Origin of the sequence: Clostridium niameyense (assembly GCF_001243045.1) — a bacterium.
GTDB classification, from domain to species: Bacteria; Bacillota; Clostridia; order Clostridiales; family Clostridiaceae; genus Clostridium_F; species Clostridium_F niameyense.
In genome coordinates, this window is record NZ_LN849007.1 from 276,989 (window position 1) to 334,659 (window position 57,671).

61 protein-coding genes, 6 tRNA genes and 1 riboswitch (1 of these 68 cut by a window edge) are annotated in these 57,671 nt (G+C 27.5%); of the genes, 54 read left to right on the forward strand and 13 right to left on the reverse strand.

What is annotated here, in order from left to right; all coding sequences use genetic code 11:
* Nucleotides 1–63 precede the first annotated feature (63 nt).
* From BN1711_RS02330 to BN1711_RS02460, 28 genes are all read left to right on the forward strand, one after another.
* A tRNA-Gln gene (locus tag BN1711_RS02330) sits at nt 64–138 on the forward strand.
* Nucleotides 139–143: 5 nt separating this feature from the next.
* A tRNA-Lys gene (locus BN1711_RS02335) sits at nt 144–219 on the forward strand.
* Nucleotides 220–229: 10 nt separating this feature from the next.
* A tRNA-Leu gene (locus tag BN1711_RS02340) sits at nt 230–313 on the forward strand.
* A 20-nt stretch (nt 314–333) separates the two neighbouring features.
* Nucleotides 334–408, forward strand: a tRNA-Gly gene (locus BN1711_RS02345).
* An 11-nt stretch (nt 409–419) separates the two neighbouring features.
* A tRNA-Gly gene (locus BN1711_RS02350) sits at nt 420–493 on the forward strand.
* 23 nt (nt 494–516) lie between these two features.
* Nucleotides 517–593 (forward strand) — tRNA-Arg (locus BN1711_RS02355).
* Nucleotides 594–845: 252 nt separating this feature from the next.
* A complete protein-coding gene (locus BN1711_RS02360; RefSeq protein ID WP_050606586.1) occupies nt 846–2,105 on the forward strand; it encodes a double-cubane-cluster-containing anaerobic reductase in 1,260 nt (419 codons plus the stop codon).
* A gap of 78 nt (nt 2,106–2,183) precedes the next feature.
* On the forward strand, nt 2,184–2,438 hold the full coding sequence (locus BN1711_RS02365) for a putative Se/S carrier protein (RefSeq protein WP_050606587.1): 255 nt from the start codon (nt 2,184–2,186) through the stop codon (nt 2,436–2,438).
* Nucleotides 2,439–2,454: 16 nt separating this feature from the next.
* Entirely contained in the window at nt 2,455–3,213 is a 759-nt protein-coding gene (locus BN1711_RS02370) for an acyl-CoA dehydratase activase (protein WP_050606588.1), read from the forward strand.
* Between the two features lie 228 nt (nt 3,214–3,441).
* Entirely contained in the window at nt 3,442–4,365 is a 924-nt protein-coding gene (gene pyrB / locus BN1711_RS02375) for an aspartate carbamoyltransferase (protein ID WP_050606589.1), read from the forward strand.
* Nucleotides 4,365–4,802 (forward strand): aspartate carbamoyltransferase regulatory subunit, encoded by a 438-nt coding sequence (locus BN1711_RS02380; protein WP_050606590.1) that lies wholly within the window; start codon nt 4,365–4,367, stop codon nt 4,800–4,802. Before pyrB ends, BN1711_RS02380 begins: the two co-directional genes overlap by 1 nt.
* A 16-nt stretch (nt 4,803–4,818) precedes the next feature.
* On the forward strand, nt 4,819–6,012 hold the full coding sequence (locus tag BN1711_RS02385; protein ID WP_050606591.1) for a dihydroorotase: 1,194 nt from the start codon (nt 4,819–4,821) through the stop codon (nt 6,010–6,012).
* Between the two features lie 15 nt (nt 6,013–6,027).
* On the forward strand, nt 6,028–6,876 hold the full coding sequence (pyrF, locus tag BN1711_RS02390) for an orotidine-5'-phosphate decarboxylase (RefSeq protein ID WP_050606592.1): 849 nt from the start codon (nt 6,028–6,030) through the stop codon (nt 6,874–6,876).
* Between the two features lie 23 nt (nt 6,877–6,899).
* Nucleotides 6,900–7,646 (forward strand): dihydroorotate dehydrogenase electron transfer subunit, encoded by a 747-nt coding sequence (locus BN1711_RS02395; RefSeq protein ID WP_050606593.1) that lies wholly within the window; start codon nt 6,900–6,902, stop codon nt 7,644–7,646.
* A complete protein-coding gene (locus BN1711_RS02400) occupies nt 7,646–8,545 on the forward strand; it encodes a dihydroorotate dehydrogenase (RefSeq protein ID WP_050606594.1) in 900 nt (299 codons plus the stop codon). Before BN1711_RS02395 ends, BN1711_RS02400 begins: the two co-directional genes overlap by 1 nt.
* A 29-nt stretch (nt 8,546–8,574) precedes the next feature.
* On the forward strand, nt 8,575–9,150 hold the full coding sequence (gene pyrE, locus BN1711_RS02405; RefSeq protein ID WP_050606595.1) for an orotate phosphoribosyltransferase: 576 nt from the start codon (nt 8,575–8,577) through the stop codon (nt 9,148–9,150).
* A gap of 245 nt (nt 9,151–9,395) precedes the next feature.
* Entirely contained in the window at nt 9,396–10,202 is an 807-nt protein-coding gene (locus tag BN1711_RS02410) for a tRNA (guanine-N1)-methyltransferase (RefSeq protein ID WP_050606596.1), read from the forward strand.
* 78 nt (nt 10,203–10,280) lie between these two features.
* Nucleotides 10,281–11,060: a sugar phosphate isomerase/epimerase family protein gene (locus BN1711_RS02415; protein WP_050606597.1), complete on the forward strand. Its 780-nt coding sequence runs from the start codon at nt 10,281–10,283 to the stop codon at nt 11,058–11,060.
* A 180-nt stretch (nt 11,061–11,240) separates the two neighbouring features.
* Nucleotides 11,241–12,533, forward strand: coding sequence for a trigger factor (gene tig / locus BN1711_RS02420; protein ID WP_050606598.1), 1,293 nt, complete (start codon nt 11,241–11,243; stop codon nt 12,531–12,533).
* Nucleotides 12,534–12,637: 104 nt separating this feature from the next.
* Nucleotides 12,638–13,222 carry an ATP-dependent Clp endopeptidase proteolytic subunit ClpP gene (gene clpP, locus BN1711_RS02425; RefSeq protein WP_050606599.1) on the forward strand — a complete coding sequence of 195 codons (585 nt, stop codon included), beginning with the start codon at nt 12,638–12,640 and terminating at the stop codon, nt 13,220–13,222.
* A 19-nt stretch (nt 13,223–13,241) separates the two neighbouring features.
* Nucleotides 13,242–14,531, forward strand: coding sequence for an ATP-dependent Clp protease ATP-binding subunit ClpX (gene clpX, locus BN1711_RS02430; protein WP_050606600.1), 1,290 nt, complete (start codon nt 13,242–13,244; stop codon nt 14,529–14,531).
* Nucleotides 14,532–14,643: 112 nt separating this feature from the next.
* Complete coding sequence (gene lonB, locus BN1711_RS02435; RefSeq protein WP_050606601.1) at nt 14,644–16,326, forward strand: ATP-dependent protease LonB; 1,683 nt, start codon at nt 14,644–14,646, stop codon at nt 16,324–16,326.
* A 113-nt stretch (nt 16,327–16,439) separates the two neighbouring features.
* Nucleotides 16,440–18,758: an endopeptidase La gene (lon, locus tag BN1711_RS02440; RefSeq protein WP_050606602.1), complete on the forward strand. Its 2,319-nt coding sequence runs from the start codon at nt 16,440–16,442 to the stop codon at nt 18,756–18,758.
* Between the two features lie 24 nt (nt 18,759–18,782).
* Nucleotides 18,783–19,361, forward strand: coding sequence for a ribosome biogenesis GTP-binding protein YihA/YsxC (gene yihA / locus BN1711_RS02445; protein ID WP_050606603.1), 579 nt, complete (start codon nt 18,783–18,785; stop codon nt 19,359–19,361).
* Nucleotides 19,362–19,381: 20 nt separating this feature from the next.
* Entirely contained in the window at nt 19,382–20,122 is a 741-nt protein-coding gene (locus BN1711_RS02450; RefSeq protein WP_050606604.1) for a CPBP family intramembrane glutamic endopeptidase, read from the forward strand.
* Nucleotides 20,123–20,229: 107 nt separating this feature from the next.
* Nucleotides 20,230–20,679: a hypothetical protein gene (locus tag BN1711_RS12170; RefSeq protein ID WP_082174044.1), complete on the forward strand. Its 450-nt coding sequence runs from the start codon at nt 20,230–20,232 to the stop codon at nt 20,677–20,679.
* A gap of 40 nt (nt 20,680–20,719) precedes the next feature.
* A complete protein-coding gene (locus tag BN1711_RS02455) occupies nt 20,720–20,923 on the forward strand; it encodes a hypothetical protein (protein ID WP_050606605.1) in 204 nt (67 codons plus the stop codon).
* Between the two features lie 49 nt (nt 20,924–20,972).
* Nucleotides 20,973–21,362 (forward strand): hypothetical protein, encoded by a 390-nt coding sequence (locus BN1711_RS02460; protein ID WP_050606606.1) that lies wholly within the window; start codon nt 20,973–20,975, stop codon nt 21,360–21,362.
* A gap of 40 nt (nt 21,363–21,402) precedes the next feature.
* Here BN1711_RS02460 and BN1711_RS02465 read toward each other — a convergent pair whose 3' ends face one another.
* A complete protein-coding gene (locus tag BN1711_RS02465; RefSeq protein ID WP_050606607.1) occupies nt 21,403–21,819 on the reverse strand; it encodes a bactofilin family protein in 417 nt (138 codons plus the stop codon).
* Nucleotides 21,820–22,386: 567 nt separating this feature from the next.
* Nucleotides 22,387–23,325, reverse strand: coding sequence for a hypothetical protein (locus BN1711_RS02470; RefSeq protein ID WP_050606608.1), 939 nt, complete (start codon nt 23,323–23,325; stop codon nt 22,387–22,389).
* Between the two features lie 95 nt (nt 23,326–23,420).
* On the opposite strand from BN1711_RS02470, the gene BN1711_RS02475 reads away from it, so the two are divergent.
* Nucleotides 23,421–24,662: an ABC transporter substrate-binding protein gene (locus tag BN1711_RS02475; RefSeq protein ID WP_050606609.1), complete on the forward strand. Its 1,242-nt coding sequence runs from the start codon at nt 23,421–23,423 to the stop codon at nt 24,660–24,662.
* Between the two features lie 42 nt (nt 24,663–24,704).
* Here BN1711_RS02475 and perR read toward each other — a convergent pair whose 3' ends face one another.
* Nucleotides 24,705–25,127 (reverse strand): transcriptional regulator PerR, encoded by a 423-nt coding sequence (gene perR / locus BN1711_RS02480; protein ID WP_050606610.1) that lies wholly within the window; start codon nt 25,125–25,127, stop codon nt 24,705–24,707.
* 186 nt (nt 25,128–25,313) lie between these two features.
* On the opposite strand from perR, the gene BN1711_RS02485 reads away from it, so the two are divergent.
* The 5 genes from BN1711_RS02485 to BN1711_RS02505 all read left to right on the forward strand — a co-directional run bounded on the left by BN1711_RS02485 (nt 25,314) and on the right by BN1711_RS02505 (nt 30,145).
* Nucleotides 25,314–25,928, forward strand: a complete 615-nt coding sequence (locus tag BN1711_RS02485; RefSeq protein ID WP_050606611.1) for a hypothetical protein — start codon at nt 25,314–25,316, stop codon at nt 25,926–25,928.
* Nucleotides 25,929–26,227: 299 nt separating this feature from the next.
* Complete coding sequence (locus BN1711_RS02490; protein ID WP_050606612.1) at nt 26,228–26,785, forward strand: 50S ribosomal protein L25; 558 nt, start codon at nt 26,228–26,230, stop codon at nt 26,783–26,785.
* A gap of 148 nt (nt 26,786–26,933) precedes the next feature.
* A complete protein-coding gene (locus BN1711_RS02495; RefSeq protein ID WP_050606613.1) occupies nt 26,934–27,185 on the forward strand; it encodes a hypothetical protein in 252 nt (83 codons plus the stop codon).
* A 214-nt stretch (nt 27,186–27,399) separates the two neighbouring features.
* Nucleotides 27,400–27,945: an NADH peroxidase gene (locus tag BN1711_RS02500; RefSeq protein ID WP_050606614.1), complete on the forward strand. Its 546-nt coding sequence runs from the start codon at nt 27,400–27,402 to the stop codon at nt 27,943–27,945.
* A gap of 193 nt (nt 27,946–28,138) precedes the next feature.
* A complete protein-coding gene (locus BN1711_RS02505; RefSeq protein WP_050606615.1) occupies nt 28,139–30,145 on the forward strand; it encodes a methyl-accepting chemotaxis protein in 2,007 nt (668 codons plus the stop codon).
* Between the two features lie 27 nt (nt 30,146–30,172).
* Here BN1711_RS02505 and BN1711_RS02510 read toward each other — a convergent pair whose 3' ends face one another.
* Complete coding sequence (locus BN1711_RS02510) at nt 30,173–30,955, reverse strand: glycerophosphodiester phosphodiesterase (protein ID WP_050606616.1); 783 nt, start codon at nt 30,953–30,955, stop codon at nt 30,173–30,175.
* Between the two features lie 99 nt (nt 30,956–31,054).
* Between BN1711_RS02510 and BN1711_RS02515 the strand changes: the two genes are divergently transcribed.
* From BN1711_RS02515 to BN1711_RS02535, 6 genes are all read left to right on the forward strand, one after another.
* A complete protein-coding gene (locus BN1711_RS02515; protein ID WP_050606617.1) occupies nt 31,055–31,420 on the forward strand; it encodes a zinc-ribbon domain-containing protein in 366 nt (121 codons plus the stop codon).
* Between the two features lie 94 nt (nt 31,421–31,514).
* On the forward strand, nt 31,515–32,276 hold the full coding sequence (gene lgt / locus BN1711_RS02520) for a prolipoprotein diacylglyceryl transferase (protein WP_050606618.1): 762 nt from the start codon (nt 31,515–31,517) through the stop codon (nt 32,274–32,276).
* A 105-nt stretch (nt 32,277–32,381) separates the two neighbouring features.
* The gene (locus tag BN1711_RS12175) at nt 32,382–32,540 is read left to right on the forward strand and encodes a small, acid-soluble spore protein, alpha/beta type (RefSeq protein WP_082174045.1); all 159 of its coding nucleotides are present in this window, start codon (nt 32,382–32,384) and stop codon (nt 32,538–32,540) included.
* A 129-nt stretch (nt 32,541–32,669) separates the two neighbouring features.
* A complete protein-coding gene (locus BN1711_RS02525) occupies nt 32,670–33,566 on the forward strand; it encodes an HD domain-containing protein (RefSeq protein ID WP_050606619.1) in 897 nt (298 codons plus the stop codon).
* A 137-nt stretch (nt 33,567–33,703) separates the two neighbouring features.
* Nucleotides 33,704–34,996, forward strand: a complete 1,293-nt coding sequence (locus tag BN1711_RS02530; RefSeq protein WP_050606620.1) for an NCS2 family permease — start codon at nt 33,704–33,706, stop codon at nt 34,994–34,996.
* A gap of 347 nt (nt 34,997–35,343) precedes the next feature.
* On the forward strand, nt 35,344–36,327 hold the full coding sequence (locus BN1711_RS02535; protein ID WP_050606621.1) for a 3D domain-containing protein: 984 nt from the start codon (nt 35,344–35,346) through the stop codon (nt 36,325–36,327).
* Nucleotides 36,328–36,415: 88 nt separating this feature from the next.
* Here the strand turns inward: BN1711_RS02535 and BN1711_RS02540 are convergent, their stop codons facing one another.
* The 3 genes from BN1711_RS02540 to BN1711_RS02550 are packed head-to-tail and all read right to left on the reverse strand — an operon-like array spanning nt 36,416 to nt 39,365.
* On the reverse strand, nt 36,416–37,390 hold the full coding sequence (locus BN1711_RS02540; RefSeq protein WP_050606622.1) for an acyl-CoA dehydratase activase: 975 nt from the start codon (nt 37,388–37,390) through the stop codon (nt 36,416–36,418).
* Nucleotides 37,371–38,468 carry an acyl-CoA dehydratase activase-related protein gene (locus BN1711_RS02545; protein ID WP_050606623.1) on the reverse strand — a complete coding sequence of 366 codons (1,098 nt, stop codon included), beginning with the start codon at nt 38,466–38,468 and terminating at the stop codon, nt 37,371–37,373. Before BN1711_RS02545 ends, BN1711_RS02540 begins: the two co-directional genes overlap by 20 nt.
* 3 nt (nt 38,469–38,471) lie before the next feature.
* A complete protein-coding gene (locus BN1711_RS02550; protein ID WP_050606624.1) occupies nt 38,472–39,365 on the reverse strand; it encodes an acyl-CoA dehydratase activase-related protein in 894 nt (297 codons plus the stop codon).
* A 738-nt stretch (nt 39,366–40,103) separates the two neighbouring features.
* Here BN1711_RS02550 and BN1711_RS02555 point away from each other — a divergent pair.
* From BN1711_RS02555 to BN1711_RS02580, 6 genes are all read left to right on the forward strand, one after another.
* Entirely contained in the window at nt 40,104–40,664 is a 561-nt protein-coding gene (locus BN1711_RS02555) for a helix-turn-helix domain-containing protein (RefSeq protein WP_050606625.1), read from the forward strand.
* Nucleotides 40,665–40,698: 34 nt separating this feature from the next.
* Nucleotides 40,699–41,601 carry a trans-4-hydroxy-L-proline dehydratase activase gene (locus BN1711_RS02560; protein WP_050606626.1) on the forward strand — a complete coding sequence of 301 codons (903 nt, stop codon included), beginning with the start codon at nt 40,699–40,701 and terminating at the stop codon, nt 41,599–41,601.
* A 6-nt stretch (nt 41,602–41,607) separates the two neighbouring features.
* Nucleotides 41,608–43,971: a trans-4-hydroxy-L-proline dehydratase gene (gene hypD, locus BN1711_RS02565; protein ID WP_050606627.1), complete on the forward strand. Its 2,364-nt coding sequence runs from the start codon at nt 41,608–41,610 to the stop codon at nt 43,969–43,971.
* A gap of 115 nt (nt 43,972–44,086) precedes the next feature.
* Entirely contained in the window at nt 44,087–44,893 is an 807-nt protein-coding gene (gene proC / locus BN1711_RS02570; RefSeq protein WP_050606628.1) for a pyrroline-5-carboxylate reductase, read from the forward strand.
* A gap of 137 nt (nt 44,894–45,030) precedes the next feature.
* Entirely contained in the window at nt 45,031–45,309 is a 279-nt protein-coding gene (gene ppnP, locus BN1711_RS02575; RefSeq protein ID WP_050606629.1) for a pyrimidine/purine nucleoside phosphorylase, read from the forward strand.
* Nucleotides 45,310–45,344: 35 nt separating this feature from the next.
* Nucleotides 45,345–46,223: a sulfite exporter TauE/SafE family protein gene (locus BN1711_RS02580; RefSeq protein WP_050608419.1), complete on the forward strand. Its 879-nt coding sequence runs from the start codon at nt 45,345–45,347 to the stop codon at nt 46,221–46,223.
* Nucleotides 46,224–46,289: 66 nt separating this feature from the next.
* On the opposite strand, the gene BN1711_RS02585 is transcribed toward BN1711_RS02580, so the two are convergent.
* The 4 genes from BN1711_RS02585 to BN1711_RS02600 form a co-directional block, all read right to left on the reverse strand.
* The gene (locus BN1711_RS02585) at nt 46,290–46,583 is read right to left on the reverse strand and encodes a P-II family nitrogen regulator (protein ID WP_050606630.1); all 294 of its coding nucleotides are present in this window, start codon (nt 46,581–46,583) and stop codon (nt 46,290–46,292) included.
* 14 nt (nt 46,584–46,597) lie between these two features.
* Nucleotides 46,598–47,296 carry a DUF1538 family protein gene (locus BN1711_RS02590; protein ID WP_050606631.1) on the reverse strand — a complete coding sequence of 233 codons (699 nt, stop codon included), beginning with the start codon at nt 47,294–47,296 and terminating at the stop codon, nt 46,598–46,600.
* 181 nt (nt 47,297–47,477) lie between these two features.
* On the reverse strand, nt 47,478–47,852 hold the full coding sequence (gene crcB, locus BN1711_RS02595; protein WP_050606632.1) for a fluoride efflux transporter CrcB: 375 nt from the start codon (nt 47,850–47,852) through the stop codon (nt 47,478–47,480).
* A 47-nt stretch (nt 47,853–47,899) separates the two neighbouring features.
* Nucleotides 47,900–47,959, reverse strand: a riboswitch (Fluoride riboswitch).
* A gap of 187 nt (nt 47,960–48,146) precedes the next feature.
* Nucleotides 48,147–48,842, reverse strand: a complete 696-nt coding sequence (locus tag BN1711_RS02600) for a L,D-transpeptidase family protein (RefSeq protein WP_050606633.1) — start codon at nt 48,840–48,842, stop codon at nt 48,147–48,149.
* 224 nt (nt 48,843–49,066) lie between these two features.
* Between BN1711_RS02600 and BN1711_RS02605 the strand changes: the two genes are divergently transcribed.
* The 7 genes from BN1711_RS02605 (at nt 49,067) to fsa (ending at nt 55,946) form a co-directional block, all read left to right on the forward strand.
* Nucleotides 49,067–51,193 carry a BglG family transcription antiterminator gene (locus BN1711_RS02605; RefSeq protein ID WP_050606634.1) on the forward strand — a complete coding sequence of 709 codons (2,127 nt, stop codon included), beginning with the start codon at nt 49,067–49,069 and terminating at the stop codon, nt 51,191–51,193.
* A 20-nt stretch (nt 51,194–51,213) separates the two neighbouring features.
* A complete protein-coding gene (locus tag BN1711_RS02610; RefSeq protein WP_050606635.1) occupies nt 51,214–52,032 on the forward strand; it encodes a transketolase in 819 nt (272 codons plus the stop codon).
* A gap of 13 nt (nt 52,033–52,045) precedes the next feature.
* Nucleotides 52,046–52,972, forward strand: a complete 927-nt coding sequence (locus BN1711_RS02615; RefSeq protein ID WP_050606636.1) for a transketolase family protein — start codon at nt 52,046–52,048, stop codon at nt 52,970–52,972.
* A 225-nt stretch (nt 52,973–53,197) separates the two neighbouring features.
* Complete coding sequence (locus BN1711_RS02620; protein WP_050606637.1) at nt 53,198–53,650, forward strand: PTS sugar transporter subunit IIA; 453 nt, start codon at nt 53,198–53,200, stop codon at nt 53,648–53,650.
* A gap of 19 nt (nt 53,651–53,669) precedes the next feature.
* The gene (locus BN1711_RS02625; RefSeq protein WP_050606638.1) at nt 53,670–53,954 is read left to right on the forward strand and encodes a PTS sugar transporter subunit IIB; all 285 of its coding nucleotides are present in this window, start codon (nt 53,670–53,672) and stop codon (nt 53,952–53,954) included.
* 64 nt (nt 53,955–54,018) lie between these two features.
* A complete protein-coding gene (locus tag BN1711_RS02630) occupies nt 54,019–55,278 on the forward strand; it encodes a PTS ascorbate transporter subunit IIC (RefSeq protein ID WP_050606639.1) in 1,260 nt (419 codons plus the stop codon).
* 29 nt (nt 55,279–55,307) lie between these two features.
* Complete coding sequence (gene fsa / locus BN1711_RS02635; protein WP_050606640.1) at nt 55,308–55,946, forward strand: fructose-6-phosphate aldolase; 639 nt, start codon at nt 55,308–55,310, stop codon at nt 55,944–55,946.
* A gap of 74 nt (nt 55,947–56,020) precedes the next feature.
* Here fsa and BN1711_RS02640 read toward each other — a convergent pair whose 3' ends face one another.
* A complete protein-coding gene (locus BN1711_RS02640; protein ID WP_050606641.1) occupies nt 56,021–56,617 on the reverse strand; it encodes a flavin reductase family protein in 597 nt (198 codons plus the stop codon).
* A gap of 24 nt (nt 56,618–56,641) precedes the next feature.
* Nucleotides 56,642–57,139, reverse strand: coding sequence for a QueT transporter family protein (locus tag BN1711_RS02645; protein ID WP_050606642.1), 498 nt, complete (start codon nt 57,137–57,139; stop codon nt 56,642–56,644).
* Between the two features lie 205 nt (nt 57,140–57,344).
* On the opposite strand from BN1711_RS02645, the gene BN1711_RS02650 reads away from it, so the two are divergent.
* Nucleotides 57,345–57,671 carry the beginning of a M16 family metallopeptidase gene (locus tag BN1711_RS02650; RefSeq protein WP_050606643.1) on the forward strand. It continues 903 nt past the right edge of the window, so the window shows 327 of its 1,230 coding nt (coding positions 1–327); it begins with the start codon at nt 57,345–57,347; its stop codon lies beyond the right edge, outside the window.

The following is a 57,671-nucleotide window of genomic DNA, read 5'->3' on the forward strand; positions in this document are numbered from 1 at the left end:
TGGTAGAGCGCCAGATTGTGGTTCTGGTTGTCAAGGGTTCGAATCCCTTTACTCACCCCATGTTGGGATGTCGCCAAGCGGTAAGGCATAGCACTTTGACTGCTACATGCGTAGGTTCGAATCCTGCCATCCCAGCCATATATGATCTACTAGCTCAGTCGGTAGAGCACATGACTTTTAATCATGGTGTCCGGGGTTCGATTCCCCGGTAGATCACCAATTTAATTATGCAGGTGTGGCGGAATTGGCAGACGCACTAGACTTAGGATCTAGCGCCTTTGGCATGGGGGTTCGACTCCCTTCACCTGCACCATTTTAAAAAGAATAAATTATGCGGGAGTGGCTCAGTGGTAGAGCGTCACCTTGCCAAGGTGAACGTCGCGAGTTCGAATCTCGTCTTCCGCTCCAATTAATTACATGCGGGTGTAACTCAATGGTAGAGTGCTAGCCTTCCAAGCTAGTTACGAGGGTTCGATTCCCTTCACCCGCTCCATTTTTATGTTTAAAATTAATTTAGCACCTATAGCTCAGCTGGATAGAGTTACGGACTTCGAATCCGGAGGTGGCAGGTTCGAATCCTGCTAGGTGCACCATAGTTTTTTAAAGTGTTTCGTACAGGGTTAATAGAAAAGAAGAGGTCTTATAGAATATTATTCTATAAGACCTCTTTTTTATTATAGAGGAGAAGAGTATTTTTGAACGAGTTTTAACATTATTAGTACAAGTTCTATAAAAAAGTATTATAATACTACACTATAATCATAAATTTTTAAAATAACTTCTACTGTTTAGGTGTGTTAAAATAAAAATAAAGCATTTAATTATTAATTATGGAGGGTAAGTATATGGGGGATTATAGAAAACTTTGGACAGATTTAGGAGTTAATTTAGAAAAGCATGATCAATTATGCGCAGTGTTACCAGAACTTTATGGTGCTACATATTTAAATCAAGAAAATAGACCTGAGGGAATGAATTACTTTAATTTTGTAGTTTCAGAAGTGCATGGACTTAGAATTCAAGAATTAGATGAAAAAAGAAAAAAAGGTGAAAAAGTTATAGGTACATTTTGTGTATTTGTACCAGAAGAAGTTATATTAGCAGCTAAAGCTACAAGTGTTGGATTATGTGCAGGTTCACAATTTTGGATAGAGGATGGAGAAAAGGTTTTACCTAGAAATCTTTGTCCTTTAATAAAAGCATTTATGGGAGCTAAAATAGGTGGTACCTGTCCTTATTTTCAATCTTGTGATATGGTTGTAGGAGAAACTACTTGTGATGGTAAGAAAAAGGCTTGGGAAGTATTAGAAAAGTATATACCAGTACATATAATGGATCTTCCTCAAATGAAGAGAGACAGAGATTATAAGAGATGGGAAGAAGAGATAAAAAATTTAGTAAGAAAAATTGAGGAATTAACTGGAAATAAAATAACAGTTGAATCTTTAAAAGAAGGTATAAAAATTACTAATGGAAAAAGAAAGGCGTTAAAAAGATTATATGATTTAAGAAAAAATAAACCATCACCAATAAGTGGATTAGATTGTCTTTTAATAACTCAAATAGCTTTCTATGATGATTCAAAGAGATTTACTGAAAAGGTAAACGAATTATGCGATGAGTTAGAAGAAAGAGTTAAAACTTCAAAAAAAAGTGAGAAAAAGAGAATATTAATTACAGGAACACCAATGGCATTACCTAACTGGAAGTTACATTCAATAATAGAAAGTTTAAATGCTGAAATAGTAGTTGAAGAAACATGTACAGGCACTAGATATTTTGAAAATGAAGTATCAGATAAGGGAGGTACTTTAGAAGAGTTAATTCACAATATGGGTGCAAGATATTTAAATATTAATTGTGCATGCTTTACGCCAAATACAGAGAGAATAGATGATGTTATAGAGTATGCAAAGGAATACGATGTAGATGGTGTTATTGATACAAACTTATCTTTCTGTCACACATATGCTTTAGAACATAGAGATGTAGAGAGAAGATTAAAAGAAAAAAATATTCCAGTAATGCATATTGAAACTGATTATTCAACAGAAGATTCAGGACAAATAAAAACTAGAGTTGAAGCATTCCTTGAAATGATATAAATATATTAATTTTAGTCCTCATTCTTAAGAGTGGGGACTAAATTTTAATGGATTTTAAATATAAAAAGGAGTATTCTTATGGAAGAAATAAAATATTATGTATTATTTCCTTCACATACAGAAGGAATGAAGTTAAATAATTTATTAAAAAGAGATAATATAAAACACACTATTGTTCCTACACCAAGAGAATTATCGAAGTCTTGTGGTATATGCATAATGTACAATAAGGAAGATGAAAAAAGAATAATGGAAATAGTAGAAAATAATAATGTAAAAAATTTAGGTTTTCAATCTTTAGCTAAAAAAGTCAGAAAAAATTATTATATATAGTAAGAGGTGGGAGTGTATGTTTTATATTGGTATAGATATAGGTTCTACAGCTAGTAAAGTATGTGTGTTTGAAGATAATATATTAAAGGAAATCTTTGTAGCACCTACCGGTTGGAGTAGTGTAAAAACAGCACAAGATATAGCAAAAAAATTGGGTAACTTAGGAATAAGTAAAGATGAAAGTAAAATAGTTGCAACTGGGTATGGTAGAGTTTCAGTACCTTATGCTGATAAAACCATAACAGAAATAACCTGCCACGGAAAAGGTGCATATTATTTATTTCACGAGGATTGTACTGTAATAGATATAGGTGGACAAGATACTAAAGTTATTACAGTAGAAGAGGGTAATATAACTAATTTTAGTATGAATGATAAATGTGCTGCAGGTACTGGTAGATTTTTAGAACTTATGGCAAACACACTGGGGCTTAATATTGATGATATGTGTGCTTTAGCTCAAAAGGGTGGAGGAGTTAATATAACCTCTATGTGCACAGTATTTGCAGAGTCTGAAGTTATAAGTTTAATAGGTAGTGGAAAAAATAGAGAGGATATAGCTTTTGGAGTATTGGAATCTATAACAACAAAAGTAAAATCTTTATGTCAAAAACATTCAGAGGGGAAAAATTATTTTTTAACTGGTGGATTGAGTGATAATAAATACATAGTAGAAAAGTTATCTGAAAAACTACAATCACAAGTAAAATCCAATGACCTTGGAAGATATGCAGGTGCAATAGGTGCTGCTCTAATGGCAAAAAATTTAAAATAAGTATTGACCATAAATATATTCTATGATATTATTCTTATTAAGAAAAAAATACCTTTAATTCTGGTCCAGAGAGGCTGGGAAGGAAAATAGATAACTTAGTAATAGTATGACTATATTTATCATAGCTATAGTTATATTACATAGAGTATAATTCTGCCTTCCCTTAAAGGGAAGGCATTTTTTATACCTTTAAATTTAATCCAGTGAGATTAAAAAGGAGGAATATAAATGTTAAAAGGAAGACATTTATTAGACCCAATGGATTTTACACTAGAGGAGTTAGAAGAAATATTTTCTTTAGCACAGGATATAGCTAAAGAACCAGAAAAATTTGCTCACTTATGTGATGGTAAGATTTTAGCAACATTGTTTTATGAACCAAGCACAAGGACAAGATTTAGTTTTGAAGCAGCTATGCTTAGATTAGGTGGAAGAGTTATAGGATTTTCAGAACCTAATTCAAGTTCTGTAGCTAAAGGTGAAAGTGTAGCAGATACTATAAGAACAATAGGTTGTTATGCAGATATAGCAGCCATGAGACATCCCAAAGAAGGAGCTCCTAGAATAGCTTCAATGTATTCACCAATACCAGTTATAAATGCTGGAGATGGAAGTCATCAACATCCAACTCAAACTTTAACAGATCTTTTAACCATTAAATCCCTTAAAGGTAACCTGTCTAATTTAACTATAGGTTGTTGTGGAGATTTAAAATTTGGTAGAACTGTACATTCATTAGTAAAAGCCTTATCAAGGTATGAAAATAATAAATTCATATTTATGTCTCCAAGTGAACTAAAAATTACAGATTATATCAGAAAAGAAATATTAGAAAAAAATAATATAGAGTTTAAAGAACTGTCAAACATGGAAGAAGCAATGAAAGAAATAGATATACTTTATATGACTAGAGTTCAAAGAGAGAGATTTTTTAATGAAGATGATTATATAAGATTAAAAGATAGTTATATATTAGATGAAGAAAAAATGAAATATGCAAAGAATGATATGATAGTGCTTCATCCCTTACCAAGAGTAAATGAGATTGCCTATGATATAGATAATGATCCAAGAGGATGTTACTTTAAACAGGCCAAGTATGGTATGTATGTAAGAATGGCATTAATGGCTAAATTATTGGGGGTGAAATAATGTTAACTATAAATAGTATAAGAAATGGAATAGTAATAGATCATATACAAGCTGGACATGGAATGAAAATATTTAATTACTTAGGATTAAATAATGTAGATTACAGAGTTGCTCTTATAATGAATGCAGAAAGCGAAAAACTAGGTAAAAAGGATATAATAAAAATTGAAAATACTATGAATATAGATTACACGATTTTAGGATTTATAGATCCTACAATTACTATAGATATTATAAAAGATGAAAAAATAATGGAAAAAATAAAATTGAAATTACCAGACACAATACAAAATGTAATAAAATGCAAGAATCCTAGATGTGTAACTTCTACAGAAAAATATATACCTCATGAATTTTATCTAGTAAATAGAGAAAATGGAGAATATAGATGCAGATATTGTGATGAGATATATTCCGGAGGAGAATTAACTAGATAGTTTTAGGGGTGATTAAATGGAAGATTTATTAATAAAAAATGTTAAGGTTATAGATTGGAGTCAAAATTTTACTGGGGATGTTTATATAAAAGATGGAAAGATAGAAGAAATAGGAAAGAACCTAAATAAAAATTGTTTCATAATAGAAGGAAGAGGACGAACTCTTCTTCCTTCTTTTATAGATATGCATGCTCATTTTAGAGATCCAGGATTTACTTATAAAGAGGATATAGAGACCGGAAGTAGAGCTGCTGCAAGAGGCGGATATACTATGGTAAACTTAATGGCAAATACAAATCCAATTTGCAGTTCTATTAAGGAATTAAATTATGTGTTAAATAAATCCAAAGATTTAGATATTATAGACATTCATCAAACAGCATCTATTACAAAAAATTTCAATGGTGAGGATATTGATCATCTAGATACTTTAGATAATATAAAAGTAATATCAGAAGATGGTAGAGATGTAATGGATAGTAGTGTACTTATGAGTGCCATGTTTAAAGCAAAAGAAAAAAATATTATAGTAATGTGTCACTCGGAAAATCATGATGTATCAAATATAGATAGCAGATTATCAGAAAATTTGATGACCTGGAGGAATATAACTTTAAGTCAATTTACTGGTTGCAAGGTTCATATTGCTCATGTAAGTACTAAAGAATCCATGAAATATATAATGGATTTTAAGGATAAAGGAATAAAAGTAACCTGTGAAGTAACTCCTCATCATATAGCAATGACGGAGGATGTTCAGTATAAAGTTAATCCACCTCTTAGAAAAAAAGAAGATGTAGAATTTTTGATAAAGTCTATAAAAGATGGATTTGTAGATTGCATAGCTACAGATCATGCACCTCATACGTCAGAAGATAAGATAAAAGGAAGTCCAGGTATATCAGGAATAGAAACGGCTTTTTCTGTATGTTATACAACCTTAGTTAGAGAAAATAATATAAGCTTAAATAAATTGTCACAATTAATGTCTAAGAACCCCGCTGATTTATTGGGGGTAAATAAAGGAGAAATAAAAATAGGTACAGAAGCGGATTTAGTATTAGTAGATACTGAAGAAAAATATTATATAAATGTAGAAGAATTTTGCTCTAAGGGAAAAAATACACCATTAGATGGTGAAATAGTTTATGGAAAAGTAAAAGTTACAATTAGAAGTGGAAAAGTTATTTATAAGGATATTGATATGTAAGAAGGGACTGATTTAGTGATTATAGATAAATTATATGAAGCGGTAGAAGAAAAGGGAAATGTTTGTGTGGGGTTAGATACGGATTTAAGCTATATACCTAAAAGCTTTTTAAAAGGATGTAATTCAAATGAAGAAGCTTTATTTAAGTTTAATCAAAGAATAATAGATGCAACTTTCGATGTATCAGCTTGTTATAAGGTTCAAATAGCTTATTATGAAGCCTTGGGGATAAAAGGATTAGTTGCGTATAGAAATACGTTAGAATATATAAGAAAAAAAGGAGCTTTAGCTATAGCAGATATAAAAAGAGGAGATATATCAAATACTGCTAAAATGTATGCTAAAGCTCACTTTACAGGGGATTTTGAAAGTGATTTTATAACACTAAATCCATATATGGGTATGGATACATTAAATCCTTATGAGGATTATATAAAGAATAAAGAAAAAGGAGTATTTATTCTTTTAAGGACTTCTAATGAGGGGAGGTCAGATATTCAATATTTACCCTTAAAAAGTGATAAAAAAGTTTATGATATAGTAGGAGAAAAGTTAGAACAAGTGGGTAATAAATACGTAGGCAAATGTGGATATAGCTCTATAGGGGCAGTAGTAGGTTGTACTTGTGAAGATGGAGATATGATAAGTAAATTAAAAAACACATTTTTATTAATACCAGGTTATGGTGCTCAAGGTGGAGATAGTGCTACGGCTAAATCTTATTTAAAAAATGGGAATGGAGGAGTAGTTAATTCTTCTAGAGGAATATTGCTTGCCTATAAAAAATATGATGAGAACGGGAGAAATTTTGAGGAGTATTCTAGAAAAGAAGTTATAAATATGAGAGATAACCTTAGAGCATAAACTATTTCTAGGAGGGGTTTAAAATAGGAGCTAAATATTTAAATGGAATAGTTATTTCAAATAAAGAAATATCAAAAGATATATTTAAAATTATAATTGAAGGAAATTTTAAAGGTAAGCCAGGACAGTTTTATATGTTAAGAGCTTGGGAGGATGAACCTTTGTTAGGAAGACCCATAAGTGTACACGGAATAAATGAGAATAATATAGAGTTTTTATATAGGACCCAGGGAAGAGGCACTAAAATTTTAAGTAAGTTAGAAAGTGGTAATAATATAGATCTTATGGGACCTTTAGGAAATGGATTTGATGTAGATAATATTAAGGGTAATGTAGCTATAGTATGCGGAGGAATAGGTATAGCACCTATGAAATATGTGGCAGAGAGTTTGAAGAATTGTAATGTGGATTTTTATGCAGGGTTTAAAGAAGAAGTTTATTTATTAGATTCCATAAAATCTAACGTATCAAATCTAATAGTAACTACCAATAGTGGAAAGTTAGGTTATAAGGGGTATATAACAGATAAATTAAAACCGGAAAATTATGATGTAGTTTTATGTTGTGGTCCAGAAATTATGATGGAAAAGGTTATAAAAATGTGTAGGAATGAAAATATACCCTCCTATATTTCCATGGAAAAGAAAATGGCATGTGGGGTAGGAGCATGTCTTGTATGTACCTGTAAAACTAAATTGGGAAATAAAAGAACTTGTAAGGATGGACCGGTTTTTAAGGGAGAAGATATTATTTTAAGGAGAGACATATAATGTTATCAGTTAATTTATGTGGTTTAGATTTAAAAAATCCTATAATAGCAGCTTCAGGAACTTTTGGATTTGGCCAAGAGTATAATGAGTTTTATGATATATCAGAATTAGGGGCAATTTGTACAAAAGGTCTTACTTTAAATTCTAAAGAAGGAAATGATGGTATAAGAATACATGAAACATCATCAGGAATAATGAATAGTGTAGGACTTCAAAATCCAGGAGTTGATAAATTTATAAAAGAAGAACTTCCTAATATGGAAAAGATGGATACAACTATAATAGCTAATGTGGGGGGAAGTTCTATAGATGAATACATAAAAGCTATTAATAAATTAAATAACACAAATGTTGATATGATCGAGCTAAATATATCCTGTCCTAATGTTAAAGAGGGTGGAATGGCTTTTGGAATAAAATCTGATGTAGCTTATGAGGTAGTAAAAAGGGCCAAGGAAGTATGTGATAAACCTCTTATAGTTAAGTTATCTCCTAATGCGGAAAATATAATTGATATGGCTTATAAATGTGAAATGGCAGGAGCAGATGCCATTTCTTTAGTAAATACATTTAAGGCAATGGCTATAGATATAAAGACACAAAAGTCAGTATTTAAAAATATAACTGCAGGACTTTCGGGACCATGTATAAAACCTATAGCCTTAAGAATGGTGTATGAGGTATGTAAAAACGTAAAAGTACCTGTTATAGGTATAGGGGGAATAACATCATATAAAGATGTATTAGAATTTATAATGGTAGGGGCTACAGCTGTACAAATAGGAACTGGTAATTTTATAATGCCAACTATAGGAATAGAAGTTATAAATGATCTAAAAAATTATATGTATAAAGAGAATATAAAAGATTTAAATGAAATCAGAGGAATAGTTAAATAAATCATTAATGCGAAAAAGGTGGGGTTATTATGAATAATATAAATGTTTTAGATATGTTAAAAGAGGTTGGAGCTCTTATGGATGGACATTTCTTATTATCTTCAGGAAAACATAGTAATAGGTATTGTCAATGTGCAAGACTTCTTCAATATCCTGATAAATCAGAAAAAGTTATTAGTGTAATAAAAGATAAATTACATGAGGTTGATTTTGATATAATAGTAGGACCAGCTATGGGAGGCGTTATAGTGTCTTATGAATTAGCAAGACAAACTCACAAACCAGGTATATTTGCAGAAAGAAAAGAAGGAAATATGTGCATAAGACGCGGATTTGAAATAAAAAAAGGAGATAAAGTAATAATATCGGAAGATGTAGTAACCACGGGCAAATCTTTTATGGAAGTAGCTAAAATAATAGAAGATATAGGAGCAGAAATAGTGGGTGTAGCTTGTATAGTAGATAGAAGAGCAGATGATATTAAATTAAAATATCCTTTGTATAGTGCTTGTAAGTTAAAAGTAGAAACTTTTGATGAAAAAGATTGTTCTTTGTGTAAAAAGGGTATAGCTTTTGTTAAACCAGGTAGTAGAAGTAGTAGATAAAATTTAGGAATAAATAACTTATGATTATGGATTGATAAATTATTGTTACCATAGTTATAAGTTATTTTTAATATAATGATAAATTTTTAAATATATAGTAAATAAAAATTAAAAATTAATTAAATATTTATATAAATAGTTATTAATTTTTATTATTTTGAGTTATAATAAATGTGAATAACTATTATAATATTTAATATTTTATTATAAGCTATATGTTAATATACACTTTAGGAGGAATTATTGTGGCAAAACCAAGTATATTTAGCAAGGACTATGAAAGAAAAATGAAAAAGAGAAAAAGAAGAAAATTTATAGGCATTATTGCTATAGTTTTATTAGGGATATTTTTAATGTTTAATAGTACTAATTTATCTAATAAACTAAAGGCTAAGCTTAATGAAATAAAAAATGAAACTAAGGCTGAGGAAAAGATGCAAGCAGAGGAAAAAAATAAACAAGCCTCTAAGGAAAAACCTAAAAAAGATGCCACAGTAAAGAAAGAAGAAGCACCAATACAAGACAAAAATGTAGAAGTAGAATTGGAAAGTGGAGTTAAGATTAAAATTATATACACTGAAGACGATAAGAAAAATAAAGTAATAAAGAATGTAGATGTTAATAATAATAAATTAACATATGATATTAATTCAAATAAAAGTGCTCTAACTGTATGTAATACTAATACACAAAATATGTTTGTAGTAGATGTTAATGGAAATAAACAAGATATAACAAATAAACAATATGTATCAACTACAGGGCAAAATTTTGCTAAAGATGCAATATTAAGCTCTAACCAAGGATACATCTGGAGTATTGATCCTAAATTTATAGATAATAATAATATAGCGTATATTTCTCAATTGCCATGGTTTAATAAAACAACAAAGTATATATGGATATATAATATGGAAAATAAAAATCATATATATGTTGAAAGTGGGTCTGGAGAAAATATTAAATTTGATAAACTTACAGATAAAGGGCTTACAGTAATAGTAGATGGAAAAACAATATATTTAAAACCTGATGGGAGCATAACTCAATAATTAATATAAAAATTTATGTCCACACCTAAGTAATTAATAAAATTTTGGTGTGGATATGTTTATTTTAAGGAGGAAAAAATGGAAATAGGATTATCTTCAGCTTGTTTTTATCCTACTGGCGTAGAAGAAAGTATAGGGTTAATGAAAAATATAGGTTTTAATACTGGAGAAGTATTTTTAAATACATATAGTGAATATGAGAGGGAATTTATAAATAAACTTGTAGAAGAAAAAAACAAGAATAATTTCTTTATAAATTCAGTACATGCTTTTTCTGGAGTGTTTGAACCTTATTTATTTGATAAATATAAGAGGCGTCAAAGGGATATGATTAAAACATTTAAAAAGGTTTGTAAAGCGGCTAATTTATTAGGGGCTAATTACTATACCTTTCATGGAATGAAAATAAATAATTTATCCAATTTAGATATAAGATACATTGTTGATGTATATAACGAATTATCATATATTGCAGGTGAAAATAATATAAAAATAGCTCAAGAAAATGTGGCTTGGTGTATGTCTTCTAATCTAAATTTTCTTAAAATATTAAGAGAAGAATGTAGAAATTCTATATATTATACATTAGATATTAAACAAGCGTATAAAGTAATGCAGGATCCTATAAATTATATTGATGTGATGGGAGAAAAGATAGTTAATGTACATATAAATGATAAAGATAATAAGAATATATGTTTATTACCAGGACAAGGGGATATAGATTATAAAAAAATATCTTGTAAATTAAAGGAAATAGGGTATAATAATATTTATACTATCGAAGTCTATAGAGAAAACTATTCTTCTTATGAGGAATTAACAAAATCTAAAGATTTTTTAATAAATAATCTATAACAATGAAAAACATTGTAAAAACACACTAATATGATATATAATAATTATTACGGTATAAAATTAGATAAGTTAACTAGTTTATATAGTTAAAATGCTGTAATGAGTATTAATACTATAAAATCTATGTTATAATGATATGGTTAAAATGATCATTTTGAATGATTAGGAGGAATAGGTATAATGAACGTTAAAATGGAAAATACAGAAAAAAATATTGTAAAATTAGAAATAACAGTTGAAAGCAAAAAATTTGATGAAGCTGTTAAAAAATCTTATGCAAAAAATGCTAAGAAATTTAATATACCAGGATTTAGAAAAGGTAAAGCACCTATGAGTATAGTAAAAAAATATTATGGAGAAGGTATGCTTTACGAAGATGCTATAAATTTCTGTTGTGAAGATACATATCCTAAAGCTATAGAAGAAAATAACATAAAACCAGTAGATTATCCAAATATAGATGTAGTTCAAATAGGTGAAGGAAAAGATTTCATATATACAGCAGAAGTTACAGTTCTTCCAGAAGTAGAATTAGGAGAATACAAAGGTGTAGAAGTTAAAAAGGTAAGCTACAAAGTAGAAGATGAACAAATAGAAAATGAATTAAAATCAATGCAAGAAAAAAATGCAAGAATTGAAGCAAAAGAAGAAGGAAAAGTAGAAAAAGGAAACCTAGTTGTAATGGACTTTAAAGGATTCGTAGATGGAGAAGCTTTTGAAGGTGGAGAAGCTGCAGATTATGAGTTAGAAATTGGATCAGGTACATTTATAGATAACTTTGAAGATCAATTAGTAGGAATGGAAAAGGGAGCATCAAAAGATGTTGTAGTAACATTCCCAAAAGAATATGGAAGAGAAGACTTAAATGGAAAAGAAGCAAAATTTGAAGTAACAATTAAGGAAATTAAAGTTAAAGAACTTCCAGCTCTTGATGATGAATTTGCAAAAGAAGTATCTGAATTTGATACATTAGATGAATTAAAAGCAGATATGAGAAAGAAAATGGAAGAACAAAATGCAGAAAAAGCAAAAAGAGAATATGAAGAAGCAGTAATAAATACTGTTTCAGAAAATGCTACAATAGATATACCACAAGTTATGATTGAAAAAGAAATAGATAATATGTTAAGAGATTTAGAGATGAGATTAAAATATCAAGGATTAGATCTTAAATCATACTATCAATTCACTAATAGTTCAGAAGAAAAAGTTAGAGAATATATGAAGGAAACAGCTCAAAAGAGAGTAGTAACTGATTTAGTAATACAAAAGATAGCTAAGGTTGAAGATATAAAAGCTACAGAAGAAGAATTAAAAGAAAGAGCAAGTGAATTAGCAAAACAATATGGAGACAAAGATGTAGAAAAGACAGCAGATTTAATATTAAAAGCTCAAAAATCATATTTAGAAATAGATGTGGTTAATGAAAAAGTTGTAAAATTCTTAGTAGAAAATAGCAAAGAAATTGCATAAATGATGAATAAATAGTAAATAATAATATAGTTGCCAGATTGTATCTGGCAACTAAGTTTTAATAAAACAATTTATTCTATTGTTCTATAAAGGAGGAGAGTATTATGAGTTTAGTTCCTGTAGTTGTTGAACAAACCAATAGGGGAGAAAGATCTTATGATATTTATTCTAGACTTTTAAAGGATAGAATAATTATGCTTAGTGAGGAAGTGAATGATACAACTGCTAGTTTAGTTGTAGCACAATTATTATTTTTAGAAGCAGATGATCCTGATAAAGATATTTTCTTATATATCAATAGTCCAGGAGGTTCTATTACTTCAGGTATGGCTATATATGATACAATGCAATATATAAAGCCAGATGTATCTACTATATGTGTTGGAATGGCAGCTTCAATGGGAGCTTTTCTATTAGCCGCAGGAGCAAAAGGAAAAAGATTTGCTTTGCCTAATAGTGAAATAATGATACACCAACCATTAGGTGGTTTTAAAGGTCAGGCTACAGATATAGGAATTCACGCAGATAGAATATTAAGGATAAAGAAGAGCTTAAATACTATATTAAGTGAAAGAACAGGAAAACCATTAGAACAAATAGAAAGAGATACAGAAAGAGATCATTTTTTAAGTGCACAAGAGGCTAAAGATTACGGATTAATAGATGAAGTTATAGATAAAAAAAAATAACCTTTAGTGAGGTGTAGAAATGTCTAAATTAGATGATAAAAAACAACTTAAATGTTCATTTTGTGGTAAAACACAAGATCAAGTAAGAAGATTAATAGCAGGACCTGGGGTTTATATTTGTGATGAATGTATTGATCTTTGTTCTGAAATAATAAATGATGAATTAGAAGATGATATACAAGTTGATTTAAGTTCATTACCTAAACCTATTGAAATAAAAAGTTATCTTGACCAATATGTAATAGGTCAAGAATCAGCTAAAAAAGCCTTATCTGTTGCAGTTTACAATCATTATAAAAGAATAAATTCTAATATTACTGACAATGATGTAGAACTACAAAAAAGCAATATCCTTCTCTTAGGTCCAACAGGATCGGGTAAGACACTACTTGCTCAAACTTTAGCAAAATTCTTAAATGTTCCATTTGCTATAGCTGATGCGACAACACTTACTGAGGCTGGATACGTAGGGGAAGATGTAGAAAATATACTCTTAAAACTTATACAGAATGCAGATTATGATGTAGAAAGAGCAGAAAAGGGTATAGTATATATAGATGAAATAGATAAAATTGCTAGAAAGTCTGAAAATCCTTCTATTACTAGAGATGTATCTGGAGAAGGTGTACAACAAGCTTTACTTAAGATTCTTGAAGGGACAGTTGCATCTGTTCCACCACAAGGTGGAAGAAAACATCCTCATCAAGAATTTATACAAATAAATACTAGTAATATATTATTTATTTGTGGCGGAGCTTTTGATGGAGTAGATAAAATAATAGAAAGAAGAACAAGAACTAGTTCTTTAGGATTTGGTGCAGAGATACAATCTAAAAAAGAAAAAGATATAGGCGAATTATTAAAGGAAATAATGCCTGAAGATTTATTGAAATTTGGTTTAATACCAGAATTTATAGGAAGATTACCAATAGTAGTTACATTAGAAAAATTAGATAGAGAAGCTTTAATGAAAATATTAACAGAACCTAAAAATTCTCTTGTAAAACAATACAAGAAATTATTTGAACTAGATGATGTAGAGTTAGATTTTCAAGAAGAAGCATTAAAGGCTATAGCTGATGAATCTATAAATAGAAATACAGGAGCTAGAGGTCTTAGATCTATAATTGAAGATGTAATGAGAGATATAATGTTTGACGTACCTTCTGAAGAAAGTATATCTAAAGTTATAGTAAATGAGAATTGCGTGAAAACTAAGGAACCAATTTTAGTTGAGGCTGAGAATGGAAAAAGGGTTCCTATGAAAGTAAAAAAAACTAAAAAGAGAAAAGATTCAGAAACAGCATAAAAGTACACCAAGAGTTTTATCTTGGTGTACTTTTTTTACTTTCTTATTTGAATATATAAATATAAATAAGCGCATAATAATAGAGAAATATTTTAAATAAGGGGGTAAAGCCATGACAAATACATTATTATTAGTTGAGATATTTGTAACTTTAATCATGGGAATATACTTTTTTTCTGCTTTAAAAAATCAAAAAAACAGTAAAACAATAGTAAAAAAGGAGAGTAGAAAAGAAGTTGATAGATTAAAAAAAATGAGAGAAACAGTGCTTACAGAGCCTCTTACTGAAAAAAGTAGACCAGGTTCTTTCGAGGAAATAATAGGTCAGCAAAATGGGATAAAAGCATTAGAAGCGGCAATATGTAGTCCAAATCCACAACATGTAATAATATATGGACCACCAGGAACAGGAAAAACTGCTGCAGCTAGATTAGTGTTAGAATATGCAAAGAAAAATAATAATTGTCCTTTTGATGAAAATTCAAAATTTATAGAAATAGATGCTACAACTATAAGGTGTGATGAAAGAGGAATAGCAGATCCATTAATAGGTTCTGTACATGATCCTATATATCAAGGGGCTGGTTCTTTAGGATTAGCAGGAGTACCTCAGCCTAAACCAGGGGCTGTTACAAAAGCTCATGGTGGTATATTATTTATAGATGAAATTGGAGAAATGCATCCATCAGAAATGAATAAGCTACTTAAAGTGTTAGAAGATAGAAAGGTATTTTTAGATAGTGCTTATTACAATTCATCAGATAATAATATTCCTGATTATGTTAGAGATATTTTTGATAATGGATTACCTGCTGATTTTAGGCTTATAGGAGCCACCACAAGAAGCCCCGATGAAATAACTCCTGCATTAAGATCAAGATGTGTAGAAGTATTTTTTAGGGCGCTTATGCCGGAGGAAATAAAAAAGATTGCCTTGAATTGTGTTAAAAAGATAAACTATAAAATAGAAAATGAGGCTGCAGAATTAGTATCTAAGTATTGTAATAATGGAAGGGAAATTGTGAATTTAATACAATTGGCAGCGGGATTAGCTTTAAATGATAATAGAGACACTATATCTAGTGAAGATATTGGATGGATATTAGAAAATGGTCAATATACCCCTAAGATAATGAAAAAAATACCTACTAAACCCAAGGTAGGGTATGTTAACGGATTAGCTGTTTATGGGGCAAATATGGGAATGCTTATGGAGATAGAAGTTACAGCTATTAAAAGCAACTTAAAAAAAGGTACCGTAAGTGTTACAGGAGTTATAGAGCAAGAAGAAATTAAAAGTTCTAATAGGAAAATGATTAGAAAAAGTACTGCTTGGTGTTCTGTAAAAAATGTAATAACAGTTATGAAGAATATATTTGGATTAGAATGTAATGAATATGATATACATATTAACTTTCCAGGAGGGGTACCGGTAGATGGACCTTCTGCAGGTATAAGTATTACTACTGCAGTTTATAGTGCTATTACAGATAAAAAAGTAGATAATAAAGTTGCTATGACTGGAGAAATATCTATACATGGAGAAGTACGACCAGTAGGAGGGGTAAGTGCTAAGGTGGAAGCTGGAATAAAAGCAGGAGCAAAGAAAATCATAATACCTAAAGAGAACTGGCAAGATAAATTTAAAAATATTCCAAATGTAAAAATTATACCTGTGAGTTATATACAAGAAGTTATAGATAATGCAATACTTCATAATAAAAAAACAGAATCTTCATTAAATATTGATAGCTCAAAAGTTAATGTTTTATCTGCAGAATCTATTCAAAATTAATTTAAATTTAATAAAAAATTATAAGATTAATTATTTGAAAAAAAACGATTTTATAGGTATAATATACTAGTCTAATTATATATAAACTAAATTTATTGAAACGAGGGAGATATATGAAAGAAAATATAGAAGTTCTTCCTTTAATTCCACTAAGGGGTATAACTGTATTTCCACATATGGTTTTACACTTTGATGTAGGCAGAGAAAAATCAATTCTTGCTTTAGAAGAAGCTATGATAAACAATCAGAGAATTTTTTTATCTGGACAAAAGGAGGCTAAAACAGAAGAACCTATAGAAGAGGATATATATACTATAGGAACTGTTTGTAATATAAAACAAATATTAAAGTTACCTGGAAATACTATGAGAGTATTAGTAGAAGGTGAAACTAGAGGTAAGATAAGTAACTATATAGATAAAGAACACTTTTTCAAAGTAGAAGTAGAGGTAATTTATGATACTGAAGGTGAAACTAGTGATGATGCTAAAATACAGGCATTATCAAGATTAGTAAAAGATAGTTTTCATGAGTATATAAAGTTATCTGGAAATACTTCAACAGAAGTATTGGTAGATTTAGATGATATTAAATCTCCAGGAAGATTAGCAGATGTTATAAGTTCATATTTAAATATTAATCAAGATAAAAAACAAGAACTTATAGATATTTGTGATTCTTTAAAAAGAATAGAAAAAATATTGGAATTAATGAATGAAGAGATAGATATATTAAAATTAGAGAGAAAAATAGGAATTAAAATTAAAAATAAAATAGATAAATTACAAAAAGAATATTATTTAAGAGAACAGATAAAGACTATTCAAGAAGAATTAGGGGAAGAGGACGAAAATAAAAAAGAAATAGAAAGTTATAAGAATAAAATAAGCAAGGCTAAATTGCCTAAGGAGGTAAAGGATAAGGCATTATATGAACTGGAAAGATTAAAAAATACTTCTAATTATTCATCAGAAAGCGGAGTTATAAGGACTTATTTAGATTGGATTTTAGAATTACCTTGGAATAAACAAACAAAAGATAACTTAGACATAAAAAAGGTTAGGGATGTTTTAGATAAAGAACATTATGGATTAAAAGATGTGAAGGATAGAATAATAGAATATTTAGCGGTAAAGAAAGTAAGTAAGTCACTAAAAGGACCTATATTATGTTTATTTGGTCCTCCAGGAGTTGGAAAAACTTCTATTGCAAAATCTATAGCTAATTCTTTAAATAGAAATTTTGTGAGGATGTCTTTAGGTGGAGTAAGAGATGAAGCAGAAATAAGAGGCCATAGAAAAACATATATAGGGGCTATGCCAGGAAGAATAATATATGGTATGAAACAAGCTAAATCTAAGAATCCATTATTTTTGTTAGATGAAATAGATAAAATGAGTAACGATTTTAGAGGAGATCCAGCGGATGCTTTACTTGAAGTTTTAGATGCAGAGCAAAATAATGCTTTTAGAGATCACTATCTAGAATTAGATTTTGATTTATCAAATGTTTTATTTATAACTACAGCTAATGATTTAAATACTATACCTAGACCTCTTTTAGATAGAATGGAAATTATAGAAGTATCAGGGTATACTTCAGAGGAAAAGTTTAACATAGCAAAGAATCATTTAATTCCTAAAAAATTAAAAGAACACAATATTAAGCAAAATGATATTACTTTTTCTAATGGATCTATATACCACATTATAGATAGTTATACTAGAGAATCTGGTGTTAGAACTCTAGAGAGAAAGATTAGTTCAATTATAAGAAAATCTATTACACAAATGTTAGAAAAAGGAAATAAGTCCATAAATATAACCATAAATCATGTGAGAAAATATTTAGGACCGGAAATATTTTCATATGAAAAGGTTGATGAAGAAGATAAGGTCGGAGTAGTAACTGGACTTGCTTGGACTGCTTATGGTGGAGATACACTACCTATAGAAGTCTCTGTAATGAAAGGAACAGGAAAGTTAGAATTAACAGGACAATTAGGGGATGTAATGAGGGAGTCAGGAAGAGCAGCTTATAGTTATGTAAGAGCCAATTCAGACAAATATAATATAGAACCTAATTTTTATAAAGAAAAGGATATTCATATACATGTACCAGAAGGAGCAGTTCCTAAAGATGGACCTTCTGCAGGAGTAACCATGATTACAGCATTGGTTTCAGCATTATCTAATAGAAAGGTTAAACATAATGTAGCCATGACAGGTGAAATAACTTTAACTGGAAGGGTGCTTCCAATTGGAGGATTAAAAGAAAAATCTTTAGCTGCTCATCGAGCTGGAGTAGATACAATAATTATACCTAAAGATAATGAAAAAGATTTAACAAAAATACCTAAGACTATTAAAAATAAAATTAACTTTATTGTGGCAAATAAAGTTGAAGATGTTTTAAAAAACGCATTAATATAGATATTAGTAATGGAGATGTAAGTTATGGAAATAAAAAAAGCTGAGTTTATAATATCAGCAGTAAAAAGACATCAATATCCTACAGATGATAGACCGGAAATTGCATTTGTAGGCAGATCAAATGTAGGAAAATCTTCTTTAATAAATTCCTTAACTAATAGAAGAAAGTTAGTTAAGGTTAGTGGTACTCCAGGTAAGACTAGACAAATTAACTTTTTTTTAATAAATGAAAATATGTATTTTGTAGATTTACCTGGATACGGTTATGCTAAGGTTTCTAAAAAAGAAAAGGAAAACTGGGGATATATAATGGAACAATATTTAGTAAATAGAGAACCTCTGAAAAGGATAGTTCTTTTGGTAGATAGTAGGCATAAACCTACTAGGGATGACATAGATATGTATAACTGGATAAAATATTATAATTATGAGGTTATGGTAGTAGGAACTAAATTAGATAAGCTTAAAAGAAATGAAATAAATAAAAATAAGAAGATTATAAGAGATACTTTAAAAATGGACAAAGATGAAGAATTATTATTCTTCTCATCTCTTACTAAAGAGGGAAAAGAGCAAGTTTTAAATAGTGTACTATGTTATTAATTGGGAAGAGGATTTAACTTATGAATATAACTAATGGAATAAAAAATATATTAGTTTATTTAATCGTATATTTACCTCCTATTATATTGTTTTTAAAGTTGAGAAATAAAAAATCAAACATATTTTTTAAAATTATTATATCTATTTTATATATTGTTTTATCAATATTTACTCAGAATTTACTTCCATTTATCTTTACAGTTATAGATATAATATATTTAAGAAAAAATTATTTTGAGGGTAATTATTTTGGTGAAAATATGTTTTGTAATGATTATCTCCATTATAAATTTAATGGAGATGATTTTAACTTAGTTAAAGCTATTAAATATTCTATTTTTTCATTATTTTCAAGTATTATTATAATGCTTATTTTTCAATTATTATTTTCTATGCTTAAACTAAAGTTAAAACAACAAGAAGTGGTTACATGGATGTATAATATGCCATTAAATAAATTTTTAATTGTAATACCTGTAGCGGTTATATTTGCTCCGCTAGTAGAAGAGTTTATATTTAGATGGCTTATATTTGAAAAAATATTTAAGAGTAGATTAGGGATAATACTAGCTGCAGTATTTAGCAGTGTACTCTTTGGAGTAATACATTATAATTTAAGAGCTTTTCCTATACTTATATGGATGGGAATATTTAATTGTTATCTTATTCATAAGAAGGGGTTTTGGTATTCAGTATTTAATCATTTTATGTTTAATTTTACTAATATATCTATAATGTTTTTGGATAAGTTTATGACTTAAGCAAGATTTTTAATCTTGCTTTTATTTTTTTTGTGTCAAAAAACATTTAATAGAATACTATATATTAAGACAAAAGATAACAAGTTAATTTGAGAGGAGGATGTAAAGTGGATTTTAATAATATAGCTAGTTTAATGAGTGGTTTTTCTAATGAAAAAGGTGGAGGAATGCCTGGATATCCACCAATGTACGGCTGGGGCGGAGGCTGCAGTTGGATTATAATATTAATAATATTATTCTGTTGTTGTGGTGGAAGAGGAGGATTTGGAGGTTTCGGTTGCGACAATAATTGTTGTTGTGACCCATGTTGTTGCTGTTGTTACAGGAAGAAACGTCACCATAGAAGACATCATCGTCATTATTGCTGTGACCCATGTTGTTGCTGCGATCCTTGCTATGATGATTGCGGTAATAGCTCTTCTTGTGATTGCTCATGCTTAATCATAATCTTATTAATAGTATGTTGTTTCTGTAAACAACAACCTTGCTATTTTCCACCAATGCCAAGAGCTGCTGGTTCAAATGTTGTAAATGTGGAAGCAAGAGATGAAAATTAATATACAATAAAAACCAAAGCCCACGAAAGGGGGGTTTAACATGTCGAAATGTAAATGTAGATGTAAAAGAAGAAAAAGAAGATCTGGCAATGGTTTAATAATATTAATATTAATATTACTACAATTTGGTGGTTGTTGCCGATGTAGTGGACAGAATCAAAGCTTTTGCGGAGTAGACAATAGTATACTATTTATAATAGCATTATATTATCTAAGCTGCTGTGGAGATTTCTTGTTATATTGATAAGTGGGGGCTTTAAGCCCTCCTTATTATTAATATGTGGGGGTGTATTATGTCTAAACATAAAAGGAAACGTAGAGATAAATATGAAAATAGGTATAGAGATAATCCCAATATTAATGGATTACAAGATTTATTAAATAATGTTGATAAAGATCAAGTTTATAATATACTAAATTCTTTAAATAATATGAGTAATAATAATTCGCAACAACAAAATGATGATGAATATGACGACTACGATTCTTATTATAATAATGATTTTAATCCTAATAATTATAATGAAAATAATAATTTTAATCCTAATAATCTTAAAAATGCTAATGGGGATTATACATTACAATTTTTAAATTCTTTAAGACCTATTATACATCCAAGTAAATCAGGATTATTAAATAAAATAATACAAATATATACATTAAGTAAATTAATGAAATTTTAAAATGTATAATTTATAGAAAGATATAATCTTTCTATTTTTTTTAATGATGTTTAATTATAGAGTTTACTACATTATTCTTTGAAACAATATCAATTTTATCGTATAAATTATTTTTTATATTCATAGAGCAAAATCCATTTATACAGGATCCCTTCATTATTATAATATTTTTTATAGATAGATTACCTTCTATATTACTACAAGATTGCAGTATTAATAAATTATTGCATGTGATATTTCCTTTAACTTTTCCATTTATTATTGCATTATTAGAATATATGTTACCATGACAGCATCCTGATTCAGATAAGATTACTTTATTTTTTGAATAAATATTTCCCCTTACAAAACCATTAATTTTAATTATTTTATTGGATTTTAAATTTCCATGTATAGAGCAGTTTTTTGATATAAAGGTTTCGCTTGAATTTTTAAGTAGTTTTTTCATATTAAACATTAGTACCCCCCTAATTTAAGCATTATCGTTATTATAATTATATATATGATTAATAATTAATATAATGTTACAATATTATATTAATATTCATGTTATACCAAAATTTTATATGGTTATTATGATATAAGATAAAAGAATAATAAAGGGAAATAAGTAAAGTTTTTAAGATTTCGTATTTAGTAAAAATGTTAATTATGTTTAAGTATATAGAAATTACAATAGGTTAATTTGAGGGGAAACATAACAAATAACTAACTTAGATGGTAATATAGTATTTAAGGTTTATGTAGATGAATTGGGGGATATAAAAATCCATTTTAGGGTTTCTATGAGATACCGAAGTTATATCTTCAGATAAGTTAAGATATGAAACAGTAAAAGATATAAAAGGTTTAAATTAAAATTATAATTTATAAAAAAAATTACTAATTACTGAATATTTTTATAAAATAGGGAAATCATATAAATGTAGCTCGGAGATAAAATCTCCCTGATAAGCATCGAATAATATCGATGCAAGAACCCCCCATCCCCCTTGGGACCGTTATTTTCGGTCCCTTTTATTTTTTAATTTAAATTTATAGAATATATTTTAAATTTATAAGGATCATTCTCATCTTTTTTATTATACATTAATAATAAATCTATATTATAATTTTTAACATTATTATCATTATTCTTACAACTTCCTTTAAAATTTAGTGACCATTTAATTTCAAGTGTATCACCTTTATCGTTATTTTTTATATCCTTAAAGGAGGCATCTTCAAATGTATATATATTATTATCTTTTACTAAATTTCCTATAACTGCTACATCTCTATTATCTATACTTGGCATAAATATATCTTTAGGCTTATCTTCTTCTCCTTCAGGCAAGCTTTTTATATAATTTATAAAAGATAAGACAGTATTACTTCCCATAAATCCTTCTTCAAAATTATAATTAAATCTTTGTAATTTATCTTCCATAAATATAAATGAATCAAAGCATATAGTATTATCTGCTATATTTCCACATATAACTTTTGGAGTTTTATTATTATTATAATCCATGAATCCTAGAATATTATTGTTAGATACATGTATATTTTTAAATTTTTTGTCTTGCCAATGATATATATATTGTACAGGCATATTATATTGAGAACATTGAATAAATATTTCTGGTGTTTTATCCCTATTTATATCTACAAATCTAACATTGATAGGCCAATATCCATTATACATTCCTAAAAAATTTTCATTATCTTTGTTTTTTAAAGTAAATTTATCTTTTTTACTTTTTATAGTTACCATATATTTATTATCCACATTGTTGATATTCATGGTATCTTCTTTTCCGTCACCGGTTAAATCCTTTTGTATAGTTTTATTTGGTGTTAATAAATTAAATGTAGTTATATTTTTATGTTTTATAGTGGTAGTTAGTGCTGTTGTTGTTAATATTATAAGTATTAAAGAAAAAATTAATTTTTTTCTTAGAAAAATTACCCTTATTTTCATATACTTCACCTCTAATTAATTATATGAAGGTATTATATATTTAATTAATTTGTATAAAATAAAATTAAGAAATTATTTATAGGAGGTGAGTATTATTGAAATTTAAAAGATATATTTCTATTATTTTAATACTTATATTTATGTTTAGTTTTTCTAGTTGTAAAAAACAAGAAAAAAATAATTCTAAAAAAGAATTAAATATTTATATAGATATAAAAGATAATAATTCTTTAAATGTATTAAAGATGATATTAGATGATTATAAAAAGAATAATCCTGATTTAAAATTAAATGTAAGTAACGCCTTTGCAGGAAAGGTTGAAGAAAATTTATCAAAGCAAGAGGATATAGATATAATATTTACTTCTAGAAATAAAATGATAAAGTTATCTGAAAAAGGTTTATTAGATAATATGGATTTTAATTATGAAAAATACAAATTAAATGAAAACTATTATAATATAGTAAATGGGTATGGTAGATTTAAGGATAAATATTATGGTATTCCTTTAATTCCTTATACAGTAGAATTTTTATATAATGAAAAAGCACTTAAGGATTTAGGAATAGAAGAGCCTAAAAACATAATGGATGTTAAGGAGGTATTTACTAAATTAAATACATCTTCTAAAAAAATTCCAGTTATGCTTCCAGAGGATTTAGATATTAATACTTTAATGTTTTCAATAATAGCTAATAATAAAGTAAATGCTATGGAGTTAGAAAATATTTACAATAAGGAAAAAGAAAAATATTTACAGCTAGATAATATGCAAGAAGTTTTTAAAATAATTAATGAAAGTGTTAAATCTAATGCTATAAATAAGAACAGTTTTGAGGTAGGAAATGAGGTTACAATAAATAAATTTAATGATGGAGAGATACCATTTTTAATAGCTACATCTTATTATAATTCTAAATTTAAAAGTCCTAATATAAAATCAATAAAAAATCTATATGATATAGATAAATTTAATAATTACACACCCGTATTAGTAAATTGTATTATGACTATTTCATCTAAGAGTACTAATCAAAAGGAAGTTTATAGGTTTCTAAAATTTATATTAGATGATAAGACATCTAATAAAATTTTAGAAAAAGGTTTATTGTCAAATAATAAAAAAATAAATGATTCTAAACAAAAACAGTTGTCAGAAATAAATAAAAATACTTTAAAAAGTATAAAAAAATCCAATGAGAATAGTATATTTTTTGTATATAATATAGATGATAAATTCAAGAGTTTAATATCAAGTAAAGTAGATGAAATATTATCAGGTAAATACACTGGAAATGAGTGGAGAGATATTGTAGATGATTTTTCAAATAAATAGCACTTAAATTAATTTAAAATTAATTTAAGTGCTTAATAATTACTATTCCTTAGAATTATTTTTGCAATCACTACAAATACCATAAAAATAAATTTTATTTGAAAGTATATCATAGTCTGTATAATCTTGTGCTTTGTTATTTAAATTATCAAATAAAATTCCTTCTATGTCATCTACTTTACCACAATTAATGCATTGTATATGAGGATGTGAAGCAATATTAGCATCATATCTAAAATTACCTTCACCTACATTTAGTTCTTGTACTAAATTTACCTCTACTAATGTTTTGAGTGCTTTATAAACTGTTGCTAAACTCATAGTAGGATAATTAGGTTGCAAAGCTTTATATATGATCTCCGCAGAAGGATGAGCCTTAGTAGATTGAAGGTACTTATATACTGCTATACGTTGAGGAGTAAGTTTTAAATTTTTTTCTCTAAAAGTACTAGTTATAGTATTCATTATTCACCATCCTTTACAAACTAATTAACTATAATATTATATTATAATAAAAATATTTATCTGTCAAAAATTATTATTTTCAAATAAATACTATAAATAATTAAAAACAACACTATAGTATTTTACCACACTTTTTAATTAAGGTTTAGAAAATATTATAAAATTATAAAGGAGGGGTAAAATATAATGACTAAAATATTAACAGAAGGAATTATGTCAGCTTTAGCAATAATAGTAGGAGCTATAATTGGAGGAATTTGGAGTTCTTGTATAACTAAAAAAGCTACATTAAAGAATGAAGAAATTCAAAAGAGTATATTGAGAGAAAATAGAAAAGATGATAGAAGATATAATATTATAAAAATAAAAGAAAGTGCAGCAATTATAAGGCTGGATTTATGTACAGCTATATTTCAAAGTATAAGAAGTATAAAAGGTATAAAAGATAATGAGGAATATTATCCTTCGTACATACCTATAAACAAAAATTATTCCAGAGATATAGCTATATTAACAACTCAATTTGATTTAAAGGAGATAAGTTATATTAGTCAATTATATGGAAGAATAGAAAAAATAAATCATGATGTGAAAAATTTAAATTATAATGATATGTATGAATGGAAAAATATACTTATTGATTATGAACTTTTATTGAAAAAAATATATAATAACAATTTTAATGAAATATTAAAATTAGATATTGATAGATGTTCTTATAAAGATTTAATAGATAATTCTTTTATAAAGGAAGGATATAAAAAGGTTCTTTTAAAATTAGAAATTATTATAGATAAATAATAAGATAGTTTTATTATATGATTTTTAATCTATAAAATAAGTAATTAAAAAATAGGTATATTAAAATATAATAAATAAATTTTAATATACCTATTAAATATAAAGTAAATGATTAAAAAACTATTGACAATATAAACAAACTGTTACAATATATTAAATTTATGGTAAATATTATCATAAAATTATTGAAGTAAATTGACTTTAATCTATACTTATATATAATGATTATATTTAACTTATATTTTATATGAAAATCTTATTATTAAATTTTACATATTTTATAGATTGGAGGAATTGTTATGGGTAAGTTTTTACTTGAAGGCAGTGTTAGAAATGAGAAGGCTAAAAAATGTAGAAGGTTAGATTTTGTGCCAGGAATAATATATGGTTCAGAGATTAAAGAAGCAATACCAGTTAAGTTTGATAAACCTGATTTTATAAAATATATAAATAAATATGGATCCAGTTCAAGTTTATGGATAAGAGTTGGTAATGAAGAGGAATATGTATTAATGAAACAAATACAAAGAGATATTGTAACTAATGAAATAATTCATGTGGACATGCAGGCGGTTTCAAAAAATGAAGTTATAAAACATATTATACCATTAGTTTTTAATGGAAGGGAACAACTTGAGCATAAAGGCTATCTATTACAAACTTTTAATACAGAAATTGAATTAGTAGGAAAGGTTGGCGCACTTCCAGAAGTTATAAATATAGATGTATCTGATAAAAAACCAGGAGATACTATAAGTATATCTGATATAAAATTAGATAATGAAATTAGGGTAAATAATGAACTAAATGAAGTAGTTGCAACTATTTCATACAATTCTAATAATAAAGCTATATAAATGTAGAAATATTATAATTCTATACTATAAAAGTAATTATAATAAACTCTTTAATTTATTTTGTGAAATATTATTTATGTTTTATATAAATGATTCGTAAAATAAATTAGAGAGTTTATTTATTTTAAATAAAGATGGGGGGAAGTTTATGAAATATAAAATAGGACAAAAAATAAAATTCACTAATAGTTTCACTATCAACGCATCTAAGGGAAAAAAATTCAGGGTGTGTCCTGGCGATGAAGCTATGATAGTAAGGAAAATAGACAATACTATAGCGGAAGTAGTTTACACAAAAGGTCAAGCTAAAGGGATGAGTCAAAACCTAGATATAGAAGTAGATGATGAACTGGATGAGGATGGAATAGCAAAAAAAATAATGCAAGAATTGTATAAATAAAGATAGTCTGATAATTTACAGACTATTTTTTTTATAAATATTATATTTAAAGGAGGTTAATTAACTTATATGTAGAAAATTAACATATAAAAAAATATTATCTAATAAATTAAAAAAATACTTGATAATTTATAATAATTATTATATAATAGTAATTGTTCAAGGGAATTAAATTTTTTAATATAAATATTTATTTAAGAGGAGGAATTTTAATATGAAAAAATTTGTATGTTTAATATGTGGATATATTCATGAAGGAGAGGAAGCTCCAGCAAAATGCCCTCAATGTGGAGCACCAAAGGAAAAATTCTCAGAAAAAGTAGAAGGAGAAATGACTTGGGCAGATGAGCATAAAGTAGGTATAGCAAAAGATATAGATAAGGAAGTTATGGAAGGATTAAGAGCTAATTTTACAGGCGAGTGTACTGAGGTTGGAATGTACTTAGCTATGAGTCGTCAAGCTGATAGAGAGGGATTCCCAGAGATTGCAGAAGCCTATAAGAGAATAGCTTTTGAAGAAGCAGAACATGCTGCTAAATTTGCAGAATTGCTTGGTGAAGTTGTAACAGATAGTACAAAGAAAAATTTACAAATGAGAGTAGATGCAGAACATGGTGCATGTCAAGGTAAGAAGGATTTAGCAACATTAGCTAAAAAATTAAATTATGATGCTATACATGATACAGTTCATGAAATGGCTAAAGATGAAGCAAGACATGGATCAGCTTTTAGAGGACTATTAAACAGATACTTTAAATAAAATTATATATAATATTTATAATTATAAAGATAAACACTATTAAAAATAATTTAATAGTGTTTATCTTTTTGTTTTAAGCTATGCATCATAAATTTTATAATTTAATAAATCGTAAGAAAAGGGTGTATATTATTGAAAATAATACGAAAATAAACTTATATGGTAATTTAACCTATATAGAGGGGGCGGTATTTTGAAGAGTATAAAAACTAAACTTACATTAATCATTTCTATGTTATGCATATTTAGTGTTGTTTTATGTTCATCATTAACATATTATTTTTCTTATAATACTGTAATGAACGAATCATCTCAAAAAATAAGTATGGCATCTGAAAAGTATGGTGATATTATAGAAGGGTGGTTAAAAGCTAAGGCAAAACTTATTGATTCTATGGTAGTAGATCTTGAATTTAATGATAAATATGATGACAAAATTGTATATGATTATTTTCAATCTCAGTTAAAGTCAAATAAAGATATAGTAGGTATGTATATTGGTTTTCAAGATAAAAAATTTATATCTGGTAATGGGTGGGTAGCTACAGAAGATTATGATTGCACTCAAAGAGATTGGTATAAGGAAGCCACTCAAAAGGATAGGGTTATATATTCATCACCTTATATAGATAAAAAATTTAATACATTAGTTATAACCATAGCTAAGCCTGTTAAGAAGGATGGCAAAATTATAGGTGTTGTAGGTATGGATGTAGTGGTGGATTATTTAACAAAATTAATTAAAAAAGCTACTCCGGTGAAAAACAGTTATGGATTTTTATTAGACAAAAATAATAATTTTATTGTTCATCCAAATAAAAGTTTCCAACCTACAAGTGAAAAGTCTTACAATATGGAGAAGGTTTTAAATGGAAAGCTTAAAAAGGTAGTTAAATTAAACTCAAAAGGCGGAAATGTTGAAAGATTAAATGATTATGATAATATAGAAAAGATTTTTACACGGGTTATAATACCTTCTAGTAATTGGTCAGTAGGTTTTGTTATACCTGTTAGTGAATTTAAAAAACCGTTAAATAAGATTATAATATCATTTATTGTTGTTTGCATAATATCATTAATAATTTCTATAATAGCTTCACTAAGATCTAGCAGTAGGATCTCTAAACCAATTTTAAAAACAGCAGATATTATAAACAAAACAAAGGAATTAGATTTAAGCTATAATAATAACTATGAAGATATAATAAATAATAATGATGAGATTGGGTTAATGGCCAAGGCCACACTAGATTTAAGGGAAAAACTTAGAAATATTGTAGAAAGTTTAAAACAATCTTCGGAAAATGTTTTAAATAATTCAAAAGGATTAGATATGTCAACTGGGGAAATGCTTAGATTTATAGAAACAATATCAGAAACAGTAGATGGACTTGCTAAGGGTTCTGTAGATCAAGCTAAAAATGCTGAAAATGGGGCAGAAAAATTAAATAGTTTAGCAGATGAAATCAAAGTTACTAATAATAGTGCAAATCTAGTAGAAAAATATTCATTACAAACTAAGAAAGCGAGTGAAATAGGTATACTTTCTATAGAGAATACTATAAATAAATTTTACAAAAGTAATGAAGTAAATGAAAAGCTGAGTAATAATGTTAACTTATTAGCTGATAGATCTGGTTCTGTTGGAGAAATAGTAAATTCTATAGAAGCGATAGCAGAACAAACTAATTTATTAGCATTAAATGCAGCTATAGAAGCTGCAAGAGCAGGAGAAGCAGGAAGAGGATTTGCAGTAGTAGCTGAGGAAATAAGAAAATTATCAGAAGAAACATCTTTATCTACAAAAGAAATATCAAGCATAGTAGAAGAGATACAATCAGAAATAAATAATACAAAAGAAAATATGGATTTATCTGAAAAAGTTGTAGAAGAAGTAAATGAAGCTATGGGAAGTTCTAAAAAAGCATTTGATGATATAACAAAATCTATAAGAGAGATATTAGAACAAATAAGATTATTAGTAAACAATGTATCCAAGGTTGATAATGATAAAGAGCAAGTATTATATTCTATACAAGAAATGTCTGCCATAGCTGAAGAATCTGCAGCATCTACAGAGGAAGTAAGCGCTTCAGTACAAGAGCAGACTACCTCTATGGAGAATATATCTCAAGCTGCAGAAGAACTAAAAGATGTAACCATTAAATTAGATAAACTAATAAATAATTTTAAGATCTAATTTGTAATATAAAAAGGAGTGTTATGTTTAAGGCACTTCTTTTTTTATAGGCTTAATTAATTTATATATTAAATTAAAAGGATATCTTTTTAATTTATTTAAATATTGAGGGGTATTAGTTATTATTCCATCAATATTATTTTTATATAGGTACCACATTTCAGATGGATTATCTATTGTAAAAGCGAATATTTGCATATCATTTTTATGAATATCCTCTATATATTTTTTGGAAAGAAGTTTTACATAATTTAAATCTGCACATAATACGTTTCCATTTAAATTTTTTAATAATTTTATAGGTTCATCTTGTAAAAAGAAAAATAATAATCCAGTCTTTATATTACTATTTAAATTTTTAACTTTTAATATAGATTTAGGATTAAAGGAGGTTATTAATGAGTGATTTTCATAGTTATAATTAGCTATTATGTCTAAAACCTTTTTTTCTATATTAGGGTGGGATTGTTTGATTTCTATATCTAATAAAATATTATGTTTAATAACTAAATCCATTACTTCTTCTAAAGTAGGTATAGTTGTATTCTTAAATTTTTCGGAGAAGTAGCTACCTGCATCTAATTTTTTTAATTCTTTTAATGTAAAATTTTTTACAAGACCTGAACCGTTTGTGGTTCTATTTAAACTATCATCATGTATTACTACTACTTTTTCATCTTTAGTGAGATGAACGTCTAACTCTATTCCATTGCATTTTAATTCAATAGCTTTTTTAAAAGCTGGTATTGTATTTTCTGGAGCTAAGGAACTAGCACCTCTATGAGCTATGTTTAAAGGAAATTTTCTCATATAACACCTCACACAGAATTATTTATTACTATATTATTATATTTTGAATTTGTACATTAAATTACTATAAACATAATATAAAGTAAGAGGTGGTTTCTTATGAATAATAATTTTACAATAGATAAAATAAAAAATTCTATAGAAAAGGGTGGTAATGTTTTTAAGAAGAAATCTCAAAATCTATTGGAAATATCAAAGATGTCTGTTAAAATAAATTCTTTAGAAAATAATATGAATGAATATTATAAAAGAATAGGAAAAAAAGTGTATAAAAATTTTAAAGATGGAGAGAAAATAGATAAGAATTACATTAAATATTGTAAAAAAATAGAAAAACTGAAAAGTGAAATATATTCATTAAGGGAGGAAGTGTTAAAAAATAAAGATAGGAAATTATGTAAGGTTTGTAATGAAGAAATAGAGAAAGATTCAGAGTTTTGTAGTTATTGTGGTAGTAAACAATAAAATAATAGTAATTTACAAATTAATTATAGTAATTATAATTCAATAGAGGTATAATTTTATACAGTTATAATTAATTATAGGATAAGGTGATAATATGAATCCAGTAGCATTTTATATAGGAAATTTTGCTATTAGATGGTATGGAATAATAATATCTATAGGAGCAGTTCTAGGAGTACTTTTAGCCTCTAACAGTTGTAATGTTAGAAATGTTAGTTATGATAAATTTATAGATCTTGTTTTAGTAGTATTTCCTTTAGCGGTTATAGGAGCTAGATTATATTATGTGATTTTTGAGTTCGATAGTTATAGAGATAATCTCATAAATATACTTAATATAAGACAGGGTGGATTAGCTATCCATGGAGGAATAATATTTGGAGTTTTAGCAGCATATATATACTTAAAACATATAAAAGAAAGATTTTTTAAATATGCCGATATTACTGCTCCTTCAATTATATTAGGTCAAGCCATTGGAAGATGGGGTAACTTTTTTAATGGAGAAGCTCATGGAGGCCCTGTTAGCTATGAATTCATAAGTAAGTTTCCTAAATTCATTCAAAATGGAATGCTTATAGATGGAACCTACTATCATCCTACTTTTTTATATGAATCTATATGGAATTTTATGGTTCTTATTATTCTTCTTGTTTTGCTAAGGAAAACAGATAAAGAAGGAATAGTTTTTATGGCATATATAGGTTTGTATTCTGTAGGAAGATTTTTTATTGAGGGATTAAGAACAGATAGTTTATATTTTAGAAATATAAGAATGGCACAATTAGTAAGTGTGGTTTGTATAATAATATCAATAATATCAATTTTGGTATTAGCTAAAAGAAAAACAAATTAAAATATTTTTTATGTGTTATTAAATCAAAATATTTTTATATAATTTGTATATTTATTTATATATGAGGAAAACCATATATAAAGATATTTTTATGGAGGTTTAATTATGGCACATAAGAATAATAAAAATAGTAAAAACAATAAAAAGGCATCACAAAAAACTAAAAAGGAATTGGCGGAAATGAAAATAGAAACTGCTAATGAGATAGGAACTGCTAATGAATCTAAAAAATTAGGGAAAAATAAAAAAAGAGTAAATAAATAATTTAAGAGTATGGAGCATAAATTTTTAATCTAATTTTAAAATAACTATATAATTTATAAAGGTAATATAATTTGAATATTACCTTTATTTTTCATGAGTTTTAAAATATTGAAAGGCAAGGTAGGGTTTATGAAAGAATGTTATGTGCAGGATATGAGTTTCGGAAATATGATAGAATCTAAATTTATGGTGTTTAAAAAGTTATATAAACAAGGTAATACTTTAGTAGCATTTATTGGAGATAAGACTGGTGATTTTAAAGTAAGCATTGAGGATGAGGAAAGTATTTTAGAAAAAGGTAGTGTTATAAATTGTAAATTTGTTTTTAATAACTTATCTGAGATAATTGAATTTAAAAAAGTTCATGATTTTAATTTAGAGGATTATTTACCTTCTATAGATCGACCTATAGAAGAAATAATGGAGGAAATAAAAGATATATCAAAAGAAGAATTTAAGAGTGATGAATGTATAGCATTAAATAATTATTTTTTTAATGACGAAGAATTTCTAAAACAATTTAAGCAGGGTATAGGTGGAGTGAGTCAACATCATAATTATATAGGTGGATTAGCTGAACATACATTAAATGTAATGTATATAGCGAAGACATTAAGCTATAGATATAATGCTAATAATAAGGAAATAGCTATATTAGCAGCTAAACTTCATGATATAGGTAAGGTTTATGAATTAGATAGTAATGGACCATTTTCTTATACCTTAATGGGAGAAATGGAAGGTCATATAGTCATAGGAGTAGAAATGCTTAATAAGGCTTTTGACTTTAATGAAAAGTTGTATAGTGAGGATTTTAAACAAAGAATGAAAGCATGTATAATTCAACATCATGGGAAAGTTGAATATGGATCACCTAGGCCACCAAAATTAGAAGAAGCATATATAGTTCACTACGCTGATTATATAGATGCAAATATGAATAAAATAAACATAGTAAAAAAGGGTGTAGAAAAAAATACTTGGTCTCAATATGATAGAAGAATAGAAGGTAGATTATATATATAACATAGTGTAAAATTCATAATGACACAAAATATAAAAATCAAATCAAATTAAATGTTCGTATTTTCTATTGACTTTAGAATATGTATTTGATACTATTTATTAGTGTCGAAAAACAACAAAATTAGAGGGTGAAATACATGGAAAATTATTTTAAGTTAAAAGAAAATAGAACAAATGTTAAAACTGAAGTTTTAGCAGGTATAACTACATTTATGACTATGGCCTATATACTTGTAGTAAATCCAAGTATATTATCTCAAGCAGGTATGGATTTTGGAGCAGTTTTTACAGCTACAGCTCTTTCAGCGTTTGTAGCTACTATGCTAATGGGAGTGTATGCTAAATTACCCTTCGCTCAAGCTCCAGGTATGGGGTTAAATGCATTTTTTGCTTTTACAATAGTAAAACAAATGGGATATAGCTGGGAATTTGCATTAACTGCTGTATTTTTAGAAGGAATAATATTTATTTTATTAACAGCTTTTAATGTTCGTGAAGCAATAGTAAATTCTATACCAAGCAATATAAAAAAATCAATATCAGTGGGTATAGGTCTTCTTATAGCTTTTATAGGACTTGATAATGCTCAAATAATAGTTCATCCTAAAGATGGAGGAACTATAGTAGCACTAGGAAATATAACTAGTGGATGTGCACTACTTGCAATTATAGGTATACTTATTACAGGAATCTTATTAGCTAAAAACGTGAGGGGATCTCTTTTAATAGGAATAGTAGCCACTACTATAATAGGAATTCCAATGGGCATAACAAAAGTTCCTCAAGCTTTTATTAGCATGCCACCTTCTATAAATCCTATATTTTTAAAATTTGAGTGGCATAATATATTTACTCCTAATATGCTTATAGCATTATTTACATTACTATTTATGGATATGTTTGATACTGTAGGAACATTAGTAGGTGTTGCTACTAAGGCTAATATGATAGATAAAGACGGAAATGTACCAAGAGCTAAGCAGGCATTATTTTCAGATGCGATAGGAACTACATTAGGAGCTTGTTTAGGAACTAGTACTGTTAGTACTTTTGTAGAAAGTGCATCAGGAGTAGCAGAAGGTGGTAGAACAGGTTTAACAGCAGTATCTACAGCAGTTATGTTTTTTATAGCATTATTCTTATCACCACTTTTCATAATGATACCTGCACCAGCTACAGCCCCATCTTTAGTATTAGTTGGATTATTTATGATGTCACCAATTAAAGAGATAGAATTGGAAGATTATACTGAGGCTATACCAGCATTTTTAACTATAATCATGATGCCATTATCTTATAGCATATCTGATGGTATAGTATTTGGAGTAGTATCTTATATAATTATAAAGGTTTTAACAGGTAAGATTAAAGATGTAAGTTTAACTACATTTATTGTAGGAATATTATTTGTATTAAAGTTTTTTATATAATATAAAAATTACTTTTTATTAAAATGTAAGTATTATAAATGTGAAAATAAAAAATAAGGGTAAATAGAGAAATTTCTATTTATCCTTTTTTTTATAGAAGTTTGAGATTTTAATGTTTAAACAAAGTATTTTATCATAAAATAATGAAATTAAGTTAATTATTTTCAATAATATGATAATAAAAAAGTTGTAGAATTATGGACTAAATTATGGAATTATATATTATAGTAGTTTTTTATCTTCAGTAAATATGATATAATAATTACTTAATTGATATAAACATAAATTTAATAGATGAAGCATATACTAAATTCTATATTTATAACTAAGTTATAGGAGGGGATAAGTTGAATAGAAGAGTGTTATCGTTTATTGTAATGCTTACAATAACTTTAGGGGTAAGCAGTAATGCTTTAGCTGTATCAAATGAATTAGAGAAAACTAGAGCTCAAAAGAAAGAAGTACAACTAAAAGTTGAAAATATGGATAAAGAAATTGACAGAGTAATAAATAAAATTAATGAAAATAAACAACTTATGAATAAAATGAACCAACAGATTAAGGATACAGAAAATAAATTAAATGAAACACAAAATAATGTAAAAGGCAAAGAAGAGTTATTTGGAAAAAGAGTTAGAGCTATGTATATAGATGGGGAATATAGTTATCTACATATAATATTAGATTCTAAAAATTTAAGTGATTTTGTCACTAGAGTAGATACAGTTTCAAGAATAATGAAATTTGATAAAAATGTTATTGCTAAGTTAAAGGCAGAAAAAGAAGCTGTAGAAAAGCAAAAAGAAAACTTAGTCAATGAGAACAATAATTTAGCATCTTTAAAGAAGAAAAATGAGGATACCTTACTAGCTGTAAATAGAAAGGTATCAGAAGAAAAGAGAGTACTTAGTAAAATAACGGAAAAGGAAAACCAATTAGTAGCTAGTGAAGAAGAAAAAAATAGAAAAGCTAAAGAAATTGCAGCTAATAATGTTAAAAGTGTTCCTAAAGGGGAACCCTTATCTCGTGGAGGATCGCAACCTATTTCTAGCTCAAAGGTTTTAGTAATGGAAGCTACTGCTTATTCAGGTGATAGTATTACTGCAGGTGGACATAAACCGGTGAGAAATCCTAATGGATATAGTACTATAGCGGTAGATCCTAGGGTAATACCTTTTGGAACTAAGGTTTACGTTGAAGGTTATGGATACGCTATAGCTGACGATATTGGAGGACGTATTAAAGGTAACATAATAGATGTATTTTTAACATCAGAAGCAGAATGTAATAGTTGGGGAAGAAGAAATGTCAAAGTTCATATTCTAGGTTAGAAAATATTTAATATTATAAAATCACATCCTATAGAATAGTTGAGTAGAAACATCTAATCTATAGGATGTGATTTTTAATATGTTTTATTTATAATGAGGATTTATTATAAGAATAATTTTCGGTCCATTTTCCACATCTATCACCGAAAGAACCAATTATATCATTACCATCTAGAATCCTAACAATTTCACATTCATTACCACATCCACTACATTCAAAACTCTTTGATATAAATTTTGAATTTGATATGTTAAAACCTCTAAAATTAGTTTTACATTTAGTTCTTTCAATTTTATTTTTAGCCATAAGGGCTGCACCTATAGCACCCATAATTTTATGATTTTTAGGGACAATTATATCACAATTAAGGGCTTCTTCAAAGGAAGATTTAATTCCCTTATTAGCAGCAACACCACCTTGAAAAAATATTTTAGGTAGAATTTCTTTTCCTTTAGCAACGTTATTTAAATAATTTCTCACTAAAGCATCACAAAGACCTTTAATTATATTTGATTGACTATAACCTAATTGCTGCTTATGAATCATATCAGATTCAGCGAATACAGCACATCTTCCAGCAATTCTTACCTGAGTATCAGCTTTGAGGGCTAAATTTCCAAAGTTTTCTATAGGTATACTTAATCTTTCCGCCTGTCTATCTATAAAAGAGCCAGTGCCAGCGGCACATACTGTATTCATAGCAAAGTCTGTTACTATACCGTTTCTTAATATGATTATTTTAGAATCTTGTCCGCCTATTTCTAATATGGTTTTTACATTTTTGTCCAAATTAAGAGAAGCTACTGCATGAGCGGTTATTTCATTTTTTACTATGTCTGCTCCAACTAAAAAGGAACCTATTACTCTACCACTTCCAGTAGTTCCTACTGCTTTTATTTGTTTATCGTCATATTTTTCACCAAGAATTCTAAAACCTTCTTGAATAGTTTTTATAGGATCTCCTTTAGTTCTTAAATATAAGGAATCAATAACATTCATTTGACTATCTGTAATTACAATGTCTGTACTTACAGAACCAACATCAACTCCCATATAATACATTATCTCGTCTCCTTTCAAGTAAATCAATAAAAGCTTCTATCCTAGTTATATACCCAGCTTCACCAGTCATTTCATCTACGACTAGACTCATTATTGGTATATCTTCATTGTTAGATATAGTAGGAAGTATGGATTTTGAAACTATCTCTGGCATACAACCTAGTGGGAAAATTTGAATAATGCCATCAAAACCTTCTTTTTTTGCAAGCATAGCCTCGCCAATACATTCCCTACCATGTCCTCCTATATAAAGAGGTAAATATTTTCTTGAAGCTTTACGTATATTTAAAGAGTTAAGTTTTAAGGGAGATAAAGCAGCATTTTTTACCCACCAACTAGGATAAAGTCCTTTTTTTGTACTTACACCTAAATTCATAAGTTTATCTTCTATATACAAATTAGAGAAAGGCTCCATTATTGTATAAATTTCTCCTATTATGGCTATTTTTATAGGATTCTTATTTTTATCTATAGGAACATTATTTAGTTTATTTTTGTAATTCCTTAATAAATTAAGCATTTCCGATGGTGAGTTACATTTAAAAGCTTCAGTTTTACAACTATAGAGGATATCTTTACATTCTCCTTTATTTATTTCATATCCAGCCTTAAATCTAGCTACTTTTTCTATATCATCTATAAAATTTATTACCTTTAAACCATATATTAAAGATTTAAATTTTTCTTTTGAAGTTTTGGTACTTTCATTAGAAATTATAGATATTCTATTTAGAAATTCTTTAGTTCCTATAGATTTAGGATAATCAATAACTATAAAATTTAGATTATATCCTAATCTTTTTAATATTTTCATTTGTAGTTCACAGTATTCACCAAATCTACAGGGACCACAACTACCAGGAATAACTATAGTGTCAGCACCTTTTTTTATAGCTCCAATATAGTTTCCTATCATAATTTTAAAAGGTAGACAAATTTCTTCTGGTGAATAGAGAGAACCTATCTCTAAAGCTTTTTTGTTACTTAATTTAGGCATTACATAATCTATACCTAAAGCATCAAAAGTAACTTTAGCGGCATAACAACTATTACCAAAGTGTGGAAAAGTAATCTTCAAGTTCTAACTACATCTCCTTTCTAGCATATCTGCAAAAGCTTCTAGCCTAGTATAAAATCCAGCCTCTCCAGTTTGCTCATCAATTTTTAATACTAAAATAGGGAAGTCTTTTAATTCATCTTTTATGAGCTCTATAACAATAGAATCTATACCACAAGCGAAGGAAGAAATATAAATTATACCTTGTACTTTATTAGTTTTTGCCAAATAAGTAGCTGAGCCATACGAATTTTTTGCAAATGTCCAAAAAGGTTTTTTAAATAATTTATCAATTTGTTTATTTATATCTTCTTCTTGTACATATTCTTCTGTTATAACGCCTACACCTAATTTATCTAATTTTTTAATTATATCTAAGTTTGTATATTTATCATAAATATTATAAGGATGGCCTAATAAAGCTATATTTATATTTTTATTTAATTTTTTTATACCAGTAAATGTATTTTGCTGCTTTTTTATTGCTATATTTAACGCTTTATTTATTTTATAAAGGTTTTTAGTTACTTTTAATCCAGATTTTATAGCCCATTTTTTTAGTTCTTTTATAGAAGTAGCATATATAGGATAGGTTATACATTTTGGCATATCAGGTATGCTGTACTTAATCATTTCTGGTAAACCACAAAATTTGGGACATATATATTTATTTTTTTCCAATTGCATTATACGTGGAATCAACAAAATATCACATTTATCTTTAATATCCATAACATGACCATGAAATATTTTAACAGGTAAACAGGCATCATCTACAGAAAGTTTTACACCTTTGTTTAAAATATCTTTATTGGTATCTTCAGATGTTATGATTTCACAACCCAATTCCTCGAAAAAACTTTTTAAAAAAACATTATATTTATAATATAAAAGCCCTTTTGGTATTCCAACTATCATAGAACATTCTCCTTAAAAAATATATTCATTAGTAATTATTTACCAATAAATAAAAACTATTCACTAAATGATTTTATTTTACAGATAATATTGTTTTTATAAAAAATGAATTTAGTATGAAATTATATGGAGAACATGAAACTTGTATGAGGAGCAATATATTACAAAAAATCTTAAATAAAGTGATAGTAAATCTAAAATTATAGTGAAAGAAGTATCAAAGAAAAATGGATATTTAGGAGAAGAGCAATAAAAATTATATATCATAAGGGTCATAAAAATAAAAAGATGATTTTAAATCTTCAATAAAAATATAGTTTAATGTTAATAAAATCGGATATTTAAAGTATTTATATAGAATAATTACTATAAATACTTATTATTTTCACCATAATGAAATAAAGTTTAATAATTATCAAAAAAGTGCTAGACTTTAATATACATATATACTATAATGACAATAGAGATATTAATAATATTTTAACAATGATAAGGTATTCTAATTATATGAATATTAAAGATTTTAGTCTTTTATGTTGATATTTGTAGATTTGCTTTTGAGGAAAATTTATCAGTAGCATAAAATTCATAATAATGAAATATAATTAGATATAACTTAACACAAGAATAACCCCTTATATCTGAATATTTAAAATTTCAATTATTTAATTAATTTTCTGTTATATATTTACGTGATATAATGGAAAAGTAAAAATATGTAGAATGAGGGGATTACTTATGATAAATGATATAGGTAAGAAGATAAAAAAATTAAGAACCAACAAAAAATTAACATTAAAAGAATTAAGTGAGCAAACAGATTTATCTATAGGATTTTTATCTCAGCTAGAAAGAGGATTAACAACAGTAGCTATAGACTCTTTAAGCAAAATTGCTAAACAATTAGGTGTAGATTTAACATATTTCTTTGAGGCTCCTAAAAAGAGTAAAAAAATTTTATTAAGAAGCTATGAAAAGGAAATATTTCAAGTAGAAAATAATAGATTTATTAAGTATAACTTAAGTAATAATCTAGAAGATAAAAGTTTTCTACCAAGATTAATAGAAATATTACCTTCACGTAATAATGAAAATCTTATTTCATATCAGCATGAAGGTGAAGAATTTGTTTATGTTTTAGAGGGCATACTTACTTTAATATTGGGAGAAGATGAAAAAGAACTATATCCTGGCGATAGTGCTCATTATGATTCAAGTGTAAAACATAATTGGGCTAATTATACAAGTAAACCAGTTAGATTATTAACAGTTAATACACCTAATATTTTCAAGGAGTAGTAAAGTTAAGAAACCTAAATAGGGGGATGATTTTATGAGTAAAGGGACTGTTATAAATATACAAAAATATTCTGTACATGATGGTCCGGGGATACGTACAACAGTATTTTTTAAAGGATGTCCTTTAAGTTGTTGGTGGTGTCATAATCCAGAGAGTCAAAGGAAAGAACACGAAATTATGTTTTTTAAAGAAAGATGTACAGGATGTGGGGTTTGTGTTAAAAGGTGTCCACAAAATGCCATAGAAATAAAAGATAACTATCCAGTGGTAAACAAGGATAAGTGTAACTTATGTGGAAAATGTACGGATTTTTGTCCTAGCAATGCTAGACAATATGTAGGAAAAGATATGACAGAAAATGAAATTTTTAAAGAAATAATGAAAGACGAAATATTTTATGAAGAATCTGGTGGAGGGGTAACCTTCTCTGGAGGAGAACCAATGCTTCAAGCAGAGCTTATAAATGAAGTGTTAAACCAATGCAGGATAAAAGGAGTACATACAACGATAGATACTAGTGGATATGTATCTTGGGATAAATTTGACAAAATAAGAGATAAAGTAGATCTATTCTTATATGATTTAAAGCTTATGGATAATGAAAGACATAAAAAATATATAGGAGTAGATAATAAAATAATATTAGAAAATCTTAAAAAGCTTTCAGATAATGGCCATAATATATATATTCGTATGCCAATAATTGTAGGGGTAAACGATGATGATGAAAATATAGATAAAGCTATTGAATTTATATCTAAGTTAAATATAATTCATGTAAACTTATTACCATATCATAAGATGGGAATGGACAAGTATAAAAGAATTAATATGAAGTATAAACTTTCAGGTGATGAAAAACCATCTGATGAAAAAATGAATGAGATAGCTAATAAATTTAAAAAAGCTGCTATAAAAGTAAAAATAGGGGGTTAAGTTATTATGATGACTGAAAGAGTAAAAAAATTAAGAGAGCAAAGTTTGAATGCTGTACCACGTATTTCAATGGAAAGAACTCAGATTGTTACTGATGTTTACAAAAAATATGAAGGAACAGTATCAATTCCAGTATTAAGAGCCTTAGTTTTAAAGGAGTTGCTTGAAAGAAAAACTCTTTGCATTAATGATGGAGAACTTATAGTAGGAGAGAGAGGGGAAGCTCCAGCAGCTACACCAACTTATCCAGAATTATGTTGTCATACTATTGAAGATTTTGATATTATGGACAAACGTGATAAAATATCTTTTAAAACTACTGATGGAGATAAAAAAATACAAGAAGAATTAATTATTCCTTTCTGGGAAAGAAGATCCATGAGACATAAAATTTTAAGCAAAATGACACCAGAATGGAAAACATGTTACGAATTAGGTATATTCACTGAATTTATGGAACAAAGAGGCCCTGGACATACTGCAGGTGGAGATAAATACTATAAAAAAGGATTCTTAGATATAAAAAAAGATATAGAGGAAGCTATAGCTAAATTAGATTATTTAAATGATGATGAAGCATTAGATAAAAAAGAACAGTTAGATGCTATGAATATAGCTTGTGACGCTATAATAATTTATGGAAAGCGTTATTCAGAATATGCAGCTAAATTAGCAAAGGAAGAAAAAGATCCGCAAAGAAAAAAAGAATTAATGGAAATATCAGAAGTTTGCGCTTGGGTACCAGCTCATGCACCAAGAACATTTAGAGAAGCATTACAAATGTATTGGTTTGTTCACTTATGTGTAATTTCTGAATTAAATCCTTGGGATGCATTTAATCCAGGAAGACTAGATCAACATTTATATCCTTTCTATAAAAAGGAAACAGAATCAGGTACTTTAGATAGAGAACAAGCAAGAGAATTATTACAATGCTTCTGGGTTAAATTTAATAATCAACCGGCTCCACCAAAAGTTGGTATAACACTAAAAGAAAGTGGAACTTATACTGATTTTGCAAATATAAATAGTGGTGGAATGAAAGCTGATGGCTCAGATGGAGTTAATGATGTAAGCTATTTAGTACTTGAAGTAATAGATGAAATGAGATTACTACAACCAAGTTCTAACGTACAAATAAGTAAAAAGACACCACAAAAGTTCTTAAAGAAAGCTTGTGAAATTATAAGAAAAGGTTGGGGTCAACCATCAATATTTAATGCAGATTCTGTAGTTCAAGAATTAGTTAGGGCAGGAAAATCTATAGAAGATGCTAGATGCGGAGGAACTAGTGGTTGTGTTGAAGCTGGTGCCTTTGGTAAAGAAGCTTATATATTAACAGGATATATGAATTTACCAAAGATATTAGAAGTTACATTACTAAATGGTGTAGACTCTCAAACTGGTAAACAAATAGGATTAAAAACAGGAGATATAACTACATTAAAAACTTATGATGATATATTTGAAGCATTTAAAAAACAACTTAAATATTTTATTGATATAAAAGTAAATGGTAACAGAGTTATAGAAAGAATGTACGCAACATTAATGCCAGTTCCATTTCTATCAGTTATTACAGATGATTGTGTTACTAAAGGAAAAGATTATAATGCAGGTGGAGCTAGATATAATACAAGCTATATACAAGGTGTTGGTATAGGAACAATTACAGATAGTTTATCTGCAATTAAATATCAAGTATTTGATAAAAAGAATATAACAATGGAAGAATTAATGGAGGCCTTAAAGAATAACTTTGAAGGACACGAAGATATTCTTAATTTAGTTAAAAATAAGACTCCTAAGTATGGTAATGATGATGACTATGCTGATGAAATAATGCAACAGGTATTTAATGCTTACTATAATGAAGTAAATGGAAGACCAAACGGTAGAGGTGGTTCTTATAGAATAGATATGCTTCCAACTACATGCCATGTTTATTTTGGATCAGTTATAAATGCTACTCCAGATGGAAGAAAGGCTAATGTACCAGTATCAGAAGGTATTTCTCCATCAAAGGGAGGAGATATAAATGGACCAACAGCAGTTGTAAAATCAGCAGCTAAAATGGATCATTTAAGAACAGGTGGTACTTTATTAAATCAAAAATTTACTCCATCTGTAGTTCAAGGAGAAGCTGGATTAGATGGAATGACAAACTTAGTAAGAGCTTATTTTAGAATGGATGGACATCATATTCAATTTAATGTTGTAAGCAAAGATTTATTATTAAAAGCACAACAAAATCCAGATGAATATAAAGATCTTATAGTTCGTGTTGCTGGATATAGTGATTACTTTAATAATTTAGATAGAGTATTACAAAATGAAATTATAGAAAGAACAGAACAAACTGGTTTCTAAAAAATAAAATTAGTATTTATATAAAAAAAGTGTGCAATAATTGTCTTAGGTAGTAAAAGTGTAGTAATGCATATTTACTACCTAAGAAATTAATTATATTTGGGAGGTTATATTAATGAATAAAGTAATAGGTTTTATTGGTGCAGGAAACATGGGCCAAGCTATGGTTGGAGGAATAGTTAATGCAAAATTAGTTACTCCAGAGAACATAATTATAGGTGATTTAAGTGAAAAAAATCTAGAAAAGGCTAAGGAAAAATTTGGAGTAAAAATTACAACAGATAATAATGAAGTAGCTAAAATAGCAGATATATTAGTCTTATCTGTTAAACCTAATTTATATCCTATAGTTATAAAGGGAATAAAAGACCAAGTAAAAGATGACGTAATAATAGTTACTATAGCAGCTGGAAAGGCTTTAGAAGATACAGAGGCTACTTTTGGAAAGAGAATAAAGATAGTTAGAGTTATGCCAAATACTCCAGCATTAGTAGGTGAAGGTATGGCAGCTATTTGTCCTAATGATTTAGTTTCTAAAGAAGAAGCAGAAGAAGTTATTAGTATGTTTGAAAGTTTTGGAAAGGCTGAAATAGTTCCAGAAAAATTAATGGATGCTGTAACATCAGTAAGTGGATCATCACCTGCTTATGTATATATGTTTATAGAAGCTATGGCTGATGCAGCTGTATTAGATGGAATGCCAAGAGATAAAGCATATAAATTTGCAGCTCAAGCAGTATTAGGTTCAGCAAAGATGGTTTTAGAAACTGGAATGCATCCAGGAGCTTTAAAAGATATGGTTTGTTCACCAGCAGGAACAACTATAGAAGCTGTGGCAACTCTTGAAGAAGAAGGATTTAGAAGTGCTGTTATTAAAGCTATGAGAAGTTGTACAAGAAAATCTCAAGAAATGTCTAAATAGTTTTTAATATATATTTTTAGCATTCTACTTTTATTAAGTAGAATGCTGAAAATGTATTTATAGGTAAACTACATACATAAATGAAATGTGAAATTAATAGTCAGAAAATTGAAGAAATTGAAATAAAGAGGTGCAATATGAAAGTAAATGATTATTTTGATGGAAAAGTAAAGTCAGTTGCATTTGAAAACAATGAAGGAGTGGCAACTATGGGGCTTATGGATATAGGAGAATATGAATTTTCTACATCTAAGCAAGAAACTATGACTGTAGTTAGTGGAAAAATTGTTGCTAAATTGCCAGGAGAGGATAGTTGGAAGGAATTTAATAAGGGTGAAACTTTTATAGTAGAAGCTAATAAAAAGTTTAATGTAAAAATTGAAGAACAAACAGCTTACACATGTTTTTATAAATAATTAAAATTAAGGACAAAAGAGGAGGGGTACAAATGATGGTAACTGCTATATGGGTTGCATTAATAATTTTAGCAATATGGTTTGGATTTGTATTATTTAGGGACTTTATTAAGAATAAAGATAACTTAGAAAATGTATCTTGGGTAAAAACTGCAGTAATCGGATTTATAGTTAACTTTTTTGATGTACTAGGTATAGGAGCTTTTGCACCACAAACGGCTTTATTAAAGTTAACAAAACAAACAGAAGATAGAATATTACCGGGAACATTAAATGCAGCAAATACAATTCCAGTTTTGATAGAAGCTATAATATTTATTAAGATTATAGAAGTTGGTTCAGTTACTTTAATAGCTATGTTACTTGCAGCAGCAATAGGAGCTGTTATAGGTGCAGGAATAGTGTCAAAACTTCCAGAAAAGGTTATACAAATTACTATGGGAGTAGCTTTATTAATAACAGCTTATTTTATGCTTGCAGGTCAATTACATTGGATGCCAGGTGGGGGAGATGCTATAGCGTTAACAGGATCAAAATTAATTATAGCAGTAGTAGTAAACTTTATATTAGGAGCGTTAATGACAGCAGGAATAGGATTATATGCTCCTTGTATGGCTTTAGTTTATATGCTTGGAATGTCTCCAAAGGTTGCCTTCCCTATAATGATGGGTTCATGTGCATTTTTAATGCCACCTGCATCAGTTAAGTTTGTTAAGGAAGGAGCTTATAATAGAAAAGCTAGTGTATCAATGTGTATAGCAGGAACAGTAGGGGTTTTAATAGCTGCATTTTTAGTAAAATCATTACCAATGGATATATTACGTTGGTTAGTTATAGCTGTAGTAATATATACTTCTTTAGTGATGTTAAAATCTGCAGTAAAAAATAAAAAAACTGAAAATTTAGTAGCTTAGTATGTAATTAAAGGGGGAGTAATACTTCCCCTTTTTATTTATAGTAATTTTTAATGGGTAATAATTTTATATGCCTTTTATATTATAAATAGGAAATGTAAAAAGTATTCCTTTGCCTGGATGATTAAGTTTACCTGATCTTACTACAGTATTTATTATAGTTTCACAAATTCCATCTTCACATATTATTAATATAATTTCTTTAGAAGATTCTATATGAAAGTCAAAGTATTTTTTAATTTCTTCTTCTCCAGTACCTCTACCATAAAATATTGTAGCACCTTTGGCTCCTACACTTTTAGCATCATTAACTATTTTAGAGGCCTTTCCTCTTTCTACAATAGTAACTATGCATATCAAGGGTAAAACCTCCTTTATTTTGTGATTATACCTAATAATAATACAAATATAATAGGACCAATAGAAGTAAGTCCAACTATACCAAAAGCATTTAAAAGGGGATCGGAATTTTCAATAACTTTGGATAAACCTAGAGCTATGGTGAGATTTAAAGGTATATTTACAGGTCCTGTTGTAGAACTTGCACAATCTATAGCTATTCCGATTATTTCTTCAGGAGCTAAAAATAATAATATTGTTGAAATTATAAAAAGGGGAATAACAATTTTAGAAGTTTTAATATTAAATAATATTTTACATATGCCTATGGATAATCCTGTACCAAATCCACAAGCTACTGTATACATAAGAAAATTTTTAGAAATTGATCCTATAGAAATTTCATCTACTTCCATTGCTAAAGCAGTTAAGGCTGGCTCTACAAGAGTTGTACAAAATCCAATTCCGAATACTAGTAATATAATAAACCATTTATTTTTTAGTAATATTAAATTTCTACCAACGGATTCTCCAAGTGGTAATAGAAAAAGATTTGTTCCTTCTATAAACAAGAATAAACCTAAAGTACTTAGTATAACCCCTAATGTAAAAGTTTTTATATTTTTCATTGGTTTTTTAAATATGAATAGTTGAATGAAGAGCATGAGTGTAGTTATAGGTAAGATATTTTTAAAGGTATTCCATAATCCTTTAAAAATATAAGAAAGTTTCATTGAATCCCTCCTATATACACTTTATATTGTATCATATTAAGAGAAATAACCAAAATTTGAGATACCAACTTATAAATAATTTTAACTTTCAAATGGAAAGTTAAAATTATTTATAATATTGGTTTCCTATTACATTAGAAGTGCATTTATCTTCATCTATATTGTTATCAAAGTTGTGATGTTATCTTATATGTAAGATAGATTTTCCTAATATAATGCCTAAAAAACTTAAGAATAAATTTAAACATGTGTTTAAGCAGGCTAAAGTATAATTTCTACTAGTAAAAAAGCTTACAGTTTCATAACTAAAAGTAGAAAAAGTTGTAAGTCCACCCATAATACCTGTGGTAAGAAATAACCTCAAATCAGGAGAAATTAAAGTTGTTGTTGAGTTTATTTCCATTATTAAACCAAAAAATAATCCACCAAGTATATTTACAATTAATGTACCATAGGGAAATTGAGTACCAAAAAATTTTTGAAAGTTTATAGTTATAAGATATCTTAAAGAAGCTCCTAGAAATCCTCCAATTCCAACATAAAATAGTCTTTGCATTTGTGATTCCTCCTACAAAAGTTAAAAAACTCCTACTTTAAACAAATTATAAAGTAGGAGTTATTAGCGTAAAGCATTTAAAGGTGAACTCCATCACCTAATATATATTATACTACAATTATTAATAATAAGTTACTTTAAAAAAACATATGTTGGGTTTATTAGTTAATCTATAGTATTTATTAATATTTTAAAGCTTTTTTATTATATAATTAATGATTTTAATTTTATTAGAATTTGTAAATAAATCTTAATTGTGAAATGAATTTAGAAAGGAGTTAAGTATGAATAATATTATTCTATAAGTTGTACTCCTAATTGTTTATAAAAAGAGGAATTTATAGTATCACAAATATAGAGATTATTATCTTTTTGAAACTTATGTACTATCATTCTCATATTTTCTCCATAAATTCCATCAGGGTTACCATTATAGTAGCCCTTCTGCTTTAGTAGTCTTTGAACTTCATAAACATCAGAACCAGTCATACCAGGTCGTATAGGTCTTAAATATTCTCCAAAGTTTCCAAAAGGACCACCCCATATTATCACAGTAGTTCCGTAGGGAATAATATCATACAATTCAATAACATCTTTATTATTCATACGAATGCACCCATGAGAGGCTCTATGTCCTATTGAATTAGGTCTATTAGTTCCGTGAATACCATAAGTACCCCAAGGAACATTTAGTCCCATCCATCGTCCACCAAAGCCAGATCCCCAAGTACCTTTGTTTATTATTTTCCAAGTTCCTATAGGAGAAGGTGTAGAAACTTTTCCACTGGCTATATTATAGCTTTTTACTATAATACTGTTTTTAAATACATCTAATCTGTTAGAAGTTAAATCTATAAAAATTGCAATATTTTTATTATTACTAGAATTATTTTTTGTATTAATATCTTTTTTATATCCTATATATATTAAAACTATTTCTATAGCAAGTATAAAAATTAAAATAAATAATATTTTTTTAAATTTAGACATGAAAATCCCCCCTCTTATGATAGTAGTATATGCACTGGTATGAGATAAGATAATTATAAAAAACTAAAAATTATTCTAAAAATTTTTTAAAATTTTTAAATATAATTTTATAATTATTTAAAGGTTCAATTTTTCAATTTTAATAGGAAGAAAAGATTACTTATATCTAATATTATATAGAAGATATATTATATATAATAAGAAGTGAAAGGATTGAATGTGATATGGAACTCAATAAGGATTGTATTCAAATATTACAGTACTTAGTAGAAAAAAATGATTTTGTAAAGATAAGCGAAATAGCTAAAAAATATAAGGTAACTAATAGAGCTATAAGATACAAAATAGATAAGATAGAACAGTTTTTAATAAAAAATAATTTTGGATATTTAAATAGAAAGTATAGAAAAGGAATAAGAGTACCAAAGGATGAAAATTTAAAGATTTATTTAAATAAATTTATAGGAGAATATACTCCATATAAATATGTTTATTCAAAAGAAGAAAGACATTTACATATGTTACTTAAATTACTTCAATGTAATACTCCAATAAAAATGAGATTTTTTGAAAAGAAATTATGTGTATCTAAAAATACTCTGCTAAAAGAATTAGATTCAATTGATGAGTGGCTAAAGAAAAGAAATTTAACTTTAGTGAGAAAACCTAAAATAGGAATGATTGTAGAAGGAAGTGAAATAGATAAACGTAACGCTGTTGTAAAAATAATATCTCAATCAACATCATCAGAAGATTTATTGAATTATGTTTCTAGAAAGTCAATTCAATCAAAAATAAATAATTTGCAATTTGATACATTGTTTTCTGATATAGATATAGATTTTATAGATAGTCTAATAAGAAGAGCAGAGATAGAATTAAAAAGAGAATTTAGTGATGAAGCCTATGGAGGATTAATTACACATTTATCAATAATGATAAAGAGAGTACAACTTAATAAAGATATATATTTACCTAATTTTAATGAAAATATAGTTAAGGAAACAAAAGAATATCAAGTTTCTAGAAGCATTATTGAAAATATAGAAAGGCATTATAATATTAAAATACCAGAATGTGAAATAAGCTATATAGTCATACATTTATTAGGTGCAAAAGTTTTAAAGAATATCTCTAAGGGACAAAGTAAGTATAACGATAGCGAACTTAAAAAAGTAGTTAATTTAATGACAGAATATGTAGAGATGGCTTATGAAATTAAATTTGAAAAAGAAAAAAACGGTTTAATAGAGGGGTTAATACTTCATTTAAGACCGAGTATATATAGAATAAAATACGGATCAAGTCTTATAAATCCATTATTTCATAAAATAAAAACTAAATATAGTGAGTTATTTAAGATAGTTAAAGCAGCTAGCAAATACTTAGAAGAGTTTATAGGTTCACCATTAAGTGAACATGAGATTTCATATATAGTTTTACATTATGGTGCGGCGTTGAGGCTCTATGAACAAAGGAAAAGTAAAAAAGCTAAGGTGATTATTGTTTGTGGAACAGGTATTGGTACATCAAAGATGATAGCTGCAAGTATTTTTCAAAAATTTCAAGTAGAAATTATAGGAACATATGCTAGTAGAAATATTAATAAAAATATATTAAAGACTTGTGATTATATAATTAGTACTATAGATATACCTAATCTTGAAAAAGATGATTATATCAAAATTAGTCCACTTTTAAGTGAAAAGGACTTCTTAATTTTAAATAAATATTTATTATCGATAGTTAAAAAAACTAATTCTAGTAATGAAATTGAAAAGACAAATAAAATTATTAATATAATAAAAAAGTATGGAGATATAAAAGACGAAGAACAATTAAAATATGAAATAATGTATGAGTTAAAAAGAAAAAATGAGAAATTTCCAGAAGAAAAAAGAGAAATTTCATTATCAGAACTTTTAAGAAAAGAAACTATAGAAGTAAAATTAAATTGTAAAGATTGGGAAGATGTTATTTTAAATGCTACTAGGCCTTTAGAAAAAAAGAATTATATAACCTATAAGTATACTGAAGAAATAATAAAAAATTTAAAAAAATTAGGTCCTTATATGGTCATTGCACCGGGAGTTTGTTTAGCTCATGCTAATTTGCCAGAAGAAATTAACCATACATCTATGAGTTTTATTAATTTGAAGTATCCCATTAAATTTCATAGCAAATTTAATGATCCAGTGAAAATTGTACTAACTTTTGCAACTAAAGATAAAGAGTCACATATATATGCTCTTTCTCAATTTATGGATATAATAAATAATTCCAATGAATTGCAAAAACTTATGAATGCTTCATCTAAGGATGAGGTATTAAAGATAATAAATAAATATTAATAGGAATGGGGGAAAATATTATGAGGATAGAGGAAGAAAAGTTTTTAATTAAAAAATGTAAAAAAATAAGAAGATTATTAGTAGAGGAAATAAATAGTGTAGGAAAAGGGCATTATGGTGGTAGCTTATCAATAGTTGAAGTTCTAATACTTTTATATAATAAAGAAATGAATATAGATCCTTTGAATTCTAAAAAAGAGGGCAGAGATAGATTGGTACTATCTAAAGGGCATGCAGGTCCAGCATTATATGCAGTTTTAGCAGATAAAGGATATATAAAAGAAAAAGAACTTCTTACTTTAAATAAAGAAAATACCCTTCTTCCAAGTCATTGTGATATGAATAGAACTAATGGGGTAGATATGACAACTGGGTCTTTAGGACAAGGTATCAGTTGTGCTGTTGGAATGGCTAAGGCATCAAAAATAAAAAAGGATAATGCTTATATTTATTGTATAGTTGGAGACGGAGAATGTAATGAAGGACAAGTTTGGGAAGCAGCACTTTCAGCAGCACATTTTGGACTTGATAATTTAATTACTTTTGTGGATTATAATAAATTTCAACTAGATGGAAAGATAGAAGATATTATGAATATGCATCCAATGGATGATAAATGGAAATCCTTTGGATGGCACGTTATATCAGTAGATGGCCATAATTTAAAAGATATACATAGTGCAATAGAAGAAGGTAAAAAACATGAAAAGCCAGTAGCAATTATTTTAGAGACTAAAAAAGGAAAAGGAGTTTCAGTAGTTGAAAGAGCAGGACATAAATGTCATAGTATGGGTTTAACTGAAGAGGAATATAAGAATTCAATAGAGGAATTAAGCTAGGGGGATTTTTGTTATGGAAATGAGAAAAGTATTGTGTGAGGTAATGGAAGAGTTAATGAATAAGCATGATAATATTGTGTTTATGGATGGTGATTTAGCGGAAGCTAATGGTACGATGCCTCTTAGGGAGATATTTAAGGAAAGAGCTTTTGATACTGGAATTAGTGAGCAAAATATGGCATCTATGGCTGCAGGAATGAGTTCTTATGGAATGAATCCATATATATGCACATTTACAGCATTTTCAACTAGAAGAATATGTGATCAAATAGCAATTTCAATGTCTTATGCAAAGCAAAATGTAAAAATAATAGGAACAGATGCGGGAATTTCTTCAGAGCTTAATGGAGGAACTCATATGAGCTTTGAGGATATTGGAGTATTAAGAAGTATACCAGGGGTTACTATTATAGATATTGCAGATGAATTTCAACTAAGAGAAGCTCTATATAAAACTGTAGATTATAAAGGAGTAGTATATTTAAGAATTCCAAGAAAGCAAGTACCTAAAATATATGATGATAATTATAAATTTAATTTATCTAAAGGAGATATAATTTCTAAAGGAAGGGATGTAACTATTTTTTCTACAGGGATTATGTGTAAATCTGCTATTGAGGCTTGTGATATTTTAAAGCAAGAAGGAATTAGTGCAGAAGTAATAAACATTCATACTATAAAGCCAATAGATGATGAAATAGTCACAAAATCTTTAGAAAAAACTAAAGCGGCAGTAACTTGTGAAAATCATAATATTTTAGGTGGTCTTTATAGTTCTATTTGTGAAATAGTATGTAGAAACAAACCTGTTCCAATTGAGCCAATTGGAATAGTTGATCATTTTGGGGAAGTAGGAAATATGAAATTTCTTTCGAAGAAATATAAAATGACTACTGAGGATATAGTATTAGCATGCAAAAAGGTTATAAATAAGAAATAATAAAATATTGATGAAAAAGATAAAGTAATAAATTGCTTTCTGTATAATTTATTACTTTGTTTTTTATTTTTATTTCATAAACAGAGCATATATTTTTTAGTTCAAATTTTCCTTTTTAAATTGAAATAGAAGGTGTTGTAAACATATTCAAACTACTATAGAAATTATATATAATAAAGATACGTTAAGGAGAAATAATCTAAACTAGAAATGGAAGTGAATTATGTGATCGGAGATTTAGTGGTAAAAGATTTTATAAAAGTAAAGCAAAAATGTACAAGTTGGCAAAATGCTATAGAAATGGGAACCCTACTCTTAGAGGAGAAAGATATTATTGATAAAAATTATAAGTATGCAATAATTAATAATTTTAAGAAGTTAGGTCCCTATATGGTAATAGCACCTGGAATTGTATTATCACATGCAAGACCGGAGGACGGAGTAAATAAAACTGGAATTAGTATAGTTACATTAAAAGAGCCGATAAGTTTTGGAAGTGACCAAAATGATCCTGTAAAATTAATAGTTACATTAGCAGCTAAAGATAATACGAGTCATTTAGAATTGCTTTCAAACTTAATGGATATATTTATGAATTCAAATGATTTAAATAAAATATTTGAAGCAGAGTCAGAAGAGAAAATTTTAGAAGTATTAAAGGAATATAAAGAAAATTAAATTTTGGGAGGAATTATTTATGAAAATATTAGTATGTTGTGGAAGTGGACTAGGAAGTAGTTTTATGATCGAGATGAACATAAAGAAGGTTATTAATGAGTTAAATCTAAGTGGCATAGAGGTAAATCATTCAGATCTTGCTTCAGCAAAAGGGATTCAAGCAGATATATATGTTGGTACAAGAGATATAGCTGTAAGATTAGAAGATTTAGGAGGAGAAGTTGTTTCATTGAATAATATGATAGATATTAATGAATTAAAAGAAAAATTAATAGAAGTATTGAGGAAATTAAATTACATGTAATTAAGTATTAGGCTTTTATTGCAGAAAATGATTCAGAATAAAAAGAAAAAGGGGATGAAATTTTATGTTAAAGTTTTTGTTGGATATATTAAGTACTCCAGCAATATTAGTTGGACTAGTTGCTTTAGTAGGTCTTATATTTCAAAAAAAATCAACATCTGATTGTGTTACGGGAACAATTAAGACTATAATGGGGTTTTTAGTACTTGGTGGAGGAGCAGAAATTGTTGTTAAAGCTTTGGATTACTTTAGTAAGATGTTCCAATATGGATTTGGAATTACTGGAATAGTCCCTAATAATGAGGCTATAGTAGGAATGGCATTAAAAGATTATGGCACTCAAACAGCATTAATAATGGCTTTAGGTATGTTGATAAATATATTAATAGCTAGATATACAAAGATGAAGTACATATTTTTAACAGGACATCATACATTATATATGTCTTGTATGTTAGCAGCAATATTAATTGCTGGAGGGGTCAAAGGAACTTCTTTGGTTATAATAGGTTCAGTATTATTAGGATTTATAATGGCTTTAATGCCAGCTTTGGCTCAGCCAATTATGAGAAAGATAACTGGTGTAGATGATATTGCATTTGGTCACTTTGGAACTTTTGGATATATTATATCAGCATGTGTTGCAAAAGTTGTAGGTAAGGATTCTAAATCAACAGAAGAAATGAAGTTTCCACAAGGATTAACTTTTTTAAGAGATACATCAGTTGCAATAAGTTTAACTATGTCAATATTATATTTAATAGTTTCAATAGCAGCAGGACCTACATATGTAGGAAAGTTAAGTGGAGGACAAAATTTTATAGTATTTTCATTAATTCAAGCAATTACATTTGCAGGTGGGGTTTATATAATACTTGCGGGAGTAAGATTAATATTAGGTGAAATAGTTCCAGCATTTAGAGGAATAGCTATGAAGTTAGTTCCTAATGCAAAACCAGCGTTAGATTGTCCAGTAGTATTTCCTTATGCCCCTAACGCAGTTTTAATAGGTTTCTTATCAAGTTTTCTTGGTGGAATAGTTGGAATGTTTATATTAATAGCTTTAAAAGCACCAGTTATATTACCAGGGGTTGTGCCTCATTTCTTTTGTGGGGCAACAGCAGGAGTATTTGGAAACGCTGTTGGAGGGAAAAGAGGAGCTATATTAGGAGCCTTTGTACATGGAATAATAATAACATTTTTACCAGCATTATTACTTCCAACTTTAGGTGGACTTGGATATGTAGGAACTACATTTAGTGATGCGGATTTTGGAGTAATAGGCACAATACTTGCCAAGATAATATCATTATTTAGATTTTAATATAAGTAAACAGAGAGGAATGATTATAAATGAAACTATTTATAGATACAGCCATTGTTGATGAAATCAAAGAAATAAATGATATGGGAATTATTTGTGGAGTAACTACAAATCCTTCTTTAATAGTTAAATCGGGACGAGTATTTGAAGAAGTAATACAAGAGATTACAAATATAGTAGACGGACCTATAAGTGCAGAAGTAACAGGAGTTACTTCTGAGGAAATGGTTGAAGAGGGATTAGAATTATCAAAGCTTCATAAGAATATAGTTATTAAGATTCCTATGACAGAGGAGGGCTTAAAAGCAACAAAGAAATTAAAATCAAAAGGAATAGACGTAAATGTAACTTTAATATTTTCAGCTCCTCAAGCCTTACTTGCAGCAAGAGCAGGAGCTAGATATGTAAGTCCATTTTTAGGAAGATTGGATGATATTGGAATGGATGGAATACATCTTATAGAAGAAATTTCAGAAATGTTTAGTATTCATGGTATAGAAACAGAAATAATAGCAGCAAGCATCAGAAATTCTATACACATTACTAGATCTGCAATAGCAGGGGCTGATATAGCTACTGTTCCATACAAAATATTAAAGCAAATGATAAAACATCCATTAACTAACGTTGGAATAGAAAAATTTATGAAGGATTGGAATTCAAAATAATTTAAAAACATAATATTACTCATATATAAAAATATAGGTGTGACCACACCTATATTTTTATATACGAATTTATTTTACGATTTTTTGTGTTTATGTTTTTTAGATTTCTTTTTTTGTACCGAATATCCAAATTTGCCAATGGATTTTTCAGGAAGAGGAAAATATTCTCCATGAGAATAACACATTAAATTAGCTTTTTCAAAATGTATTTTTCCTTTTGTATCTATTAGATCTTCATTTACGTTTACACATAAGATTTCACATAAAAATAAATCATGTGTTCCTAAAGGAATTATATTTTTAACTTTACATTCCAAATTTATGGGACATTCTTCTATATAAGGTACAGTAACTTCACTAGAATTATGTAATGTAAAGTTACAATTTTTAATTTTATCTTCATTTTTACCAGAACGCACTCCACAATAATCTACTGCTTTTACCATATTTTTAGAAGGAAGGTTTACTACAAGATTAGAACTTTCCTTTATATATTTATAAGAAAGCCTTTCTGGTCTTATAGCTATGCTAATTATAGGTGGTTTAGTACATGCCGTTCCTATCCAACCTACAGTAAAAACATTTGTATTATTTTCTTCTTCTTTTGATGTAATTAATGCAATAGGTACTGGGTTTAACATAGCGCTACCTTTAAATTTTACTTTTGCCATAGATTATAAACTCCTTAATTTATATTAATTATCAAAGTAAGATAAAAGTTTTTCATTTTTTTCTATAATAGATAAAAGCAATAATCCTAGTATATAACAAGAAATTGCTTCACCAATACCTACCCATAACATAGACAATAATAAAGGTAATCTTAAAGTATACTTTAAAACTAATCCTATTACTATAGCGTTTATTATTATAGGTGGAAGAGGAGCAATGAATTTTTTATGTTTTAAATTACTCTTACCTATATAATAAGTTAATATAGCTGCAATTAATGTAGCTAAGGAACCAAAAATTATATCAATTATACCATTGCCTCCTATTAAATTAGATATTATACATCCAATAAAAACTCCCCATATAGAATATGAAGAAAAGAAAGGTAATAAAACTAAAGCTTCAGATACCCTTATTTGAAGTTGACCATAACTTATAGGGGCAAGTAGTACGGTTAATGCAGTATAAATTGCCGCTATTAACGATGAGAAAACAAGTTTGTAAATTTTTTTATTATACATTTTAACACCTCCATAGTTTTGCTTAAAGACAGGATGGTTTCGAACTGTCTATATTTCAAAATAATACCTATATAGTTTAATACTTTTATTTTTTAACGTCAAATGAAATTATCAAGTTTTAAGTATATAATATTGTAGATAGTATGTACATATATGAAGTTATAAATTATAATTATGTAAATATAAAAAATAAAGGGGATTATAAATGTTTGATGCTAAAAAAAATGTTCTTGATAATGGAATAAAGTTGATTACTATAAAAAAGGATACACAGATGATGTCCATTCATATGGGTATAAAAATAGGAGCTATATACGAAGGAAAAAATGAAAAAGGGATTTCTCATTTTATAGAACATATGCTTTTTAAAGGTACTAGTTCAAGGAATAATGAAGTATTAAATAAAGAGTTAGAAGCTCTAGGTGGAGAGTATAATGCCTATACTGATAATAGTTCTACAGTATTTAGTATAACAGCTTTAAAAGATGAAGTAGAAAAGTCTATAGAATTGTTATCAGATATGCTTAAAAAC

What these genes read in the sequence shown, in the direction of transcription:
- BN1711_RS02360 (WP_050606586.1), top strand. Translation starts at nt 846, where the DNA reads ATGGGGGATTATAGAAAACTTTGGACAGATTTAGGAGTTAATTTAGAA.
- BN1711_RS02365 (WP_050606587.1), top strand. Translation starts at nt 2,184, where the DNA reads ATGGAAGAAATAAAATATTATGTATTATTTCCTTCACATACAGAAGGA.
- BN1711_RS02370 (WP_050606588.1), top strand. Translation starts at nt 2,455, where the DNA reads ATGTTTTATATTGGTATAGATATAGGTTCTACAGCTAGTAAAGTATGT.
- pyrB (WP_050606589.1), top strand. Translation starts at nt 3,442, where the DNA reads ATGTTAAAAGGAAGACATTTATTAGACCCAATGGATTTTACACTAGAG.
- BN1711_RS02380 (WP_050606590.1), top strand. Translation starts at nt 4,365, where the DNA reads ATGTTAACTATAAATAGTATAAGAAATGGAATAGTAATAGATCATATA.
- BN1711_RS02385 (WP_050606591.1), top strand. Translation starts at nt 4,819, where the DNA reads ATGGAAGATTTATTAATAAAAAATGTTAAGGTTATAGATTGGAGTCAA.
- BN1711_RS02400 (WP_050606594.1), top strand. Translation starts at nt 7,646, where the DNA reads ATGTTATCAGTTAATTTATGTGGTTTAGATTTAAAAAATCCTATAATA.
- pyrE (WP_050606595.1), top strand. Translation starts at nt 8,575, where the DNA reads ATGAATAATATAAATGTTTTAGATATGTTAAAAGAGGTTGGAGCTCTT.
- BN1711_RS02415 (WP_050606597.1), top strand. Translation starts at nt 10,281, where the DNA reads ATGGAAATAGGATTATCTTCAGCTTGTTTTTATCCTACTGGCGTAGAA.
- tig (WP_050606598.1), top strand. Translation starts at nt 11,241, where the DNA reads ATGAACGTTAAAATGGAAAATACAGAAAAAAATATTGTAAAATTAGAA.
- clpP (WP_050606599.1), top strand. Translation starts at nt 12,638, where the DNA reads ATGAGTTTAGTTCCTGTAGTTGTTGAACAAACCAATAGGGGAGAAAGA.
- clpX (WP_050606600.1), top strand. Translation starts at nt 13,242, where the DNA reads ATGTCTAAATTAGATGATAAAAAACAACTTAAATGTTCATTTTGTGGT.
- lonB (WP_050606601.1), top strand. Translation starts at nt 14,644, where the DNA reads ATGACAAATACATTATTATTAGTTGAGATATTTGTAACTTTAATCATG.
- lon (WP_050606602.1), top strand. Translation starts at nt 16,440, where the DNA reads ATGAAAGAAAATATAGAAGTTCTTCCTTTAATTCCACTAAGGGGTATA.
- yihA (WP_050606603.1), top strand. Translation starts at nt 18,783, where the DNA reads ATGGAAATAAAAAAAGCTGAGTTTATAATATCAGCAGTAAAAAGACAT.
- BN1711_RS02450 (WP_050606604.1), top strand. Translation starts at nt 19,382, where the DNA reads ATGAATATAACTAATGGAATAAAAAATATATTAGTTTATTTAATCGTA.
- BN1711_RS02455 (WP_050606605.1), top strand. Translation starts at nt 20,720, where the DNA reads ATGTCGAAATGTAAATGTAGATGTAAAAGAAGAAAAAGAAGATCTGGC.
- BN1711_RS02460 (WP_050606606.1), top strand. Translation starts at nt 20,973, where the DNA reads ATGTCTAAACATAAAAGGAAACGTAGAGATAAATATGAAAATAGGTAT.
- BN1711_RS02465 (WP_050606607.1), bottom strand. Translation starts at nt 21,819, where the DNA reads ATGTTTAATATGAAAAAACTACTTAAAAATTCAAGCGAAACCTTTATA.
- BN1711_RS02470 (WP_050606608.1), bottom strand. Translation starts at nt 23,325, where the DNA reads ATGAAAATAAGGGTAATTTTTCTAAGAAAAAAATTAATTTTTTCTTTA.
- perR (WP_050606610.1), bottom strand. Translation starts at nt 25,127, where the DNA reads ATGAATACTATAACTAGTACTTTTAGAGAAAAAAATTTAAAACTTACT.
- BN1711_RS02485 (WP_050606611.1), top strand. Translation starts at nt 25,314, where the DNA reads ATGACTAAAATATTAACAGAAGGAATTATGTCAGCTTTAGCAATAATA.
- BN1711_RS02490 (WP_050606612.1), top strand. Translation starts at nt 26,228, where the DNA reads ATGGGTAAGTTTTTACTTGAAGGCAGTGTTAGAAATGAGAAGGCTAAA.
- BN1711_RS02495 (WP_050606613.1), top strand. Translation starts at nt 26,934, where the DNA reads ATGAAATATAAAATAGGACAAAAAATAAAATTCACTAATAGTTTCACT.
- BN1711_RS02500 (WP_050606614.1), top strand. Translation starts at nt 27,400, where the DNA reads ATGAAAAAATTTGTATGTTTAATATGTGGATATATTCATGAAGGAGAG.
- BN1711_RS02510 (WP_050606616.1), bottom strand. Translation starts at nt 30,955, where the DNA reads ATGAGAAAATTTCCTTTAAACATAGCTCATAGAGGTGCTAGTTCCTTA.
- BN1711_RS02515 (WP_050606617.1), top strand. Translation starts at nt 31,055, where the DNA reads ATGAATAATAATTTTACAATAGATAAAATAAAAAATTCTATAGAAAAG.
- lgt (WP_050606618.1), top strand. Translation starts at nt 31,515, where the DNA reads ATGAATCCAGTAGCATTTTATATAGGAAATTTTGCTATTAGATGGTAT.
- BN1711_RS12175 (WP_082174045.1), top strand. Translation starts at nt 32,382, where the DNA reads ATGGCACATAAGAATAATAAAAATAGTAAAAACAATAAAAAGGCATCA.
- BN1711_RS02525 (WP_050606619.1), top strand. Translation starts at nt 32,670, where the DNA reads ATGAAAGAATGTTATGTGCAGGATATGAGTTTCGGAAATATGATAGAA.
- BN1711_RS02530 (WP_050606620.1), top strand. Translation starts at nt 33,704, where the DNA reads ATGGAAAATTATTTTAAGTTAAAAGAAAATAGAACAAATGTTAAAACT.
- BN1711_RS02540 (WP_050606622.1), bottom strand. Translation starts at nt 37,390, where the DNA reads ATGTATTATATGGGAGTTGATGTTGGTTCTGTAAGTACAGACATTGTA.
- BN1711_RS02550 (WP_050606624.1), bottom strand. Translation starts at nt 39,365, where the DNA reads ATGATAGTTGGAATACCAAAAGGGCTTTTATATTATAAATATAATGTT.
- BN1711_RS02555 (WP_050606625.1), top strand. Translation starts at nt 40,104, where the DNA reads ATGATAAATGATATAGGTAAGAAGATAAAAAAATTAAGAACCAACAAA.
- BN1711_RS02560 (WP_050606626.1), top strand. Translation starts at nt 40,699, where the DNA reads ATGAGTAAAGGGACTGTTATAAATATACAAAAATATTCTGTACATGAT.
- hypD (WP_050606627.1), top strand. Translation starts at nt 41,608, where the DNA reads ATGATGACTGAAAGAGTAAAAAAATTAAGAGAGCAAAGTTTGAATGCT.
- proC (WP_050606628.1), top strand. Translation starts at nt 44,087, where the DNA reads ATGAATAAAGTAATAGGTTTTATTGGTGCAGGAAACATGGGCCAAGCT.
- ppnP (WP_050606629.1), top strand. Translation starts at nt 45,031, where the DNA reads ATGAAAGTAAATGATTATTTTGATGGAAAAGTAAAGTCAGTTGCATTT.
- BN1711_RS02580 (WP_050608419.1), top strand. Translation starts at nt 45,345, where the DNA reads ATGGTAACTGCTATATGGGTTGCATTAATAATTTTAGCAATATGGTTT.
- BN1711_RS02590 (WP_050606631.1), bottom strand. Translation starts at nt 47,296, where the DNA reads ATGAAACTTTCTTATATTTTTAAAGGATTATGGAATACCTTTAAAAAT.
- crcB (WP_050606632.1), bottom strand. Translation starts at nt 47,852, where the DNA reads ATGCAAAGACTATTTTATGTTGGAATTGGAGGATTTCTAGGAGCTTCT.
- BN1711_RS02600 (WP_050606633.1), bottom strand. Translation starts at nt 48,842, where the DNA reads ATGTCTAAATTTAAAAAAATATTATTTATTTTAATTTTTATACTTGCT.
- BN1711_RS02605 (WP_050606634.1), top strand. Translation starts at nt 49,067, where the DNA reads ATGGAACTCAATAAGGATTGTATTCAAATATTACAGTACTTAGTAGAA.
- BN1711_RS02610 (WP_050606635.1), top strand. Translation starts at nt 51,214, where the DNA reads ATGAGGATAGAGGAAGAAAAGTTTTTAATTAAAAAATGTAAAAAAATA.
- BN1711_RS02615 (WP_050606636.1), top strand. Translation starts at nt 52,046, where the DNA reads ATGGAAATGAGAAAAGTATTGTGTGAGGTAATGGAAGAGTTAATGAAT.
- BN1711_RS02625 (WP_050606638.1), top strand. Translation starts at nt 53,670, where the DNA reads ATGAAAATATTAGTATGTTGTGGAAGTGGACTAGGAAGTAGTTTTATG.
- BN1711_RS02630 (WP_050606639.1), top strand. Translation starts at nt 54,019, where the DNA reads ATGTTAAAGTTTTTGTTGGATATATTAAGTACTCCAGCAATATTAGTT.
- fsa (WP_050606640.1), top strand. Translation starts at nt 55,308, where the DNA reads ATGAAACTATTTATAGATACAGCCATTGTTGATGAAATCAAAGAAATA.
- BN1711_RS02640 (WP_050606641.1), bottom strand. Translation starts at nt 56,617, where the DNA reads ATGGCAAAAGTAAAATTTAAAGGTAGCGCTATGTTAAACCCAGTACCT.
- BN1711_RS02645 (WP_050606642.1), bottom strand. Translation starts at nt 57,139, where the DNA reads ATGTATAATAAAAAAATTTACAAACTTGTTTTCTCATCGTTAATAGCG.